Below are 54,944 nucleotides of genomic sequence, written 5' to 3'. Positions count from 1 at the left end.
CCGGGGATCCTGCGCGGAGCGGATCCGCGACCTGCTGCTTATCGCTTATGAAAACACGGCCAACGACCGAAAGACGAGAGAACTCCTGCGCTTGTCCGTCGCCGAAGGAACTCGTCTTCCCGAAATGGTCGATTGCCGTCATGAGCTGTTTATCGCACCGGCGTTTGCAGCCCTCACGGCCTTGGTCGAGGAAGGCGTGAAATCTGGAGAGTTGAGACAAGATACGGCGGCCGATACGCCTGACGTGCTCGCGAGTTCGATTTTTCAGGTTGCCGTCTGGCATCTCATGTTTGCCGATCGAAAGCCGATCGACGGCAAGGCGCTTATGGAGGCGCACATTGACCTCGTTATGAACGGGCTTCTGCAGCATTCGGAACGAATGGCCTGACTTGGCGAGGGGCGTCAGAGCGGACGGAGCTGTGCAGTTTTCGATGCTGGCAAAGGCCGGATACGTCGTGCGACGTATCCGGCCTTTGCCTCTTCCCCATGCTGAGCTGAATCTAATTTCCGCTAGGAACGCAATTGTAATCCGACGGTGGGACTTCGCCTGTGACCGAGATGTTTCCCTGGATCATATAGACAATCCGTAGATTGGCGGCCGCAGCCTGAAGCCAACCGACCGCATCTTCCGATGTCCATGCCGTGCCCTCCGGCGGCAGGCTCTCAAACAGGCCGGCAATCAAAGGATTCACAGACTGGGAGCTGCTGTTGCCGCCGCTCTGGCTCGACCCGCCCTCTCCGCCGCCATTGGTCGAGGCCGAGCGGCTCTGATCGGAAGAGCTCGCATATACTTCGCCAGAAGAGCCTGAAGACCTCGCGTGAGACGAACCCGACGCCGCGTTAGCAGAGCCCGCGCTGCCGTGGGACGAACTCGAGGACGCTCCGCCAGAGGAACTCGTAGTAGATCCAGACTGATCTCCATAGTAAGAATACGTCGTTCCGCCTGTGCTCGAGGCGGCCGCAGCACCGACGGCGACGCCTGCCGCATACCCGCCGAGAACGTAGGCTCCGCGGCGATAGTATCCACGCCCATATCCACCGCCATACTCTCCGTGACTATGGCCGCCGACGCCGTGGTCTCCACGACCATAATATCCACGGCCAAAGTATCCGTTGCCGTTGCCCGAGACCTTGAGATCGCCGGAATTGTTGACGGTGAGGTTGCCGGAGTCCTTCGCGACGATATTCCCGCCGGAGTTCATGACGGCGCGGTTCCCGTTGACGTTACGGCCCGAGTTCAGCGTATTGCGGATATTTCCGGACACCTTGTTCCCTCCACGGCTGGCCCCCTCCGCCAAGCGCCCCTTTGCGCCACCGACATTTGGCGCACGAATACGACCGTTCACCGGTGGACGGTTCTGCACGCTCTTCGGCGGCCGGCCGTGGCGGGCCATCGGTGGACGCGGTGCGCCGCCCATTTGCGGACGTGGCGGCCCTCCAGACGGCAGGGGCGGTGGGCCTCCAGACGGCAGGGGCGGTGGACCGCCGGGCGGCGGCCCAAACTGACCGAAGGCCGCGTCCGATGTAATGGCCGTGAAAGCGAGAAAAGCAAAGCAGGCGCGCTTCAGATAGTTCATCACTTGCTCCCTTTCGTTCCCGATGCGACGGCTGGTGTCGGGGCGATCTTTTTCACATCGGCGGGAGGTTCAAAGGTGAATTCGGCGTCGGACAGAGGGGGTTGGGTCTTCCAGCTGGTGAATTCGGCGACGAAGCTTGGTTGGCCCTGCAGCAACGGGTAGGTGACGACCAGACGATGCGGCGTCGCAGCGGCATTCTTCTCGACCCACAATTCCAGATCGATGCCGGACTTCTGAGAGAAAAACAGATGCCGGCACTCGACGCCGTCGACAGTAGCCGTTCCCACCTGCCAGCCGGCCAAGGCATCACCCAACAGGACCTTGTCTGGAAAGTCTGCAAAAAGGGCGCCGAGCGGAAAATCGACGTCCAGCTTGGTTGCCACCTCGTTGAGCGCAGATGGTATGTCGCCCGATGCCGGGATCGTTGCGTATTTCTTGCTGTCGGGAAAGAAGACCGATGCCGACTTGCCGTCGTAGAACAGATCGTGTCTACCGTCATCGCCGGTAAACTCGACGGCAATCCGGTCGGGACGGCGCACGGTGATTTTCATCGTATGGAAGATGTGAAGCGGTTGTCCGGACTGATCCAGGTAAATGCTGATCGTTCTCGCCGTGATCGTCAGGTCCCTGGCAAGGAGCGTCTTTCCCATCTGCGAAACGGCGGTGGCGGCCTCGTCGCTGATCGCCGGTTTTACCGGCGGGCTCGGCTCATCCGCTCGAGCTGTCGGCAGTGCAGCGAATCCTACGAACATGCCGAGCGCGGCAGTTTGGACGGCATGCCGCATCGCAGTCACTGCATGCACGCCTCCGTCGACAGAGCGGTTCGTGGCCACCGAAGGTCGCCGGGCCTTCGTGAGGGCCCGCCGCAAACCATTACAGACTTCCATGTTCATTTCCTTTGCATTCAGAGATTCATTGATGGCAGACAGCCCAATGAGGCTTCCCGCGAAGTAGACGTCGTTTACGTGCTGGAGCGTTGCGGACGTCCAGGGATTGGAATGCTCTAACGCCCTGCCAGAACCACACTCCTCCGACGACAATGGCGAGCATTGAAACCGAGGCCATGAGGGCATTTTGCACGTTGACGCTTCGGGCCTGTACCGACCCGCGATCCAGCCGTTGAAAAGGTCCCGCTACATCATCAGTCAGGCAATCGAATGCGCGCTCGGACGTGGGAATTGATTATGTCCGCGAGCCATATCAGACCGCCACGCCAGAATCCGTGCAGCCGCGATTGATGGCTGCGATACAGGAGAACGTGACCGAGCTGGGCCACGCGTCCGCGTATAAAGCCGCCCGTGAACAGCCCGAATTGTCCAAGCGAGCCATACGCGCCGTAGCCGCCTAGCGATACGATCGAACCGAAGTCCCTATAGGAGAACGAGGGCAGCTCCCTCCCTTCCAGCCAGCCGGGAAGATGACGGATCAAATGCGAAGCCTGCTGATGCGCAACCTGTGCTGCCGGTGGTAGCGGCTTGCCGGGGTCTCCCACGGAAAGACTGGAACAGTCCCCGACGGCAAAGATCCGGGGATCAAGCGTCGTCTGCAGGGTGGGTCCCACCACGATCTGATTGTTGCGTGTCACTTCAAGGCCATCGAACGAGGCACAGACGTCCGCAGCCTTCACGCCGGCCGCCCACACCTTCAGCTCGGCGTTGATCTCTGTTCCGTCCGCCAGTCGAAGGCAACCGGCCTCTGCGGCGACGACCCGCGCGCCCGTAAGGACGGCGACGCCGAGCCTCTCGAGACGCTCGCGGGCGGCGAGCGCCACACGTTCGGGAAACGCACCCAACAGATTTTTCCCGCTTTCGATCAGCGTCACCTTGACCTGGTCGCGCAGTGCTGCTGCGCCGTAATGGGCGGAGGCATCGGCGAGCTGTACAAGCTCTGCAGCCAGTTCGACTCCTGTCGCGCCGCCTCCGACCACCGCGATGTTCAAGGGGGTCTTGGCCGCGAGCGCTTCGAGCATGTGCGCCATTACCTCGCGATTGAATTTCATCGCCTGGGAACGGCTATCGATCGTCCGGCAATGCTCGCGCACGCCTGGCGTTCCGAAGTCGTTCGCCTCGCTGCCTGTCGCCAGGATCAGAGTGTCATAGGAGATTGCACGCTCCGGCAAGATGGGGCGACCATCGATCTCCAAAGGGTTCAGATAGACCTTGCGCTCTTTCCGGTCGATGCCCTTGAGTTCTCCCGGCTCGAACACGAAACGTCGGTTACGGGCCTGGGAGATATAGGACGTTTGCTGTTGGGAAACGTCCGTGGTTCCGGCAGCAATCGTATGCAGCATCGGCTTCCAGACATAGGCAGGCTCCCTGTCGATCAGCGTCACGGCGAGCGAGGTTCCACCTATGCTTCCCGGCAGCTTGGAGGCAATTTCAAGCCCCGCGATTCCACCACCGACGACCACGATCTGGTGGGGTCTTGAAGCCGTGCCTCCTTTTTCCGGATCGTGTCGCTGTCGCTTGTCGGATAGCGTTGATGATTTCTGCATTTATCTTCTCCAGATATAATCACCTGCAAGCCGCGACTTTGAGGTCGCTGTCGCAGTGTTTTCGGGGGTTTCGTCACCTGCCGGAGCGCGGCTCGACGATCAGCCGTCCGCTACGCCGGTAAGTGGTCAGGAGGCGCACCCCAGTTCGCCAGGATCGAAAGCCTTGCATGGCCCCCGCGGCGGTGACGGCGTCGTCCCGCGCCGCAAAGGGTGTCGTCCGTCTGTCCGCAATCGTTCCTACTGCATGAACCAGCCGTGGCTCACGACCAGCGACTGACCGGTCACGGCATTGGACCTGGCTGCGGCGAAATAGAGAACAGCGTCGGCCACGTCATCGGTGCTGGTAAACTCGCCGTCGACCGTCTCCTTGAGCATCACCGTCTTGACCACCTGCTCCTCGCTGATGCCGAGCTCCCGCGCCTGCTCGGGGATCTGTTTGTCAACGAGCGGCGTGCGCACGAAGCCGGGGCAGACCACGTTGGCCGTGACGTTGTGTTCGGCCCCTTCCTTTGCCAGTACCTTGGCCAGTCCGATCAGTCCGTGCTTGGCCGTGACATAGGGCGCCTTCAGCTTCGAGGCTTCCTTGGAGTGCACGGAGCCCATGTAAATCACCCGGCCGTAATTGGCGGCATACATGTGCTTGAGGCAGGCGCGAGTGGTCAGAAAGGCGCCGTCGAGATGGATCGAAAGCAGCTTTCTCCAGTCCGCAAAGGGAAAGTCGACCAGCGGCTTGACGATCTGGATGCCGGCGTTGCTGACCAGCACGTCGATCTTGCCGAACCTGGAGATCACCTCGCCAACGGCCTTTTCCACCTGCTCTTCGTCGGCGACGTTCATCGCCAAGGCGAAGGCATCGCCGCCCTTCTCCTTGATCTCGGCGGCCGTTGCGTTCGCGGCGTCGAGATTGAGGTCGGCGATCACGGGAATGCCGCCTTCGGCTGCGAAGCGAAGCGCGATTTCCTTGCCGATGCCGCTCGCGGCTCCGGTGATAATCGCTACTCTTCCATCAAATCGAGACATAGATAGTTCCTTTCAATTGCAGGAGATCAGTCGTTTTGGAGGTAGTCGAATACGACCTCGCCGAGGCCAAGCGTCAGGTCGGCGACGTAATGGCTGGCCGACGTGACCTCGCGCACGGGTAGACGCGCGACGTCGCACATTGCGTGTTCGAACAATTGCAGGGCTGCTGGCCCGGCCCATGCGCCCTTCAGCGTCACATCCTCGAGATAGTAGCGCACGAGTTCGCAAATCCGGGGCGAACCGTCGACGTGCGGGATGACCTTCAGCACGAAGGCGGGCTTCGCCATCGCCTTTGCCAGCGGCTCCAGCGGGAGCTCGCGATGCTTGTAGCCCATGGTCGCCGTGACGCACATAACCGAGCCGTAGTGGAGCGTCCCGACGAGCGTCTCCTGTTCGTGCGATAGCTTCGGCGTCGCCAGCTTCTTCGGAAAGCCCCAGATCTCCCGGCCGCCGGCGATCGGAGAGTTGTCGTCAAGATACATGGCATGCACGTAGCTGCCTTCCTGCACCTTGCCAGATGGCGTCGTGAAGCGCACCGGAATGACCTGCCCGGTTTCCGTATAATCGCCGAAGCCGGTCGAATCCGGCATGCGGATGAATTCATAGGCGACAGTGTCGCCGATCACTTCCAGCGGCTCCGGCACGACCGCGCGCAGGGTCTCCGGATCGGTCCGGTAGTTGATGACGACAAATTCGCGGTTGTAGAACTTGTAGGGTGGCCTCGGATAGGCCGGATTGTTGAGCGGCATCGCGAAGGCATTTTCGCGGACTGCGGCGATCTTCATGGTCGTGCTCTTCTCTTTGGTGAAAACTCAATCGAAATCGAAAATGGCGACGCCGTCCGGCGTGCCGGGCCGCTGCAGCACCTCGGGGTGGCGCAGTGTTTGAAGGGCGTCGTTGTAGCCGGAGGCCCAGTGCTCCTCCATCGTCAGCCGGGAGAACTCGTAATCCTTGGAGCTCGCTTCGTATTTCTTGGCGCGATATATGAGCTGTACGATGTTGTAGACCTTCTCGTCGGCCTGATCGACGAGCAGCTTGATCTCGGGATCGGCTTGCAGCAGCGCGTCCTGCGGGACGAGCTCCACGAGATGGCCGAGTGCGCGGCGCAGCCGCTGCTGCGTCTTGAAATGGTCGGTCGCCGCGCGCGTGCGGCTCGAGAAGCGGATATCCTTCTGCCGCAGTTCGATTCCGAGGAGGTCACGCGGGAATTCGCCACTCGCGCTCCAGAGGTCGACCTGGAAGGCCAGCGTGTCCTGGCGCGGCGAGTTGTCGAGGACCCATTGCAGCGGCGTGTTCGATATGAGGCCGCCGTCCCAGTAACACTCGCCGTCGATCCTCGTGGCCGGGAAACCCGGCGGCAAGGCGCCGCTCGCCATAATGTGTTCGGGGCGGATATTATGGGTCGTGGTGTCGAAATACTCGAAGTTGCCGGTGCGCACGTTGACGGCGCCGACGCTGAAACGCATGGCTCCTGTGTTGATGCGGTCGAAGTCCACCAGTCGCTCCAGCGTCGCCTTCAGCGGTGCGACGTCGTAGAAGCTTTCCGCCTCGATGCTGCCGGCGGATGAAAAGAAAGGTGGCACCGGACGGGGCGTGAAGAAGCCCGCGGCGCCGTCCATCAGGGTGGCGAAGGCGTGTGCCTGATTGAGCAGGCCACGCGCGAAGTCACCCTGGAGCCCCATCGCCCCTAGCATCGCCGAAAACAGAGTGGGAAACCCGTGAACCGGGGCGGTTACCGTCTCCCAGAAGCTCCGGAGCGCCTCCACTCGTCTTTCAGGCGGATTGCCCGCAATCAGGGCACTGTTGATGGCACCGATGGAGATGCCGGCGACCCAGTCAGGATGCAGATCGGCTTCGGCCAGTGCTTGATAGACGCCGGCCTGATATGAACCGAGCGCCCCTCCGCCTTGCAACAACAGCGCGATACGCTCAAATGGCGGACGCTCCGCTATGCGGTGCCTCTTGTTTTTGACGGGATGTTGAGCGGCCATGCAGTTTACCTCGGTTGTTGATCCCGCCGCCGTTCCAGACCGGCCGCAGCATATGTTGACATCGCCCACTTAAGTGCTAGAGTGGACAATGTCAACATCCATCGACAGAATGTTGACATGAGCAACTTAACAACCTAAATGGATGGCATGACCCAAGACATTTCCACGAAAGACCAGCGCCCGTACCACCACGGCGACCTGCAGAGGGCGATCGTAGAGGCCGCCCTGGACGTTCTCAGCGAGTCTCAAAGCACGGAGTTTTCGCTTCGTGAGCTCGCACGTCGGGCGGGCGTCAGTCACAACGCCCCGTACAAACACTTCGCCGATAAGCGCGAATTGCTGGGAGCCGTCTCGGCGGTTGGGTTCGAACTGCTGGCGAAGCGGATGGCCGAAGCGACCAAGGAACTCGACAGTCCGCGCGAGCGGCTGGCAGCTATGGCGCGCGCATATGTCTCCGGCGGCGTCAACAATCCGGCGCTCTACAGATTGATGTTCGGCGGCTACCTCGCCGGGCAGGACGAAAGGCGCCCCGCGATCGAAAGAACGGCGGCTTACAACATGAAAGCCCTTATAGTTGGCGCGATCTCCGACGGCGCTCTCGGGCGCCCGATTGCAGATACCGAGACCAATACCCGCACGATCGATGGGGCGATTCTTGTTTTCTGGTCCCAAATGCACGGTCTAACTTTGCTGCTGGCGGATCGCCTCGTCGGCCCCAGCGACAAGATGGAGGAGCTGACTGAGAGCGTCTTGCAAGGCATGCTCGACGGATTAGCGAATTGTATCCCTGCAATACCATCAGGCGTGTGGGTGGGTCCTCCGCTTGCCGAGTAGGGCTTGAGGCTCGCGGGCAACCACTCTGTCATTTACGTGGTGCCCGCGCCGGCTCGTTCCGAGAGGAGAAATCTCATGGACGCATACATCTCTGCTCTGATGGGGCTCGCCGGCATTGCGATTGGCAGCCTGACCTCGTTTGCCTCCACCTGGATGACGCATCGATCACAGGTGAAGGAAAAACAACGCGAGGCCGAGATTGCCAAACGCGAAAAGCTGTTTTCCGATTTCATCACCGAAGCCACGCGGCTTTATGGTGACGCAATAAGTCACCAGAAGGACGACGTCTCCGACCTCGTGCTGCTTTATGCATTGGTCGCCCACATGCGTCTGATCGCATCCCGTCCGGTCGTGGATGGAGCCGAGCTGGCAATGGTAAGGATCGTCGAGACCTATTTGACGCCAAATCGCTCACTCTCTGAAATCCGCGATCTCGCGCGTTCCGGCGAGATGAACTTTCTCCTCGATTTTGGTGAGGCTTGCCGGGCAGAATTGGCGGCGGGGGGCCTGTCTATCGGACGATAGGATTTTGCGGAACTCAGTAGAAAGCTACATCTGCCACGTCGGGCGCACAAACAGACCGACGCGTGATCGCCGCCGCACATTGATTTCCGTATCTTGACAGCCTCTGCCGAGGCCACTGGGCAGACGAAACCGGCATTGCCGCCCAGGAAGGCGGCCGCTATAGGATGCTGCGATGAGATCCGCCTCGCCTCACGTGTCGGCTCGGAAACGAGATCATTCATTCATCGTATCGGCAGCGATTTCAATCGGCTCACCAGTTCATCCAAAACGGCGTCGACCGTTTTCGAAGCCGTATCGATGACGATTGCATCGTGCCACTCGTCATAGGCTCTTTCGGAAACCTCTTGCCATGTCGGTTTCACAAGACCTTCGACATCGGTGAGGCGCGTTTCAGCACGCTTGCGATGCTCGGCTTTATCCGAACAAACGACCTCGACCTCCGCCGCTGTCACCCCAGCGGCTTGCGCGACCGAAAGCCATGCTGACCGGGTTATCCGGAGCGGGTTGACGGAGTCGGCGATAACAGTCCGGCCAAGGGTCAAATTGTCTCCGGCGATACCGTAAGCCACGATATAGCCTGCAGGCCCGACATCATCGGATATTCCGGAAGCGCGGATTGCTTGCTCGATGGTATCGACGCGCACATGGACCGCATTCAACCGCTCGGCCAAAGCGCGGGCAATCGTCGTCTTTCCACTGCCAGGCGGACCGCCAAAGATAATGAGCATCGTGACCTCGGCGTTGATTGGAGAAGCTCCACGAGAAAATCAGAGCAGCTCGCGGTCGCGCAATTCTTCACCATTAAGACCCAGTTCGCAATTCCTTAGTCAGCACCGGGTTTTCACCACCGGCCTCAACGACGGTCCACCCGAGCGCGTCGTAGAATCCCACGGCGTCTCGCGCCGCATTCACAAGCAATCTCTTGACCCCGTGCCGTGATGCGAATTTTTCGAGGCCGGCCATGAGCATCCGCCCGTACCCATTTCCCTGGCATTCCGCCCTGATCGCGACGGTCCGCACACATGCTGTCTCCTCGCCCGTCAGATCCAGGCGAGCCGCACCGATCGGCGTATTTTCAAGCAGAAGCAGCAAAGGAAAATGTCCCTCCCTTCGATCATCGGGATGGTTCGCATCATAGCCAGTCAAGCCACGGGCCTCGAAGAGGGCAGCGCGGCGGATGTCGTGATAGGCATTCCAGTGTTCATCCGCAAACACCTGGACGACCATCCCGGCGTCTTCGCCCTCGTCATTCGAAATCTGGGCTCGTTCATCGATGGCCTCGTCGATGCTCGTGGACAACCGGTCAGCAAAATCGGTGACGGCCTCGCGGCTCGATAACAGGAACTTCGGACGGGAAAAGACCGAGAACAATCGCGCGTGCGCCTCAAAGGAATTCCAGTTGTTCGTTCTACTCCTGTATTCGGCCACCCACTTCAAAAGGCCATCGAACTGCGTTCCTGTCTCGCCGCCCTGAATACCTCGCTTCTTGATGTTCACGATGCATTCCTCCTCCGGCAGATCAATCCAGATCAGGATCGTCGTGCGGTTGAGGACCATGTTTGCCAGTTGCCCGTAAACGCCCTCCATGACCCAGGCGTCGCGCTCGGCCGCTTCCTTGACCATCTCATCCCGCAACGCCCTGTCGCGAGCGATCCCATACCGCCCGGGCTCCCAATGCATGTCATCAAGGTGGATAACCGGATGGTGAAGTTGCTCACTGACGCGACGGGCGAGCCATGTTTTGCCTGCGCCGCCATTGCCCATGATGAGTATGCGGTCAAAGGCGAACGGCGGATCGGGAAACGTCATCGGCAACTCCGAGGACTTTGCGCTGATGCTGGTTTGTGTGACTTAGCGCGAGGTATTGAATGTTTTCAAATCAAAATTGAGCGCGCCATCCTTGCAGCTCTTTCCGCTTGAGGAAAAACAATGTCTGCCGCCTTCGAGGACGCGCGTCGAGCGTCTAGAACTCTTCCCAGTTGCCCTCGGTCGAAGCCGGTGCGGCTGAGGTGCCGAAGGCGGCTGCGAGCTTGCCGCCGAGTGCGCGGGCCGGCGAGGGAGCGGGCCTGGCATGATCGGTGGCCGAGGCGGGGACCGGTCTGCGCGCCGCAAGCGTCGCCGCGACCGGGCGCGCCAGCGGCCTGGCAGTCGTCCGGGCGGCAGGAGCCGCGTTGGCCGCCTGGCCGAGATTGAACTGTGCCAGACGCTCCGAAAGCGCAGACACCTCCGTCACCAGCGTGTGCGAGGCGGCATTCGATTCCTCGACCATTGCGGCGTTCTTCTGGGTCGACTGGTCCATCTGGTTGACCGCCGTGTTGATCTCCAGGAGGCCCGTCGACTGTTCGCGGGCGGCCTGGACAACCGCCTGGACATTGCTGTTGATCTGCTGGACTTCGGCAACGATCGCCTGCAGCGCCTTGCCGGTCTGGCCGACGAGATCGACGCCACGCTTGACCTGGTCGCCGGAGGAGGTGATCAGCGCCTTGATCTCCTTGGCGGCGGTGGCCGAGCGCTGCGCCAGTTCACGCACTTCCTGTGCAACGACGGCGAAGCCCTTGCCGGCCTCCCCCGCACGTGCTGCCTCAACACCTGCATTGAGGGCCAGCAGGTTGGTCTGGAAGGCAATATCGTCGATCACACCGATGATGTTGGAGATCGACTGCGAGGATTGCTCGATGCCGGTCATGGCGTCGACGGCATTGCGCACGACCTCTCCGGACTTTTCCGCACCTTCCTTGGTGCGGCTGACAAGCGCGCCCGCTTCTTCGGCGCGAAGGGTGGAGTCCTTGACAGAGGTGGTGATCTGCTCGAGCGCGGCGGCAGTCTCCTCGACGGAAGCGGCCTGCTGTTCGGTGCGGCGGGCGAGATCGTCGGCGCCCGAGCGTATTTCTTCCGAACCGGCCTGGATGACGGCGGCGTTTTCGGAGAAGGAAATCAGGGCTGCCTGGAGCTTTTCGACAGACGCATTGAAATCGACGCGGATTTCGTCAAGCGAGTCGGCAAACGGCTTTTCCAGCCGGATGGTCATGTCTCCATTGGAAAGGCTGGCCAGTCCGTTGCCGAGTTCGCTGACCGCAAACTTGATCGAATCCTCACGGGCGGCATGGTGGACGGAACGTTCCTGCCGTTCGACCTCTTCGCGGGCCCGGGAGGTTTCCGCATCGGCTTCGAGCTTGATCTTCTGGCGATTGCTGTCCAGCAGGATGGCGAGGGAACGCGAGAGGTCACCGATTTCGTCCTTGGCATTCTTGTCGTTCAGTTGCACGTCGAGCTGGCCATGGGCGATGCGATCGGTCTCGGCGATCACGCCCTCTATGCGGCGGATGAACTTGCGGGCGATGAGCCAGCCTGAAAGACCGAGCAGGAGGGCAGCGATGGCCGTAATCGCAACGGCGCTCCAGGCCATGTTGTTGAGCTGGGCAAAGACGGTGGATTTGGGCACCGAGACGACGGCGTACCAGTTCAGGTCAGTCGTCAGCTTTACCGGATAGGCGACCGAGAAATAGGTCTGGCCGTCCCGGCCTGCGATCTCCTGCGCGACGCCGGGCCTGGCGATCAACTGATCCCAGCCGGCGGTCAAATCACCGCCGTCCTTGATATTCTTGCCTGCGAGCTCGGCGGAGGGGTGGCTGATGATACTGCCGGCGCCCGTCACGAGGCTGAGATAGCCGGTCTCCATCGGGTGGACTGCCGAGATCGCCTTGTTGGCGTCGTCGAGCGAAATATCCATACCGGCGACGCCGAGCGCCTTGCCGTCGACCATGATCGGCTTGGCGACCGAGGTCATCAGCACGTCCTTGCCGTCGACCGGGTAAACATAGGGTTCGATGACGACGGCCTTTTTCTGGGTAAAGGGCAGTTGGTAGTAGTCGCCGGCGCCCGATACGGCATAGTCGACCAGCGGCGTGTGCTGGATCTTGTCGCCACTGCGGACCCAGTAAGGCACGTAGCGGCCGGTCGTGTCGTGGCCTTCCTTGCCGACGAAATCCTTGTCCTTGCCGTCAAAGGCATTCGGTTCCCAGCCGGTCCAAACACCGAGCGCCATCGGATTATCCTGCAGCATATTCTTCAGCAGGTCGTCGGCGGCAGCACGATTGGCGTTTCCGCCGTCCTTCATCGTCGACAGCGACGTTTCCAACGCATTGACGATACCGAGCGCCACGCTCATCGATTTCTCGACGTTGAGCGCATTGGCAGCAGCGATCTGCAGCATCTCGTCGAGGCTCGATTTGCGCATATCGTTGTAGGCGATGTAAAAAAGAACGCCCGATGCCGCGATCGTGGCGATGACACCGCAAGCCGCCACGGAAAAAATGTTGCGTCCGGTAGCCGATTTGAACTGCATGCGCTTAACCTCCTCGAGCGGGCAGGTCGTCGATCGCGCACCGATCTATTCCGTCCCGGCTTCCCCCTGACCGAGAACTGATTTCGGGACGTGCCTGCACGTCGCGGAAATCGTTCGCAATTTAAAGAAAATACGGAAAGGCTGTTAATTTACGGTGTATTGCGCCACTTTTACTTATGGCTGGGCAGCCTGCTGCGCCTCTTTTAAGACGCGCAAATGCGGTGCTGCTGCCGTTGGCGAAACTGTCACATCAAGACGCTATAAGGATTTTCGCCCGGCGCCTCTTGCGTCGGCACTGTTTCACCGTCAAAATTGCGACATGCCTGACTGCGACCCATCCACTACAAGCTCCGCCCCTTCCAACCGGGATCTCCCGGCCGAGGAAGCAGGCGACCATTGTAGACGGTGCGATGACCTCCGCCTCGCCTCAGGCATATCGAGGCTCGCGCAGAGAGGGCCGCTTCCCAGACCATTGCCGATGATGGGTGGCCTGCCCGGTTTTACCGATGGCCCTGACTTTCACTTCAGACGAGCGGTCTGATGGAACCTGCACTGATGTCAACACGATGATGGAAAGACGATAGGCGATGCGTCTATAGTAGCGTCCCTTCGAATGCCTCGCCGCTTCGCCTGACGAATGCGGCATTACAACCTCAACGAATAGGGTCCCTGTGTTTCTGGAAATTGGAATTGTGGCGTTTCTCACCATCCTGAATGGTGTGCTCGCCATGTCTGAGCTGGCCGTTGTGTCTTCGCGAACAGCCCGCCTGAAGGTTCTCTCCGACAATGGAAGCAAGGGTGCAGCTCAAGCGATCAAACTTGCCGAAAACCCCGGTCGTTTTCTCTCTACGGTGCAGATCGGCATCACGCTGGTCGGCGTGCTATCCGGCGCTTTCTCGGGGGCCACGCTCGGCGGCCGCCTGAGCGGATGGCTGGAGGCCCAGGGGATGTCATCGACGGCCGCTGATGCCATTGGCGTAGGTTCAGTCGTTGTGGCAATCACATATCTTTCGCTGATCATCGGCGAACTTGTTCCCAAGCAGATCGCGTTGCGGGAACCCGAAGCGGTTGCGGCTAAGGTCGCACCAGCTATGGCGGTACTTTCAAAAATCGCGCTGCCACTGGTGTGGCTTCTAAACGCCTCCGGAAATCTTGTGCTGAAGCTCTTGGGCCAAGCAGGAAAGGGCGGCGATAATGTCTCTGACGCAGAGATCAAAACTGTTCTGGCCGAGGCGCAGTCGGCTGGAGTTATTGAAAGCGAAGAGTCCGCGATGATCTCAGGTGTCATGCGGCTGGCGGACCGCACTGCCCGAGCGCTTATGACGCCCCGACGGGACGTCGAAATTATTGATATTGACGACAGCCTTGATGAAATTCGGACCCAGTTGCACAGGACGAAGCGGTCGCGGTTGCCGGTTCGAAAAGGCAGTTCGGACGAGGTGATCGGCATCCTTCCGGTCAAGGACTTCTACGACTCGATGTCCGAACACGGCACTGTCGACATTCAGGCTCTGACGCAAGACGTGCCGGTGGTTTCAGACCTTTCAACTGCCATCAATGTTATTGAAGCAATCAGGAAATCGCCCGTTCACATGGTGCTGGTTTTCGACGAGTACGGCCACTTCGAGGGGATTGTTTCGTCAGGTGACATTTTGGAAGCAATCATGGGGGCTCTACAGGAGGGACCTGTCGATGAACAGGCCATCGCTCGTCGAGACGACGGTTCTTATCTCGTGTCGGGCTGGACGCCAATTGACGAGTTCGCTGAATTCTTAAACCTCAAGCTCGATGGCGATCTGGAATATCAGACCGTCGCTGGCCTGGTGTTGGAAGAGTTGAAGCATCTGCCTGAATTGGGCGAGAGCTTCACGAGAGATGGATGGCGCTTCGAAGTCGTCGATCTCGACGGGAGGCGCGTGGACAAAATACTTGTGTCGGCTGAGTGAAGATCGGCGGGTGCCTTCGCCGCCGGCGACTTCGCCGATGAGGTCGTCAAGCGGCCGCAACATCGACAAGGTCCGCATCCGCCACACGGAAGATGTGGCCTGACAGCAGGAGTGAACCCTCATGGCATGGTCCGCCAATCAATATGTGAAATTCGAGGATGAGCGCACGCGACCGGCACGTGACCTTTTGGCACAGGTGCCGCTGCAAAAGATTCGTCATGCCATCGATCTCGGCTGCGGCCCGGGCAACTCGACCGAGCTGATCATCGAGCGCTTTGGGGCGGACGGAGTCTCCGGCGTCGACAGCGACATGAACATGCTGGAGGCAGCGCGCAAGCGGCTTCCTGCCACCGCCTTCGTCGAGGCCGATCTCGGCATCTGGCTGCCGACTGAGCCCGCCGACCTTTTGTTTGCCAATGCCGTCTTCCAATGGCTGCCCGATCATCTCGATATCTTCGACCGGCTGATGGACGGGCTTTCCGAAGGCGGCGTGCTGGCCGTGCAGATGCCCGACAATCTCGGCGAACCCTCGCATCTGGCGATGGAGGAGACCGCCCATGCCGGCCCGTGGAAATCCGCCTTCGAGGCGAAGAGCGTGCGCCGCAAGCCGCTGCCGCCACCGTCCACCTATTACAGCCGGCTGATCGCCAAAGCCGCGCGCGTCGATATCTGGCACACCGTCTACAATCACCCGATGGCGGATGCTGCGGCGATCGTCGAATGGGTGAAGGGAACCGGGCTGATGCCCTATCTCGCCCATGCCGGCGAGGAGCATCGCGAGGCATTCCTGGCCGATTACCTGGAGCGGTTGGAAAAGGCCTATCCGAAGATGTCGGACGGGCGGGTGCTGCTGCGGTTTCCGAGGATTTTCATGGTGGCCGTGAAGAAATGATCAGCTGCTCCGGCATGCTGGGTCGTGTCGATGGCTGCCCCTCACCCTAGCCTACCGTGTGGCTTGCCATGCGGGAAGTGAGCGAGGAACTGAGAGGTCGCGGCATATCCTCTTCTCCCCTCGGGGAGAAGGTGCCGGCAGGCGGATGAGGGGCGGCGGCCACGAGCGCCAGGATGTCAAATGCCTGTTACCCCTCGCCGCCTATGTTGCGGCAAAGCCGGCGCGCAGTATAGTCGGCCGCAAATTCCAAGGAGATGACACATGGACGCTGCCCCAACCCCGCCGGTCACCCTCGTCATCTTCGGCGCCACGGGCGACCTGACGCGTCGCCTGCTGGTGCCGGCGATCATCAATCTGACACGCAGCCGCCTCGTCGGCGACGATCTCCACATTCTCGGCATCGGCATCGAGCCAGGTGACGATGAGTTCCTGCGCGGGCGGCTCGACCAATTCCTCAACCATCTGAGCGGCGAAGAGCCGACATTGAAGGACGAAGCCTGGGAAAGCCTGCGCCGGCGCATTTCCTATACGTCCGGGGATTTCACCAAGGACGATATTTTCGTCGAGATCGGCAAGCGGCTGGGGCCGCATGCCAATGCCGCCTTCTATCTCGCGGTGCCGCCATCCTTTTTCGGCACGATCGTCGAGAAACTGGCCGCGCATGGTCTGACCAATGAAAGCGACGGCGTCTTCCGCCGCGTCGCTATTGAAAAGCCGTTCGGCACCGATCTCGCCTCGGCACACGCGCTCAATGCACAGATTCTCGCGCAGGTCGGGGAAAGCCAAGTCTACCGGCTCGACCATTTCCTCGGCAAGGAGACGGTGCAGAACCTGATGACGGCGCGTTTCGCCAATATGATGATCGAGTCTTTGTGGAACAGCCGCTACATCGACCATGTGCAGATCACCGCCGCCGAAATCGTCGATGTCGGCAGCCGCGGCAAATTCTATGATGCAACCGGCGCATTGCGCGACATGGTGCCGAACCATCTCTTCCAACTGCTGGCGATGATCGCCATGGAACCGCCGAACAGCTTCGATGCCGAAGCGATCCGCAACGAGAAGAGCAAGGTGCTGAAGGCGCTGCGTATCTATACGCCGGAAGAGGCCAAGACGCATGGCGTGCGCGGCGCCTATGCCGCAGGCCCGCTCAATGGTGCCGAGCTTCCGGCCTATCGCGATACCAAGGACGTCTCACCCGACAGCAGGACCGAGACCTTCGTGGCGCTGAAGCTCTATGCCGATACCTGGCGCTGGGCCGGCGTGCCCTTCTATCTCAGGACCGGCAAGGCGCTGACGGCACGCGACACCGAGATCGTCATCACCTTCCAGCCGGTTCCCTTCGCGCAGTTTCGCGAGACCGACGTCAAGCGCCGCCTACCGCCGAACCGGCTGGTAATCCAGGTGCAGCCGGACGAGGGCTTGAGCATGGAAATCTCGATCAAATCGCCGGGGCTTTCCGTCGATACCGTGCCGGTCTCGCTCGATTTCCGCTATGCCGACAAATTCGATATTGCCAAGACGACCGGCTATGAATCACTGCTCTACGATCTCTTCATCGGCGATCAGACCCTGTTCCAGCGCGCCGACGGCATCGAGGCCGGATGGGCGGCGGTGCAGCCCTTCCTCGATATCTGGGCTAGGGATCAGAGCGTGCCTGACGCTTACACGCCGGGCAGCATGGGACCGGCCTCAGCCGACGAACTGATCCAGCGCGACAGACGGCGGTGGCACGAACTCGGCGTCGTGCTGCACAGAAACGACAAATAGCCGGTCCTGCTTTCTGATCTGGGGCTATCCCGTCAGCGGCAGGCGTCGCTTAGCGTCCCGTCGCGCTCTGCCGCGCGGTACTGACGCGTTCCGGGCCGCGGGCAGGTGGTCCGATCGGACGGAATGACGACGGTGATATCACCGGTTTCGACTGGATCGAGCGGAATCATGAGTCCGCCATTGGATTGCGCCCCTGGCACCGTGCCGGGTGGCATGCCGCCGAAGCGGCCGCTAGAGTCCATATCAGCAAGCGCCTGGGAGAAAGCCGGAGCGGCGAAGCCGAGGAGAATGATCGAGGCTGCTGCAAGAAACATACGCATGATGCTATTCCCTATGGTTTCAGCGATGCGACAGAAACAGCAGGACGACCTCATTGTTCCCCCCGGAAGCGGGGGCGGACGATCAAAGTTTGGCGATCGGAATATGGCGCCTCAGAGCGGGCGATCTCCGGCTCAATCGCGCCAGCGCGACAGCAGCCTGTCGAGACCTGTCGGATAGAGATCGATGCCGGCGTCCCGCAACCTGTCACGGCCGAACCAGCGCGCCGTCGCCGCCGTCTCATCGAGTTCGCAGTAACGGATTTCATCGCGCTCATAGAGAGATGCATCGACCAGTTCGATATCGGCAGCGAAGATGAATTCGTGCCCGGTCGCGCCATGATGCTGGCAGATGTTTTCAAGCAGATGCCAGGGGCCGACGATGCGGATATCGGTCTCGAGTTCCTCCCTGAATTCGCGGTGCAGGGCCTCTTCGCGGCTTTCGCCGAATTCGATGGCGCCGCCGAGCGGGCGAACGCCCTTGATGCGGCCGCTGTCATCCTCCACTTCGGCGACAAGCAACTGGTCTTTCCGTCAGGCGAGGCCGATCACCTTCACCCTGATCTGCTGCGATGGGCGCCAGACGGTCACGAGCTCTCCTTCCATCCAATGGGCAGCCGTTAACTAGTGGGCAGAGGCTGCGATGCAAGGGCGATTAAAGCCAGCGCGCCGATGATCATGTTAGGTCAATCTTTATTGCCATAGGGGGCCGACTGCCCATATTCGTGACAACGAAAGGAAAACCATGCCCAACGTCGCGCTCGGAAACCACTACGAGGAATTTGTCCGGAAGCAGTTGGACTCCGGCCGCTATAACAATGCCAGCGAAGTTGTTCGGGCAGGACTGCGGCTGCTGGAGGATCATGAGGCGGCCCGCGGACGCTGGCTCAATGAGGAGATCCCGGCGCGCTACGACGACCTAGTGAACAACCCGAGCCTTGGCATCCCGGCCGAGATGGTGCGCGCCCGCTTTGAAACCAAGCGCCGGAGTGACGCGGCGAAAGCCAAATAAGATATTATCTGCCATTCGCAGAAGAGCCCCGCGACGACGCGAGGCTCCTGCTGATGTCTCGTCTCACACGAACTGGCTGAGGCCCGGGACGGAAGCGACGACCTCGTCGACGACTTCCTCGCCAGCATATTGCTTGGCGATCGCGATGGTTTCCTTGGCAAGCGAAGTGATCTCGCCCATGCCGAGGCCTTCACCCATCAGTTGCTGGCCGAGCCCCATGATGCCACCGCCGCCGAGCGAGCTCATCAGCCCGCCGAGCAGACCGCCGCCGCCGGCACCTGCGCCATTGAACTGGGCGACAAGATCGGCGCCGCCGGGAATCGCTTCGATCATCTTGGCAACCGGACCATCGGCGGCCTCGCGCTGCAGGAAGCCGAGCATCATGCCGAGCGCCTTTTCGGCCAGATCAGGCGCAATACCCACGCGATCGGCGATCTGGGTCACAATTTCATTCATCGTCAGCCTCCTATTTTTTTGACGTTAACGTCAACGTTAATCGAGATTCGACCGCAACTCAAGCCGGCCCCTCCCCGGGCCGCACTTTGTCCGGTTTTGCTTTCAATGCAAACAGTTGTCCGCATGCGCATGCCTGCTTATAACAGGGAAACGATGGTTCGATGAAGGCGGCAGAACACGCCTTCTCATACAAATGGCGGCAGAGCCCCAAGGGAGCATTCCGAATGATCGAGGATGGCAAGATTTTCATCGGCGCGAGCCGCAATCCCGATGACAGCATCAACAAGCCGGAATATCTCGACCTGAAATTCGGCAATCGCCACGGCCTCGTCACCGGCGCCACCGGCACCGGCAAAACGGTGACGCTGCAGGTGCTGGCCGAAGGTTTCTCCCGGGCCGGCGTTCCGGTGTTTGCGGCCGATATCAAGGGCGATCTTTCCGGCATCGCCGCCAAGGGCGAGCCGAAGGATTTCCTGACGAAGCGCGCCGAGCAGATTGGCTTTACCGACTACGAATTCGACCAGTTTCCGGTGATCTTCTGGGATCTGTTCGGCGAGAAGGGCCACCGGGTGCGCACCACCATCGCCGAGATGGGACCGCTGCTGCTCGCCCGCCTGATGGATGCCTCCGAACCGCAGGAAGGCGTCATCAACATCGCCTTCAAGATCGCCGACCAGGGCGGGCTGCCGTTGCTCGACCTCAAGGATTTCAGCTCGCTGCTCAACTATATGGGCGAGAACGCCAGCCAACTTTCCAACCAATACGGGCTGATCTCCAAGGCTTCGGTCGGCTCGATCCAGCGGGCGCTGCTCGTTCTCGAACAGCAGGGTGCGGAGCACTTCTTCGGCGAACCGGCGCTGAAGATCACCGACATCATGCGCACCAGCAACAGCGGCTACGGCCAGATCTCGGTGCTGGCCGCCGACAAGCTGATGATGAACCCTCGGCTTTACGCCACTTTCCTGCTCTGGCTGCTTTCCGAACTCTTCGAGGAACTGCCCGAGGTTGGCGATCCCGAAAAGCCGAAGCTCGTCTTCTTCTTCGACGAGGCGCATCTGCTCTTCAACGATGCGCCGAAGGTGCTGACCGAACGTGTCGAGCAGGTGGTGCGGCTGATCCGTTCCAAGGGCGTCGGCGTCTATTTCGTGACGCAGAACCCGCTCGACGTGCCGGAAACGGTGCTCGCCCAGCTCGGCAACCGGGCGCAGCATGCGCTTCGCGCCTATTCGCCACGCGAACAGAAGGCGGTGAGGACGGCCGCCGATACATTCCGTGCGAATCCGGCCTTCGATTGCGCCACGGTCATCACCAATCTCGGCACCGGCGAGGCTCTGGTCTCAACGCTGGAAGCCAAGGGCGCACCTTCGATCGTCGAGCGCACGCTGATCCGCCCACCATCCGGCCGCGTCGGCCCGGTGACGGATGACGAGCGCCGGCAGATCATGGACAGGAGCCCGGTTCTCGGCATCTATGACGAGGATGTCGACCGCGAATCCGCCTTCGAGATGCTGGTGGCGCGGGCAAAGAAGGCGGCCGACGCCGAAGCCGCCAAGCGAGCGCAGGAAGAAGCGCCACAACAACAGGGCAACACGACCTCCGGCTGGACCCTGCCGGGCTTCGGCGGCGGCAATGACGACGACAACCAGGGCCGCGGCCAATCGCGCGGCCGGACTTCCGGCTATCAGCGCGAAACGGTGGTGGAAGCTGCGATGAAAAGCGTGGCGCGCACGGTTGCGACGCAAGTCGGCCGGGCGCTGGTGCGTGGGATCTTGGGGAGCTTGAAGCGGTAGGTCTGGGTCTCCTTTAGGTGTTTCGCGACGGCGTGCCGTAGCCCTCATCCACCTACCGGCACATCTTCTCCTTCTCCCCGCCTGCGAGGAGAAGGGATTTGTGGCCGGTGTAGCGTTTTTATGGGTGGCGTCTCTCCGGAGAAGGCCTGAGGCGTTGCCGCGAGTCCCTTCTCCCCAGCGGGGAGAAGATGCCGGCAGGCAGATGAGGGGGGTGAGAAGCGCCAGCGACGAACGCCTTGAGCGGCCAGCGAAAGGCAGCAACGGGCTTACCGTGCAGCCCCCTCATCCGACCCTTCGGGCCACCTTCTCCCCGCTGGGGAGAAGAGGGAGCAAGTCAAATGCCGAAACAGAACAGAGATGTGGCAATTCGGTAGCAAGGTATGAATAAAGCGCTCTTTTACAAACAACTGATCAACAAAGCTGACGCGCGGTTCGCTGCGTGGCTGAAGGAGAAGAAAAATGAGCACTGAATGGAAGACGTTACGCGACGAACTTCCAGAAGATGTTCGTGCTCGGCTCGACATGAAACGTCAGCAGCGTCGTCTGGGCAAAGCCTTGGCGGAAGCGCGCAAGGCGATGCATGCGACACAGCAAGAGGTCGCTACGCGTGCGGCCATGACGCAGAACACTGTTTCGAAAATCGAAAGCGCCGACGATGTCCTCCTATCGTCCATCGTGCGGTACATGCATTCTCTTGGAGGCGGAGTCGAGCTTGTCTTGAAAACGCCTGACGGGAAAGCGAGGCGCGTTGATTTTGATCCTGAGATCTGCGTGAAGCAGACCGTGTAACTGCAGAACACTCGAATACGGCAGCCCTGCGCGCCGTGCGCGGGACATTCGGCAGCCTGAAGCGATAAATCCGCCGGCTACTGCAAGCAGAAGAAGGATGGCAAGATCGCTGTCTGCCGCCCGATTGGCAGCTTTGCCTTGAACCGAAAGCCTTTATTCCCTAAATTCCCTCCTATCGACCATTTCAACAGGATGTGTGCCGCAATGGATTTCAACCCGATCGCAACGCCAGTTCGCCTTGCCAACGGGGAAATCCATAGCCATGCCTGCATCCATTACTCTCTCCCAAATTTCATGGTCCGCGCCTGACGGGCGGCCGTTTTTTTCCAATCTCGACCTGAGTTTCGGGGCGGAGCGTACCGGTCTCGTCGGGCGCAACGGCGTCGGCAAGACGACGCTGCTGAAGCTCGTCTCCGGTGAAATCCAGCCGCATTCGGGCACCGTATCCGTCAACGGCAGCCTCGGCGCGCTGCGCCAGAGCGTTCAGGTAGCATCTGACGAAACGGTCGCCGATCTCTTCGGCGTCACCCATGCGCTCGCTATTCTTCGCCGTGCCGAAGCCGGCGCGGCAACGGCCGATGAGCTTGCATCCGCGGACTGGATGCTGGAGGTGCGCGTCGCCGCAGCACTCAATCGTACCGGGCTCGACGCACCGCCGGAGACGCCGCTTGCCGTGCTCTCCGGCGGGCAGCGCACTCGTGCCGGGCTTGCCGCGCTTGTTTTCACCGAACCGGACTTTCTGTTGCTCGACGAACCGACCAACAATCTCGATCGCGAAGGCCGCGAGGCGGTGATCGCGCTGATGTCAGGCTGGCGGGCCGGCGCCATCATCATCAGCCATGATCGGGAACTGCTCGAAAGCGTCGATGCGATCGTCGAACTGACATCGCTCGGTGCCACGCGCTACGGCGGCAACTGGAGCCATTTCCGCGAGTGCAAGGCGATCGAGCTCGCGGCGGCACAGCATGATCTCACTGAAGCCGAAAAGCGCATGGCCGAGGTGGCGAGAAAGGCGCAGGCGACGGTGGAGCGTCAGGCGCAGAGGGACAGCACGGGGCGGAAGATGGCTGCCAAGGGCGGCATGCCGCGCATCATGCTCGGCGGCATGAAGGAGCGGAGCGAAACGACGGGTGGCGACAATGCCCGTCTTGCCGACCGCCGGCGTGCCCAGGCACTGGAAGAGGCAAGGACAGCGCGCGAGAAGATCGAGATCCTCCAGCCCTTGTCGGTCACCCTGCCGCCGACCGGGTTGCCTGCCAGCAAGATCGTGCTGAAGATGGATAGCGTGACATCGGGCTACCAGCCGGGCGATCCCGTCATACGCGATCTCTCCTTCGATGTGACGGGACCCGAGCGTATCGCCGTCACCGGCCGCAACGGCTCGGGCAAGACGACCTTGCTGGCGCTTGTTACCGGCGCGCTGAAACCCTGGGCCGGCACGGTCAGCGTCATGACCGCTTTTGCGATGCTCGATCAGAAGGTGAGCCTGCTCGATCCGTCGGCTTCGATCCGCGACAATTTTCGCTGGATCAATCCGCAGGCCGATGAAAATACCTGCCGGGCGGCGCTGGCCCGCTTCATGTTCAGGGCGGATGCGGCGCTGCAGACCGTATCGACGCTGAGCGGCGGACAATTGCTGCGCGCGGGCCTTGCCTGCGTGCTCGGCGCGGCACCCCCGCCGCTCCTGATCCTCGACGAACCGACCAACCATCTCGACATCGACTCGATCGCTGCGGTCGAGGCCGGACTGCGCGCCTATGACGGCGCGCTCATCGTTGTCAGCCACGACGAGACGTTCCTCAGGAGTATCGAGATAACGCGGCGGCTGGGGCTGGCTGCCGGTGGGCTGAGTGGATAAATCAGGAGTTGGGAGCAACTGAACCACTGGTTTGGCCCCACCAACCATGCGGGGCGTCCATCAGCAGCGGGCATGGATCCTCGGCTCAAGGCCGAGGAGGACGGAGGGTGGGGTGACCGTTCCTGCCAACTCAATAGCCGGCGCGGCGACTGGATATCGGCGTGCCTGCGGCGCCCTTGCCTCTTTTTGCGGGCGATGTTATTTGGATCTTGCAATCCCATCGAGAAAGGAGGATCACGCAATGCAATATTATTTTCAGTTTCGCCAGCGTGGTCCCGTCAACGCCCTGCAAATGCGTTTGCAGGGCTGACCAGAGACCGTTTCTCGACATCTCTTCCTGGTCTGCCCTTCGTGGCCAATGCGGCGCCGTAGATGACAGCGCGCATTTTTCTCAATTTCCGGCTCCGATACGCGCAATCCCGTGATGGCTGAATGCCCCGGATCGCGCTCGAATACCCGGTCAAGACCAGAGAACGATCATGACACTCATCAATATCCGCAATCTCGGCGTGACGCTGGGCAATCCTTTGTTTTCCAAGCTCAATCTCGTCGTCAACGCCGGCGACCGCATCGGCCTCGTCGCCGCCAACGGGCGGGGGAAATCGACGCTGCTTGCCTGCATCACCGGCGCGCTGGAGCCGAGCGAGGGCGAGATCACCAAGGCGCGCGGGCTGACCATCGGCCATGTCGCGCAGAATGTGCCACCTGCCCTTTTCGACACGCCGTTCTACGACGCGGTGCTGCAGGCGCTGTCGGCCGATCAGGCCGAAAGCGAAAGCTGGCGGGTCGACGTGGTGCTGGAATCGCTCGATGTGCCGGAGGCCATGCGCGGCCGGCCACTCGGGCGTTTAAGCGGCGGATGGCAGCGGCTTGCCATGCTTGCCCGCACCTGGGTGAGCGAGCCCGACGTGCTTCTGCTTGACGAGCCGACCAACCATCTCGACCTTGAAAAGATCGCGCAGCTGGAGAGCTGGCTGAATGCGCTGCCGCGCGACGTGCCGGTGATCCTCTCCAGCCACGATCGCGCCTTCCTCGATGCGACGACCAACCGGACGCTGTTCCTGCGGCCGGAGCAATCGCCGGTCTTCGCCTTACCCTATACCAGGGCGCGCGCCGCCCTCGATGAGGCCGACGCTTCCGAAGCCCGGCGCTACGAGCGCGACATGAAGGTGGCGGAGCAGTTGCGCAAGCAGGCGGCGAAGCTCAACAATATCGGCATCAACTCCGGCAGCGATCTGCTCGTCGTCAAGACGAAGCAGCTCAAGCAGCGGGCGGAGAAGCTGGAGGACGCGGCAAAACCGGCGCATCTGGAGCGCTCGGCCGGCGCCATCCGGCTTGCCAATCGCGGCACGCATGCCAAGGTGCTGGTGACGCTGGAGGATGCGGCGGTGACGACGCCGGATAGGACGCTGCTGTTCAAGACCGGCCGGCAGTTCATCTGCCAGGGCGACCGCATCGTGCTGCTCGGCCTCAACGGCGCCGGCAAGTCGCGGCTGGTGTCGATGTTGAAGCAGGCGATCGAAAGGCCGGATACGGCGCGCGACAGCATCAAGGCGACGCCTTCGCTGGTGCTCGGCTATGGCGACCAGGCGCTTGCCGATCTTGCCGACACCGACACGCCGATCGGCACGATCATCCGCCGCTTCGATGTCGGCGATCAGCGGGCGCGGGGCTTGCTTGCAGGCGCCGGCATGACCATCGACATGCAGGCAAAACCGATCGGCCAGTTGTCCGGCGGCCAGAAGGCCAGGCTCGGCATGCTGGTGCTGCGGCTGACGGAGCCGAACTTCTATCTGCTCGACGAGCCGACCAATCATCTCGACATCGAGGGACAGGAGGCACTCGAAAGCGAGCTGATGGCACACGAGGCGAGCTGCCTGCTGGTCTCGCATGACCGCAGTTTCGTACGGGCTGTGGGAAACCGGTTCTGGCTTATCGAGAGGAAGCGGCTGGTGGAGGTGGAGAGCCCGGAAGGGTTCTTTGCTTCGGTTGGGGGATGATGGATGGGCGTGATTGTTGTTGGCGGCGTGCCGTGCGGCCCCCTCATCCGCCCTACGGGCACCTTCTCCCCGCTGGGGAGAAGAGGGAGTCGAGACGTTGCGGCAAATCCCTTCGCCCCAGCGGGGAGAAGGTGGCGGCAGCCGGATGAGGGGGCCTCACGGAACGCCGCCAACAAAGGGCCAAAACCTATCGCTTCGGGGCGACCAGACAGAAGAAGGCGCCTTGTGGGTCGGTGGCCTGGATGATCCAGCTGCCGCCGGGGACTTCCATCGGGCCGTTGACGACCTTGCCGCCGCCTGATGTGACGCGTTCGATCGCGGCGTCGAGGGTCGGCACGATGAAATAATAGCACCAGAAGGGCATCGGCATGTTTTCCGGCTTGGTCATCATGCCGCCGATCTGCCGGCCGTTATGGGCGAAGAGGTAGTAGACGCCCATCGGACCCATGTCCATTTCGCTGTCCTTCGTCCAGCCGAACATCTTGGAATAGAAGGAAACAGCGTCTTTGCCGTTGCCGGCATAGAGTTCGTGCCAGCCGATATTGCCGGGGGCGTCGAAGGCCAGTTCCGGCCAGGCTTTGTCCATCGGCGCCGGCGTCATGATGCAGAGCACCGCACCATGCGGATCGGCGACGACGGCGAAGCGGCCGATGGTCGGGATGTCTTCTGGCGGACGGCGGACCGAACCGCCATTGGCGGCAAAGTCCTTGGCCGACTGGTCGACGTCGTCGACGTCGACATAACCCGTCCAGTTCGGCGGAATGCCCTTACCCTCGAGTTCGGCCGGAAATTCCATCAGGCCGGCGACGCCATTACCGTTCGTCTCGAAGATCGTATAGGTGGGCATGCCCTCCACTTTCATTTCGGAGGTGGTCCAGCCGACGACCGAGCTGTAGAATTTCGCGGCAGCTGATGTGTCGGGGGTCATCAATTCGCACCAGATGAACTTTCCATGCGTCTCAGACATCATACTCTCCCTTTTTCGACGCCCCTCTTCGGAGGCCTCTTTGCGAGGCCTCTTTTCTCGAGGTTGAGCGCCGCGATTGTCAGATCTTGCGGGCGTAATGGGCTTCCATGAACTGCTTCCAGGAGCCGTCCGGCTGCTTGGCGCTGGAGACGAAGGTGCGGTGATCGGCGTCGATGAAGATGACCTGCTCGCGGTAATCGGCAAACCCCTCGCCATTGATGTCGGGGCCGGTGGTATAGAGGTCCAGCACATTGCCTGATGCGTCGACCTCGCCCTCATAGACCCACATATAGTCCATCATGCTGCCGATCCAGCTGCCGACATACTTGCCTTTTGCGTCGTTGTAACCGAGCGTCAGGATGCTGGTGGCCTCCTTACCGTCCGGCATGCGGCCGGTCCCTTCGGCGACGAACCAGATGCCGTGCAGCGAGCGGACGGTCTCCGTCCAGGGCTCGCCGCCACTCATGTCGGGTGCGGTGACGGTCCAGTCGCCGACCAGTCTTTCCAGGAAGGAATGTTCCTTCAGCACTTCAGCGGTCTTCATCATCCTCTTCTCCCTTGAGTGATGGTGGTGTTTGTTTTCCGCATTCCGGACGCAAAACTGCTGGATCGTTAGAGCATGATGTCGCCCGAAAACCGCTTACACTTTTCGGCATCATGCTCCGGCTCAGTGACAGCAGGATGGCGCCTTGGCGGCCTCCTCATATTCGTCGTGGCGGCGCACGAAATTCATCGTGCTGTCCTCATTGCGGCCCTTCGGCGCTCGGTCGAGGATCATCAGGGTGCCGATCAGTTCTTCCGGTCCGCGGGCATAACTCGAATAGGTATGGAAGACCTCGCCCTTGTCGTTGCGGTAGAAAGCGCTGAGGCCCGGCAGTTCGTCATTGGCATCAGCCGGCTGCATAGGTGTGAAATTGTAAAAGACCTTGTCTTTGGCAAGATCCTCGGGACTGAAAGAAACGTGATAATCGAAATTGAAATCGCTGCCGAAGGAAGAGACCCAGGGAAATTGCCAGCCCATGCGCTGCTTGTAGGCGGCGATCTTGTCGAGCGGCGCGCGCGAAACGGCGACCCAGGTGACGTCGTGATGATTCAGATGCGGCAGGGCGCCATCGACATGATCGGACAGGAAGGAGCAGCCGGTGCAGCCGGCATCCCAATCCGGGCCAAGCATGAAATGGTAGATCAGCAACTGGCTGCGGCCGTCGAAGAGATCGGCGAGCGACTTGCCTCCCTCCGGCGTTTCGAAGATATAATCCTTGTCGACCTTCACCCAGGGCAGCGCCAGACGGGCGGCGTTGACGCTGTCGCGCAGCCGCGTCTCCTCCTTCTCCTTTACCAGCAGGGCACGGCGGGCTTCGAGCCACTCTTCGCGGGAAACAACCTCGTTCTGCATGAAATGCGCCCTCCTCCGGCGCTTGCCGGTGAAGCCGGCCCATCTCCTTCTCCTTGACTAAATACATTGATATCAATAGAAATGAAGCATGTCAAATTCGACCGAGATTCCCTTTTCCACGACGCTGATGGTGCGCGACACCTGCCTCTGCCTGCATGTGCAGCGGGCAGCACGCGCGCTTGCCCGGCTGTTCGACGATGCGCTGAGGCCGGCCGGGCTGACCAATGGGCAGTTTTCGCTGATGATGTCGCTGAACCGGCCGGAGCCACCGCCGATGGGGCCGGTCGCAGCCCTGCTCGCCATGGACCAGACGACGCTGACGGCGGCGCTGAAGCCGTTGCAGCGCAAGGGCTGGGTGACGGTGATGGAGAACCCGAGGGACAGGCGCGGTCGGCTGCTGAGCCTCACCCCTGAGGGCAAGGCGGCGTTGGCAAAAGCACTGCCGATCTGGAAAAGCACGCATGCGATGATCGACGGAAAGCTGCCGGAAGGCGGCGCCGCCCGGCTGCGGCAGAGTCTGCAGGCGCTGTCATGAATGACGATAGAAACGCCGAGACCGGCCGGATAACACGCTATCCGGCCGGCAGATGGCGGCAGCCGATACGGCTACCAAGTTATTAAACCCGATCAAGCGACAGTGACCGGGACCTCGGTCGAGGTGCGCATCGCGTGGCTGTAGGGACAGACGATGTGGGCTGCGGCTGCGAGCTTTTCAGCGGTTTCGCGGTCGAGACCGGGGATATTGACCGTCAGCGCCACTTCGATGCCGAAGCCGCCGCCATCTTCGCGCGGGCCGATGCCGACCTTGGCGGAGACCGTCGTGTCCTCGGGAATCTTGACCTTCTGCTGGCCCGCGACAAATTTCAATGCACCGAGGAAGCAGGCGGAGTAGCCGGCAGCGAAGAGCTGTTCGGGATTGGTGCCGGTCGCGCCGTCGCCGCCGAGTTCCTTGGGAACGGTCAGCGTCACGTCCAGAACGCCGTTTTCGGAAACGGCGCGGCCCGCGCGGCCGCCGGTGGCAGAGGCTTTGGTCGTATAGAGAATAGGCATGACAATCTCCTTTGGTTGGCCCTTCGATCGGGTTGGATTTTTAATATCGCACAATTAAATTGTACGCAAGTGAATTTTGCAAATTGCATTTCGAATCCGAAAAGAGGACAATCAGGCTTCAGGGACAATAGATATGAAAGCGCACACGACGAAGACGATGGAGATACCGCAAGAGGAGAAGCGGCTGGAAAAGCAGCTGTGCTTCGCGGTCTACGCGACGGCGCATGCTTTCACCCGCGCCTATAAGCCGATCCTCGACAGGGTCGGCCTGACCTATCCGCAATATCTGGTGATGCTGGTGCTATGGGAACGCGGCGAACTGCCGGTCAAGACGATCGGCGAGCAGCTGGATCTCGATTCCGGCACGCTCTCGCCGCTGTTGAAACGGCTGGAACAGACCGGGCTGATCAAACGCATCCGCGACCTGCGCGACGAACGGCAGGTGATCGTGTCGCTGACCCCGCAAGGTCAGGCAATGAAGGGGGAGATCGATACGATCATGACGGCGATCGGGCAAGCCGCAGGCTGCACGCTTCAGGAAATGGCCGAGATGCGCGAGATGCTGCATCGGCTGCGGGGCAATCTTGGGCGGGCCGGCACGGGCAGCGGCTGAACGCATTTACCCGGTAGAGCCGATATGCGCGCCGAGATCAGGGCCGTGGCTTAGCCGGCGACCGGCGCTTCTTTGCAGGCGCCGCCTTAGGTTCGGCCTCGGCCTCCTGCTGCAAACGCAACGCCTTCAGCTTCTCCGTCTTCTTGTCACGGGCCGATGCCTCGGCGGCGATAATGGCGCGCGCCGTGTGATCGGTCGCTTCAGCCTTGTCGCGAGACGAGAGCTTGGCGGGATTGAAGAATTCTCCCTTGGTGGCGGTCATGTGCCCCTTTCCCAGGTGATGGCGGCGTTACTGCATAGTTCCTCAAATCGGAATCGATTCAAGGAATTATGCTGAAATTCAAGTGTTACAGCTCCTCGCGCGTCTGGAAAAGACGCGCGGCGCTGTAAGCCATGGCTCCACGGCAGAAACCATGATTCACGGCTGAACCGTGATGCCACGGTGGGGCCGTGATGCCACAGTGGGCCGTGATGCCACAGCCGGGATTAGCGGGTGGGGCGGAGAACCTTCTTCGGTGCCGGCAGCAGACCTTCGCGCTGCAGCTTCTTGCGGGCGAGCTTGCGCTGGCGGCGAATGGCCTCGGCCTTTTCGCGGGCGCGCTTCTCGGACGGCTTTTCAAAGGCGCTGCGCGCCTTCATTTCCCGGAACAGGCCTTCCCGCTGCATCTTTTTCTTGAGCACGCGGAGCGCCTGATCGACATTGTTATCTCTGACGAGTACCTGCAAAACGATATCCTTCCTGTTGCGGCGGCGAGGCCGCACTGTCCAAAATAAAAACCCGGAATTACTTCCCGATTTTGATGCTCGAAAACTTCAGCCAGGGCTCGGCGCCGTCGGACTTGGCCGCCGCCTCGGGGGAAGCCCTCGACGGAGATTCACCGGTATCGATGTCGGCCTCAGTGATGCGGCGCTCGAAATTCTCTGCGTCGAACTGGACGCGATATTGCACATGCCCATGGTCGTTAGGCAGGATGCTGGAGATCCGGCACCGCTTGTCGGCTTTCGCCGTGCGGGTGAGGCCGGATTTCAGCACAATCATGTCGCCGACTTTATAGTTTGGTCTGCCCATTTCAGCGTCCCTTCGACTCTTCGGCTGCTCAATCGGTCAATCAGAACGACCGGGGGTCATTCAGGAACGACCGGGCATTCCGGAAAAGCCTGCGATCAAAGCAAAAAGGCCGGGCTCGGACCCGACCTCTTCCAGTCACTCAGCCCGCTGCCGGTATGGGCAGCTCACCGCCATCCCTGGTCAGCTCGCTGCCAGTACATCCGTGGTCAGCTTGCTGCCAGCACATGGCCAGCCTAGGCGAATGACAAATCATGCGGCCTGAAGGTTGTCAGCCGAATTCTTGCCGGACTTCTTGTCGCGGACGAGATCATAGCGGATCTTCTGACCTTCAACGAGTTCGCGCATTCCGGCGCGTTCAACCGCTGAGATATGGACAAAAACGTCCGTAGAACCATCATCGGGCTGAATGAAGCCAAAACCCTTGGTGCCATTGAACCACTTGACGACGCCTGAATTCATAACGATCTCCTTTTCAACCGTTTGTGTTCGCCTGCGGAAAGATATCCGACAAGCCGTATCGATGTTGAGAGGATATCTGACGGAGCGCTCAAGCGCGTGGACAAAGGTCGCAAGCAATTCGATACGCACCATGTAGGATATTTACCGAATTAAGCAATGGTATTTCGGAAAATAATTCTCTCGCGGGCACAAAATGAAGCTCTTGCCCCAGGGGAAAGCACCCTTTTCCCCGGGGCAAAGTGCCAGCTTGCCTGGGGCAAAGCACCTGCTTGCCCGGGAAAAGCGATCGATCCGAGGCGGGCCGGATTGCGTCCGCCTCGGTGATGGTTACTGCCAGACGACGATGGGCGCCTTGGTCGGCACGCGATCGTAGAGATCGATGATATCCTGGTTCATCAGCCGCACGCAGCCTGACGAGACGGCCTTGCCGATCGAGCGCCAGTCGGGATTGCCGTGCAGGCGGTAGAGCGTGTCCTCTCCATTCGAGAAGATATAGAGCGCGCGGGCGCCGAGCGGGTTCTTCAGACCCGGCTCCATGCCGCCGTTCTCGATCGAATATTTGACGAGTTCGGGTTGGCGGGCGACCATCTCGTTCGGCGGTTTCCAGCGCGGCCACCTCTGACGCCACTGGATGACGCCCGACCCCTGCCAGGCGAAACCCTCGCGGCCGATGCCGACGCCGTAACGCATCGCCATGCCGTCGCCCTGGACGAGATAGAGGAAGCGCGACGGCGTATCGACGACGATGGTGCCGGGGGGCTGGCCGGTGGGATCGACGACGCGCTGGCGATAATAGCGCGGATCGATCTGCTCGTAAGGAACGGCTGGAATGAGAAAGCCGCCGTCTTCGATCGGGCCATACATGACGGCAAGCTCAGCCCCACTCGGCACGCTCGACGCACCCGGGGACTGGAACAGGCGCATGGGCGAACGGTAAATGATCGTCGTATCGCCTGATGTCACGGTGTTGGCTGAGGAGGCGCAGCCGGCGAGCGCCGAGGCTGCGGTCAACGCCGAAAAGGAAAGAAAGCTGCGGCGGGAAAGATGTCTATCGAAGCTCATGACGCGGGACTGATTTCCTTTGATGCGGGAAGCCGGACGAGACGCTGCATAAAGCGATTCGTCCGATGCCGATAACAACAAGAGAAGATCTATCGGCTTGCGCCAAATAAACCATAGCTTCACGCAGACGTGTCCGGCCTGAAGCGGACGATATCAGTAGCGCTGTTGCAGCGCTACATCACAACGATCTCGGCCTTGGCGGGAACGCGGTCGTAGAGATCGACGACGTCCTGGTTCAGCATGCGCACGCAGCCAGACGAGGTGGCCTTGCCGATCGACTGCCAGTCGGGCGTGCCATGGATGCGGTAGAGCGTGTCCTGCCCGTCCTTGAAGATATACATGGCGCGGGCGCCGAGAGGGTTCATCAGCCCCGGATTCATGCCGCCATTCTCCGCCCCGAAGGGGCGAACCTCAGGCTGGCGCGAGACCATTTCGACCGAAGGCGTCCAGCGCGGCCATTTCTGCTTCCACTGGATGACACCGCGGCCGGACCAGGCGTAACCATCGCGGCCGAGGCCGACGCCGTAGCGCATCGCCTTGCCGTTGTCCTCGACGAAATAGAGGAAATGCGCCTTGGTATCGATCACCACGGTGCCGGGACGCTCGGTCGTCTGATAATCGACCTCCTGGCGCAGGAACTGCGGCTGTACGCGGCTGACCGGGATCGCCGGCAGGGTAAAATCCTCGTCACGCAACTGGCCATACATCGCCATATGCACGGGATTGGTGACCGGCAGGCCGTAGGTCTGGTGGAACTGGGTCTTGTAGAGCTCGCGCGTCTGCGGCACCGGCTGATCGGGGATCGGCCGCACCCGGCGCGGATCGACGCCGGGCGGCTGATAGAAGACCGGCGAGGTTTCCTGGACGAAGCGGGCGGGCGAATCGGCGGCGACATCGGGAATGAGAATGTTGCAGCCGCTTAGCGACGCAACCGCGATCACGAGCCCGGCAAGCGGGAAAACCCGGCGCAGAAAATTCATGGAACCACCCTTATCAACGATCGGCAAGACAGCGATATCTGTCGGAACGATGGCATCTGCGGCTGGCGCGAGGCTGGCGTTGGGGTGGGATCAGGAAACGAGCAGGACGCCGTTGCCATAGGTGGCGGCCAGTTCGCGGATCAGTTGCGTCTCCCGCTCGGTCAGCCTGCCGGTATCGACGAAACGCCAGTTGCGCTCATAAAGCGCGAAGGCCTCGCCGGCGGGCATGGCGCGCGCGGGATCGCGATTCCAGGCGAGCGATTTCAGCTCGGGGAAGTCGTTCGGCACAATCATACTCTCTGGCATGCTCTTAGCGTTCGTCGTCATTCCAGCAATATAGGGCCGATCGCCCATTATTTGAAGCGGCTGGAAATTCAGGCCGCCACCCCGTGGAAGAAGCGGATGCTCTGTTCGATCTCGGCCGGCAGCGCCGAGGTGTGATTGCCGGCGACGGTTTCCGTCTCGATATGAACGCCGGCGCCGCGGGCGCGCCGGGCCAGCAGATCGGCGCGGTCGTTGAAATGGGGCTCCTCGGTGCCGTGGACGACACGGACCGGGCATTTGAAGCTGTGGGCGTAACACAGGGCCGAACGCACCTCGAATTCATGCGCGTTGCTGTCGTCGAAACGGATATCCTGCGGATAGCGGTTGAAGAAACGGAAGGCATCGGGGTTGCCTGAAATCGGTGCAGCGGCGCGGAATTTGTGCGTGCTCATCGCCGTCAGCATGGTTAGCGTGCCGCCGATGCTGTGGCCGGCGATAAAGAGGCGTTCGGCATCGACGCCCGGCAGATGCGCCAGGCGCTCGGTGGCGGCGAGAACGTCGTCGACCTCATCGTAGAAGCCGGAAAAATTGCCCATCTGGCCGTTTTCGCCGCGCAGCGACGGCATCATCACGACGTAACCAGCATCCATATAGGGCTTCATCAGCTGCCAGTGGCCGATGCCCATGGCATTGCCGCCGTGCAGGAAGAGCACGCCCGGCCTGGCGGCGCGCTCGCGCTTGTATTTCGAGACCCAGGCCGCCAGTTCCAGCTCGCCGTAGCCCGAGCGGTAGAAGATCTTGTCGGCATCGGCAGGCGCATTCAGCGGTTCGTATTTGTCGGGCGCCGGGCCCTTCTGCAAAAGCTTGGTGCGGAAATGGTGGCGGACCTTGGCATAGTCGCGCTTGGCAAGGCGCGGCTCGTCCGGGACATCGAACGCGACCGCCATGCGCGGCAGGACAAGTGCACCGGCGAGACCAGCCAGCACGGCACGGCGTTGGAGAAAAAGGGAATTTCGTTCACGCGAGCTCATAACGCAGCATCCATCATTTCCCCGGCCATTCCAAATTAAACAGAGCATGATGTCGTGCGAAAACCGCTTACACTTTTCGGCATCATGCTCTGGAAAATCTGCACCGGAAGATCGTTGCCGCCAATACACATGCTGTTGAAAATATTGCCCTGCGTCATTGTTGCGCAGGGTATGCAACTTCACGCCGGCTTGGCCTCGATCATGGCGATCAGCGTGCGCAGCCGGTCGGCCTCGTAGGAGGGTTTGTCGGGGCGAAGGCGGGCGATGCGGGGGAAGCGCATGGCGACCCCCGATTTGTGCCGGGTCGACCGGTTGATGCCCTCGAAGGCCACTTCGACGACGAAGCCGAAATCCTTGTCGGCGCGCACGGCCCGCACCGGGCCGAAACGCTCGGTGGTATTGTTGCGCACGAATTTGTCGAGCACCTCGAGCTCGGCATCGGTGAAGCCGAAATAGGCCTTGCCGACGGGCACCAGCTGTTCGCCGTCCTCGTCATCAGCCCAGACGCCGAAGGTGAAATCGGAATAATAGCTGGAGCGCTTGCCGTGGCCGCGCTGGGCATACATCAGCACCGCATCGACATTATAGGGGTTGCGCTTCCACTTGAACCAGGGGCCTTTCATGCGGCCGGCCTGGTAGATGCTGTCGCGGCGCTTGATCATCACGCCTTCGATGACCGGATCGGGCGGCGCGGCGCGCAGGGTGTCGAGCTCGTCCCATGAGGAGAAAGGCACGAGCGGCGAGAGGTCGAAACGGTCGTGCGGGGCGCGGTCGATGATCTCGGTCAGCCGGTCGCGGCGATCGACATAGGTGCGACCGCGGACATCGTCGTCGCCATCGAAGAGCAGGTCATAGGTGCGGATGAAGGCGGGGTAGTCGCCAAGCATCTTTGCCGTCACCGTCTTGCGGTTCAGGCGCTGCTGCAGGTCGGAGAAGGTGCGGGTCGGACTATTGGAGCGGGCGGTACCGCCGACCAGCATCTCGCCGTCGACGACACCGGAAAAATTGATCGCGTCGAGAATATCGGGAAAGGCGCCTGAAATGTCGTCGCCGGAGCGGGAATAGATCTTGCGCCTGTCGCCGGAGCGGGAGAGCTGGACGCGAATGCCGTCCCATTTCCATTCGGCCGCGTAACTCGCTGGGTCGAGGGCACTGAGATCCCCCTCCTCCACCGCATTGGCGAGCATGACGGAATGGAAGATCGCCGGTGTGGCCAGCACCGGTTTTTCGCCGCCACCCGCCAGCCATTCGAACAGCGCCTCATAGGGTGGCTGCAGGCCATGCCAGAGGGTTTCGATCTCGGTGACGTCCTTGTCGCCGAGATCGGCGAGCGCCTGCTTGGCGAGACGGGCGGAAACGCCGATGCGCATGGCGCCGGTCGCCAGCTTGATGAAGGCGAAACGGCCAGACGAATCCAGCCGGTCGAGCAGGTCGCGGACGAAGCTGCGTACTTCAGTGCGGCCGAGCGCATTCATGCCGGTGACGACCTCGCCGAGACGCGGCTGGGCGAGTGCTGCGCGGTCGATATCCCTCTCATTGTCCCAGACGAGCGAGATGGTTTCGGCAAGATCGCCGACATAGTCGTAGGAATAGCGAAACAGCACCTCGTCCATGCGCTCCAGCACCAGCTCGCGCAGCATGGCGGGCTTGACGTTGCGCACCTCCAGCGTGCCGGCGATGGCGGCAAGGCCGTAGCCGCGGTCCGGATCCGGCGTGTCGCGAAAATAGTCGGTCAGCAGCTTCAGCTTGCCGTTGCGGCTGGGGGTCAGCACCAGGCGGTCGAGCAGGTCGGCGAAGGCTTTCATGGGCGCCTCCCGACTTTTGAGGGAGACCCCTCTCCAACGGCATATGGAAAAGACCCCAACCCAACCCCTCCCCACAAGGGGGAGGGACTAAGCCGTGGCACCGCGTCGCAAACCAACAAGCCGGCCGCATGCTCTGCGCTGGAAGAGGAATGCGGCGAGGGCCGCGGGTTAAGCCCCTCCCCCTTGTGGGGCGGGGTTGGGGAGGGGTTTTCAGCAAGAAACTCCACTCTCAATCCCCCTCATCCTCATAACCCACCAGATGCAGCGGCTTTGCCTTGATGCCCTGCAATTGGCACCAGCGCACCAGGGCCTCCTCGCGGCCATGCGTCACCCAGACCTCGGCCGGGTGCAGTTCCCGGATCGTTTCGGTCAGTTCCGGCCAGTCGCAATGATCGGAGATGACGAGGGGCAGTTCGACGCCGTGCTGTTTGGCGCGCTGGCGCACCATCATCCAGCCGGAGGCGAAGGCCGGCAGCGGCTCGTTGAAGCGCCGGGCCCAGCGATCGGCGAAGGCGGATGATGGGCCGATGACGACCGCACCCTTGAAGGCGGACTTGTCGCGGCTTTCGATCGTCGCCGGCAGCAGTTCGCCGAGATCGATGCCTTGCTCGATGTAATAGTCGCAGAGTTTTTCCATGGCGCCGTGGATATAGATCGGTTCGGCATAACCGGCATCGCGCAGCAGCCGGATGACGCGCTGGGCCTTCCCCAGCGCATAGGCGCCGACGAGATGGGTGCGCTCGGGAAATTGACGCAGCGACGCCAGCAATTTGCCGATCTCGTCCATCGGATCGGGATGATGAAAGACAGGCAGGCCGAAGGTCGCCTCGGTGATGAAGACATCGCAGGCAACCGGCACATAGGCGGCGCAGGTCGGGTCGGGGCGGCGCTTGTAGTCGCCGGAGACGACGATGCGGGTGCCGTTCTTCTCGATGGCGATCTGGGCGGAGCCGAGCACATGGCCGGCCGGATGAAAGCTCACCTTGACGCCGTTGACCAGCAGCTCCTCGCCGAAGGCGGCAGCCTGCTCGCTGGCGCAAAAACCGTCGCCGTAACGCAGGCGCATAATGTCAAGCGTCTGGCGGGTGGCAAGCACGTTTACATGGCCCGGGCGGGCATGATCCGAATGGCCATGGGTGACGAGCGCTTGCTCGACGGGCCGCACCGGATCGACATAAAAGCCGCCTTCCGGGCAATAGAGCCCCTCCGGGGCGGGATAAAGCAGCGCATCAGGTCTCATGAAACGAGAGATAGCGGGAAATGGACGCGAGGCCAGAGGGCCGAAAGAAGGGACTATGAAATGGACCGCAGTTCAACGCTGTCATGACCCTATTCCATCGAGGAAGGATTCCACCGCGGCATTAAATTGCGACGGCCGCTGCAGCGGCGCGAAATGGCTGACGCTTGTGAGATAGATCATCTCGGCGTTCGGAATGCTGCGGGCAAGATATTCGGCATGGTCTGGCTTGATGAATTCGTCGTGTTCGGCGAGGACGATCGCGACCGGCACGCGGATCAGCCCCAAGTCGGCGGCCTGATAATTCGGCTCTCTCCGCATCATCAGGCTGACCGCCTCGACGAATGGATTAAAATCATCCGGCGTGGTAGACAATGCGGCATAATCCTTGGCGTGCCGGCTGAAGCATCGGTCGATGACCGGGGTGGGAACGAATTCCAGCGTGCCGCTCGGATCCATGTTGCAGGCGAAGAAAAAGACGCCCTCGACGCGCGACGGCGCCGTCATGGCGAGGATCAAAGCGATGCAGGCGCCGTCGCTCCAGCCGATGACGGCCGCCTTGTCGAGATGCAGTTCGTCCATGACGGCGAGCACATCGGCAGCCATCAACTCATAGGTATAGGGACGGGAATCGCGGGTGCTTCTTCCGTGGCCCCGGCTGTCGATCAGCACGACGCGGCGGCCGCGGCGCAAGAGTGCCGGGACCTGATAGCCCCAGTTGCCGCTGTGGCCGAGGCCGCCATGGAGCAGAATGACGGCTGGGCCGACGCCGTAGCTCGCATACCAGATACGGGCGCCGTCATGGGCGATATGACCGTCGACTGCTGCCGGCGGCAACGGGGCAGCGCCGTGCGCTTCGAAATGGATAAGCTCGTCGTCGTCAAATTCCATAGCGATCAGACTCATTGTTGTCGCAGCATAGAAAAGCCGGAAAACAGCCCAAGAACAACCGGAATCGCTTTCTAGCACTTGCTCGTCGATGCAACCAGAGGGGGATCAACTTTGGGCAGGAAGCTTTTCTATTGCGCCGCAGCGATCGCGGTTGCAGTCGCCGGCATCTACCTCAACAATACCAGCCTGCTCGCCGAACATCGGCCGGCAAAGCCGGTGCTGCTTGCCCATCGCGGCATCGCCCAGCGGTTCGACGAAACCGATCTCAAGAACGACACCTGCACGGCGAGCCGGATGCTGCCGCCGAAACACGACTATCTGGAAAACACCATTCCGTCGATGCAGGCGGGCTTTGCGGCCGGCGCCGATATCGTCGAGATCGATGTGCATCCGACGACGGATGGGCAATTCGCCGTCTTTCACGACTGGACGCTCGACTGCCGCACCGACGGGCACGGCGTCACGCGCGAGCATTCGATGGCGGAGATGCGGGCGCTCGACATCGGTTATGGTTACACCGCCGATGGCGGCAAGACCTTTCCCTTTCGCGGCCGGGGCATCGGCATGATGCCGACCCTTGCCGAGGTGTTGTCGACTTTTCCGGATCGACGCTTCCTCATCAATATCAAGAGCCGCGATCCTTCCGAGGGCGAAAAGCTCGCCGCCGTGCTCAACGGACTTTTCCAGGAAAGACGGGCCGAGATCATCGTCTATGGCGGCGACGAGCCGATCGACGTCGTGCGCCGGATGGTGCCCGATATCAAGACTGCCTCGCGCAAGAGCCTGAAGAGCTGCCTCACCGGCTATATCGGCTACGGCTGGACCGGCCTGCTGCCGGACGAATGCAAACATGCGATGATGCTGGTGCCGATCAATATCGCGCCGTGGCTCTGGGGCTGGCCGGATCGTTTTCTCAACCGGATGCAGGATGCCGGGACCGAGGTTTTCGTGCTCGGCCCCTATCGCGGCAGCGATTTTTCGACCGGCATCGACGACCCCGCGCAACTGGCGCGGCTGCCTGAGGACTATGCGGCGGGCATATGGACGAACGAGATCGAAGCGATCGGCAGGCTTGTAAAATAAGCGTCAGAGACTGCGCGCCCGCAGCAATGCCGGGATCTCCTCCGGGGAGACCGGCTTGGAGAAGCGGAAGCCTTGCGCCTCCTCGCAGTGGGCCTGGCGCAGGAAATCCATCTGGGCGTCGGTTTCGACGCCTTCGGCGAGTACCGAAAGCTTCAGCGTCTGCGCCAGCGAAATGACCGCCGAGGCGATGGCGACGGCGGTCTTGTCGCCCGGCAGGGCCTCGACCAGCGAGCGGTCCATCTTCAGGCGGTCGAAAGGGAAGGTCTTCAGCGCCGCCAGGCTGGAATAGCCGGAGCCGAAATCGTCGATCGACAGGCGCACGCCAAGCCCCCGCAGCGTTTCCATCATGGCGAGCGCGCGTTCGGCATTCTGCATCACCACGCTTTCGGTGACTTCAAGCTCCAGCCAGCGGGATTGCAGGCGGTGGCGCTCCAGCGCCTCGGCGACATGGGTTGCGAAATCCGGATCGGCGAACTGTTTGGCCGAGACGTTGACGGCGATCGTCAGCGGCGCCAGGCCCATGTCCTGCCAGTGGCGCGCCTGGCGGCAGGCCTCGTTCAGCACCCAGAGACCGAGGGGAACGATGAGGCCGGTCTCTTCGGCGAGCGGAATGAAATTGACCGGCGGCACCCTGCCCTTTGCGGGATGGTTCCAGCGCACCAGCGCCTCCAGCCCGGTGATACGGCCGGTGGCGACATCGACCTGCGGCTGGTATTGCAGGAACAGCTGGCCGCCGGTGATCGCCTGGTGCAGCTCTTCCTGCTCGCCGAGCGGCATTCCCACAGGGGTGCTGCCGCCATCGTGATGCTGCAATGTGTTGCGGCCGAGCTCCTTGGCGCGGTACATGGCGCGGTCGGCATTGGCGAGAAGCTCCTCCGAGGTCGCGCCATCGAAGGGGAAGGCGGCAACGCCGATGCTCGAGGTCACGGTAATCTCGCCGTCCGCGCCGCGGATCGGCCGGTTGATCGCCTTCTGCAGATCGCGAAGGCGGCGCGTGATGCCGGCATCGTGGCTCGACTGGTGGACGAGCACCACGAGGAATTCGTCGCCGCCGAGACGCACCACCATATCGGACGCCCTGACACTGTTGGCCATGCGGGCGGCGGTCTCTTTCAGAACCCCGTCGCCGGCGGCGTGGCCGCGGCCGTCATTGATGTCCTTGAAATTGTCGAGATCGATATAGGCGACGGTCACCTTGCGGTTGTTGCGCCGGGCCTGGTCGAGAATGCTCGCCAGCCGTTCCTTGAGGAAGGCGCGGTTCGGCAGGCCCGTGAGATCGTCATGATGGGCCATGAAATGGATGCGGTCGTCGACACGCTTGCGCTCGATGGCGATGCCGGCGATATGGGTGGCGAGCGCCACCAGCGTCATCTCATGCTCGGTGGGGCGGCGGATCTCCCTGGAATAGAGCGCAAACGTGCCGAGCACGTTGTTCTGCGAGGTGGCGATCGGCGTCGACCAGCAGGAGCGAAAGCCGAACGGCGCGACCATCGCGCGAAAATCCTCCCAGAGCGGATCGATCATCACGTCCTCGACGATCACCGTCTGGCCGCGCCAAACCGCAGTGCCGCAGGAACCGACCTTGGGACCGATCGTGACGCCATCGATCAGGCGGCTGTAGCCGCCGGGCAGATTGGGAGACGCGCCGTGATAGAGTCTGGTGCCCTCGCCGTCGAGCAGCAGCACCGATCCGTCAATGCCATCCAGCTGCGCCTCGATCATCAGCACGAGGGCCTCGAGGATCATCGGCAACGGCTCGTTGCGGGCGATCATCTCGAGCAGGCTCGCCTGGCCGCGATGCAGATCCTCCTGGCGCTTGCGTTCGGTGATATCACGGGAAACGCCGATCAGGCCGACGATCTCGCCGCGATCGTTGCGCAGCGGTATCTTCGAGGTCAGCCGGCATATCGGTCTTCTGCTACCGGGAAGGATGTAGGATTCCTCCATGTCGATGCGGGCTTCGCCCGTCGCCATGATCTGCTGTTCGATGTCGAAATGACGGCACGCCGTCTCGAAATCGAACAGGTCGAAATCGCGCTTGCCGGTGATCAGCGCGGCACTCTCCAGGCCAAGGCTGCTGGCGGTGACGGCATTGGCGAAGACGAAGCGGCTGTCACGATCCTTGACGTAGAGGAAATCCGGAAGTTCATGGACGATCGCCTTAAGGCGCAGGTTCTCGATACCCTCGGAAAGATGATGAGCGGTCGATGCCATCATTGCCTCCGTCGCGGCGACGATGCGTCGCGTTTCGGCCGTCAGGGCATCGGTCGATTCCCATCGCCTGGCACCCAATTCGTACATGACGCCATTCTCCCCGCCGGCCGAAGGCCGTATCCCGCAATCGTCATCATTGAAATTCCCTTCAAAGTAGTCCTCATTTCCTTCGGCTTGCTTAAATGAAAGGGTGAACAAGACGACAATATAAGCGGCGATATCCTGCCGTCGCGCTCGGCCATAACGGCAATTTCGCCCGCCTTTGCCAAGCTTGTGCCAAAAGAATTCATGCGGGTTTGGCACGTTTCCTGCTACGGGCGCGTTATGACAAGTGATCCCCGAACGCCCTCACGCCGCGACATGCTTTTCTTTCTTGCCGCCTTGGCCGTTGCTGGAGGGGCATCGCGCGCGCTTGCCTCGCCGCTGACGGCGGCCGCTCAGCCCGATCTGCGCGGCGCGATCGACGCGGTGGACTATCGCGCCATTCCCGAAAGCGGCGACCGCAAGACCCGCAACCTGCAGCAGATGATCGAACAAGCGGCGCGCGAGAACGTGCCGGTCTTCCTGCCGCCCGGCACCTACCGGGTCTCCAATCTCACTTTGCCCGACAATACGCGTATCACTGGCGTGCCCGGCGCCTCGCGGATCGTCTATACCGGCGAAGGCCATCTGTTTGCGGCCGAGAACGTGCGGCGCATCGAGCTTTCCAATCTCGTCATCGACGGCGGCAACCGCTGGCTTGGCGACTATGCCGGCGGGCTTTTGCAATTTACCGGCGTTGACGAGGTGCTGATCGACAATTGCGAGATCGGCGGCAGCCGCAAACACGGGCTGCAACTGGAGCGCTGCGGCGGGCGGATCGAGCGCAGCCGTATCTCGGGGGCTACCCAATCCGGGCTTTACGCGGTGGATTCCAGCACCCTCTCGGTCACCGGCAATACGGTCTCGGATTGCGGCAATGGCGGCATCCTGGTGCATCGCTGGAAGAAGGCGGAGGACGGCACTGTCGTCTCCGGCAACCGCATCTCCAACATCCGCGCCAATGACGGCGGCACCGGGCAAAACGGCAACGGCATCAACATCTTCCGCGCCGACGGCGTGATGGTGGTGAATAACCAGATCTCCGATTGCGCCTTTACGGCGATCCGCGCCAATTCGGCTTCGGACATCCAAATCAGCAGCAATCAGTGCCGGCGGTCCGGCGAGACGGCGATCTATGTCGAATTCGCCTTCGAGGGCGCCGTCGTTTCCGCCAACATGATCGACGGGGCGGCGAACGGCATCTCGATCGCCAATTTCGACGAGGGCGGCCGGCTGGCGAGCGTCACCGGCAATGTCGTGCGCAACCTGACGCTGCGCGGCCCATATCAGCACGAGGTCGGCTTCGGCATCGGCATTGCGGCCGAGGCCGATACGCTGATTTCAGGCAATGTGATCGAGGGCGCGCCGCGCTGGGGTTTGCAGATCGGCTGGGGGCCGTATCTGCGCAACGTCGTTGCGACCGGCAATGTGGTGCGCAAGGCGCCTGTGGGATGCGCCGTCTCGGTCGCCGATGGCGCGGGGACTGCCGTCATCACCGACAACATCTTCCAGGAGACCGCCGAAGGGGCGGTGCTCGGCTTCCAATGGGAGAAGAAGGTCTCCGGCGAGATGGCGGGCGGCGGCTCGCCCTATGCGCAGCTCACCGTCGAGCGGAACCGCATTTCCTGAGGAAGGCATTTGCTTCTCCGAGCGACAGGAATGTCGCTATCTCCTTGTCTTTGCGTCATTAAGCCAGTTTATGCCGAGGGCTGGCATTGCTTGGTTTCGCTCGCGGTAGCGTTGCTGACACGGGCGTTTGCGCCGCGAGTGGTTCCTTCGTCCGCCCCTTGCTCCGTCATGCTCGGCCCTGTGCCGAGCATCTGCACCGTATCGATCAATCGCCACGGGCATAGATCCTCGGAAGGCCGAGGATGACGGAGGGTGGGGCGCGTTTCCGCCAAACTCGCACCGGCCTACAAAGGCCCCCCGACTGGGTGCTTGTCAGGCCCTCACCTCTCCTCCGGCCTGTGAAAACCGCCGCGCGGTTTGCACAACTGAGCACTTTTTTACCGGAATTGCTTGGCGCATCAAAAGCTTTCATCATCCCATCAGCGCCAAGGACTTCTCGCAGCCTGATCCGGCATTTACGGTCCTCGGACACATCGAGGGGATATCGTTCATGCTGACAATCTACGGGGTCTATCGATCGCGCGCGTCTCGCGTTTACTGGATGGCGGAGGAACTTGGGCTTGAATTCCGCTCGGTGCCGGTGCTGCAGGCAAGGCGGCTTGCAGATCCGCTGGCGCCGGAGGCGCCGCTCAACACGCGCTCGCCTGAATTCACTGCCGTCAATCCGATGGCACAGATCCCCAGCATTCGGGACGGCGACCTCATCATGCACGAGTCGCTGGCGATCAATCTTTACCTCGCGCGCAAAAACGGCGGACCGCTTTCCGGCCAAACCGTCGAAGAAGACGGATTGCTGACGATGTGGACGGTCTGGGCAGCCGCGGAGGTCGAGCCGCATACGGTGAAGATCGTGCTCACCTATGATAACGGGCTCGAAGACAGCGAAGGCGGCCAACAGACGATCGCGGTTGCCTGCCGGTCGCTGCGCAGGCCGCTGGCGGTGCTCGAAAACCACCTTGCCGGCCGGCAGTGGATCGTCGGCGACCGCTTCACCGTCGCCGATCTCAACCTCGCCGAGGTGCTGCGCTACGCCCAGAGCGAAGAGGCGCTGTTCGATGCGCATCCCAATATCAAAGCCTGGATCGAGCGTTGCCAGTCCCGCCCGGCCTACAAGGCGATGCAGGCAGCGCGGGCCAAGGAACCGATCGAGGTGTGAGGACTACCGGAAGAGAGCCAGCGTGCCGGCCATTTCCTCGCGGATCCAGGCCTTGAAATCCTTCACCTTCTTCGGCTCCCGCGTGCCTTCGGCGGTGACGAAGTAATGACCGAAGCCGGTCGGCGCGCGAATGCCGAAAGGGGCGGCCAGCCGGCCTTCGGCGAGCGCAAAGCCGGAAAGGGTCTGCCAGGCCAGCATGACGCCCTGGCCGGCGATCGCCGCATCGAGGCAGAGCGAGGCATCGTTGAAGACGTGACGGGTTGAAAGCGTCGCACCGGACAGTCCGGCCTCGCGCATCCAGACCTCCCAGGTGAACATGGCATGGCCGTCGATGATGGCCGGCAGGGCGAGGATATCGGCGGGTTCTTTCAACTTCGCCGCCATCTCAGGCGAACAGACGGGAAAGACCTCCTGTTCCAGGAGCAATTCGGCCTTCACGTCAGGCCATTTACCGGTGCCGACGCGGATGCCGATATCGACATCGCAAAGCGCCGGGCTGACGAGATTGGTCGTTGCATCCAGCCGCAGCTTGATGTCGGGATGACGCTCGGCGAAACGATCGAGCCGGCAGACAAGCCAGCGGGCAGCGAAAACCGGCGCCACCGATATGGTCAGGATCGTATCATCCTTGCGGCTGGCGATCGATACCGCCGCCGAAAGACGGGCAAACCCCTCGTCGAGCGCCAGAAGCACCGGCCGAGCGGCTTCGGTGACGATCATTCCCCGGGCGGTGCGCTCGAAGATCACCTGGCCAAGCTGGGCTTCGGCCTTGATCACCTGCTGGCTGACGGCGCCGACCGAGACGCCGAGTTCGTCGGCCGCTGCCTGCAGCGAGCCGAGACGACCGACGGCTTCCAGCGCCCGCAGGCCGTTGAGATGGACCATGTTCAGGTTCTTCATATAGTTTTTCTATACCGCCTCAACGTTATTCTCAATTGAAAATCTGCCTGTTGAGGCCGACATTGCAAGCATAGGCGATCCATTCGAACGCAGGGTGGGTTGACCAACAGGATGGCTCGGAGGCAGAGAGCCGCTGGGCGATCACATCCACGCCACGGAAGAAAGCGAGGCATGCCATGTCGTTGCTGAAGTTTTTCTTGAGACCTACCCTTCAGGCGGGAGGCGCAGAAATTGCACCAACCTGGAGGGACGATCCGCTGCGGCATCCCGAGGTCGAGCGCATGTCGATGCGCGAAATCGCCGATCTGCCGCTCGGGATGCAGACCGGCTTTCAGGCGGAGACCAAGCCGCCGTTGGCGAAATGCGCGTGAAAATATGATAGGTTCGCCCTGGCAGAGAGGGCGGAACAATGGCTGATAACGTCGATGCGATCTTCGAGCGCCTGAAGCGGCTGGCGGCGGAAGCCGGCCTGCCTGATGTCGAGGAGAGCACTTCCTATGGCAATCCGGCACTGAAGGTCGGCGGCAAGAGTTTTGTCGCGGTGAAGAACGCCGAGACGATCGTGATCTCGATTTCGCTCGACGACAAGGATCACCTGCTGGAGATGGCGCCCGACGTCTATTTTCAAACCGATCATTATGTCGGCTGGCCGTATCTGCCGGTGCGCGCCGCCATGATCGGCCACGAGGAATTGCGGCTTCGGCTGATCGGCGCCTGGCTGTTCCGGGCGCCGAAGAAGCTTGCCGCCGGATTTAAGGATCAGGCCCGGTCGTAGGCCAGCGCCCGCTGGACGGCGGGGCGCTGCAGCATGCGGGCGTGGTGATCGCTCGCCTTTTCGAAGCGGGCGGGATCGACGCCGTCCGACGGCAGCCAGTCCGTCATGACGAAGAGATAGGGATCGGCGAGCGAATAGGCCTCACCCATCACCCAAGGGCCTTCGAACATCGTCTGCTCGATCAGCGTGAAACAATCGGCCATATTCTCGGGCACCTTGGCCTTCATCGCCTCGATGGCCGCCGGCTCGTCGGCCCAGCGCGAGCCGCGCGGGCGATGCGCATGGTTCACATGCACGGTCGAGCAGATATAGCTGTTGAAGGACTGGAGCCTGGCAAATTCAAAGGGATCGTCAAGCGGCGCCAGCTGGGCGGCCGGCGCACTCTGGGCGATATAGGCAAGGATCGCCGGCGTTTCCGTCAGCACGCCGTAATCGGTGACCAGTGCCGGCACCCGGCCCTTCGGGTTGATCCTCAGATAGTCCGGCGAGCGCTGATCGCCATCGCGGAGGCTGATCTTCTTTGTTTCGAAGGCCAGGCCGGATTCTTCCAGGGCAATAAGGCTTGCGAGCGCGCAGGTTCCCGGCGCATAATACAATGTCAGCATGGTTCTCGACTCCCTTTCGGCAAGGGTTATAGCGTAGCGGTCGGTGCGCCGGAACTGGGGAGATTGGGTTTTGATCCTCCGTCGGGACGTCGAGTGTGAAGACATAATAGATGTGCCGTGTGGCCCCCTCATCCGACCCTTCGGGCCACCTTCTCCCCGCTGGGGAGAAGAGGGAGCCAGCATCACCCTCATCCGACACCTTGAACTCCCGATGGGAGATAGATTTGCGGCGCCGCCGCAAACCCCTTCTCCCCAGCGGGGAGAAGGTGGCCCGAAGGGTCGGATGAGGGGGTGAGCGGCAAAGCCGCGAATGCGCTGAGCGTAAGCGAAGGGCAAAGGGCAAAGCGCAGGCGCAGCAATCCGATCACCCGCAGCCCGGCACATCCTCCAGCTTGTGCCAGACCGGGATGCCGCGTTCCCGGGCGATGCGGACGTCGTTGTCCGCTCCCTTGGAATCGCCCGGCAGGCGCAGCACGCCCTCGCAGAGTTGCAGCAGCCGGCCGGCGACCGGGTGGAAGATCTCTTCGTAGAGTGTGTCGCCGACCGACCGGCCGCCGGCGGCGTGCCAGATCGGCAGGGCCACCCATTCGCCGATCATCGGCACATGGCCGGCTTCAAACAGCGCGTGCGAAGGCGCTTCCAGCCGCTTCAGGTTGGCGGCCATCTTTTCCGGGTCGTCGCCCGTTCCGGACCGATAGGGCCCGGCAATCAAAATCAACATGATCCACTCCTTCGCTCCGCCTTATGCGTGAGCACTCTCCCCGGCCTTCATGCACGGGATTTCGTGAAAATGCACGATATTTCTTGAACGTCGAGTCATTTCGTGCAATATCGGGCTATTATGTTTAATTTCGTGCAGAGATCCGATGCTGACAACACAACGCAAGACCCTCATTCTCGACATCCTGCGCCGTGACGGCCAGGTGATCGCCAAGCGCGTCGCCGAGGATTTCGCGCTTTCGGAGGACACGATCCGCCGCGACCTCAGGGAAATGGCGGCGGAGGGGCTGCTGAAACGGGTGCATGGCGGGGCGATGCCGCTGGCGCCAGATCTGCCTGATTTCACCGCGCGGCGCAGCGTCTCGTCGCAGATCAAGGCGCGGCTCGGAGTGGCGGCGGCGGCGATGGTCAAGCCCGGACAGATGATCTTCCTCGACGGCGGCACGACGACCGCGGAAATTGCCCGACACTTGCCGCGCGACATGCCGCTGACGGTTGCGACCCACAGCCCGACGATCGCCGCGGAACTCGAACACCATCCGACAGCCGAGGTGATCCTCACCGGCGGACGGCTTTACAAACATTCGATGGTGGCGACGGGGGCAGTGGCCATGGCGGCGATCTCGCAGCTCCGCCCCGATCTCTTCTTCCTCGGGGTGACGGCGGCGCATCCCGTGCACGGGCTTTCCACCGGCGATTTCGAGGAAGCGGCGATCAAGCGGCATATCGCCCGCTGCTCGGCCGAAACGCATGTGCTGCTGACCGAGAAGAAGTTCGACCTCGTCTCGCCCTGCCCGGTGCTCGGCATTTCCGAGGTGGCGGGGCTGATCGTGCCCATGGAGATGACGGCCGAGCGGCTGAAACCCTATCGCGATCTCAACGGCGCAATCGCCGCAGCATGATGGTGCTGCGGGAGGGCTGCGGTGCGGCAGCGTGCGGCAGGAGGCTAGCGGCAAGGGCCGCGATGAAGGCCGCCAGCACGGCATAGGCCGGCGCCATGCTGCCGGTTCCAAGGGTGAGCACCGTCTGCAGATATGGCTGCGCCAGCGCGATGATGACGGAAAGTGCCGGCATATCAAGCAGGATCCCGGCGATCCGCGACAGTTCCGGCATGAGAGCTGCACCGGCAAGCGCGCCGTAGACCGCCGTCAGGCGGAGTGTGAGGCGCAACGGCACCGAGGCTGCAAGCGGCGGCATGTCGCCATCTTCGACGGCAATCACGAGATAGGCGATGAAGGCCGCCAGAAACAGCAAGGCGACGGGCAGCGCCGCCAGGGTGGCGGGCCGCGTCAGAGCCGCCGCATCCGCCGCCAGGAAGAGGAGGATTGGCGTGGAAGCGACGAACCAGATGGCGACGATCGGTCCCCAGAACCAGAGGAGCGAGAGAGTGTGAAGACGGAGCAGCGTCGCCATGAAGAGCACGCCGATCGCAGTCCAGATGCAGGCGGGTTTGAGCATGCCCGATATCAGCCGGAGGACCGGCTCGCAAGCACCGGCCATATCGCCGCAGCCCGACAGCTGGATCGTCAGCCAGGTGATATAATCGAGGCTCAGCGCGGCGAACATGAAGATGCCGATACCCATCAGCATCCACCAAAGATAGCGGCCTGCAAACATGCCCTGCCCTCACGGCTTCCAGGACTGTGCTCACGTCGCCGCGAAAGGGTGCATCCGCGATCGCAGGACGTACCCCTTTATATTAGGCAATTCTTATTTTTCTAATAACTCATATACGAAAGCTCGACTCATCCGGCCAAGGCGGAGGTGACCCTGATATCGCCGACATGGATGCCGTTCCAATTGCGCATCGGCTTTGCGGCATGGGCCATCAGGGCCCCATGCACCTCATCTTCCGTCTCGAAGAAACGGGCGAGTGTCGCCGCCACCATGGCTTCGGCGGCGCGGGTCATGCCATCTTCGCATTTGAGCGCGATGGCGATGCCCTTTTCCGGGATGGCGGCGCAGAAGACGCCCTCGGCGCCTGTCTTGACGAAGATGCGGCCGGGGGCGATCTGCATCAGCGCGGTGCAGGCGCGGCCGGAGCCGGCGACATAGAAGGGCTCGGCCATGCAGGCCTCGATCAGGCGGCGGGATGCCTTGGCACGCAGGGGTTCCAGGCCGGTGCCGGTCGCCATTTTGGCAAAACCGTGGGCAAGGCTGCGCAGCGGTACGGCATAGGTGGGAATAGAGCAGCCGTCGGTACCGCAGCTATCGGCGCCAATCACGGCCCCGGTCAGGCTTTCCATCGCCGCGCGAATCTCGACCTGCAGCGGGTGGAGATAGCCGACATAGCCCTTCGGATCGAGGTCCTGATGGCAGCAGGCACAGATGAAACCGGCATGTTTTCCCGAGCAATTGTTGTGCAGCGCGGTCGGCGCATCGAGCATGCGAGCCTGCTGGATCAGGATCTTCTGGCTCATCGACCAGTGGGCGCCGCATTCCAGCGTTTCGATATCGCGGCCGGCACGCGACAGCATGGAAGCGGCAAGCGCCACATGCTCGTCCTCGCCATTATGCGAGGCGCAGGCCAGCGCCAATTCCTTGTCGCCGAAGCCATAGGCATCGGCCGCACCACTCTCGACCAGCGGCAGCGCCTGCATCGCCTTGCAGGACGAGCGCGGGAAGACCGCGGCTTCGATATCGCCCAACGAGAAGACAAGCTTGCCATCACCATCGACCACAGCCACCGCGCCGCGATGGCGACTTTCGACGAGCAGGCCGCGGGTGACTTCGACGGTGACGGGATTGGTCATGAGCTTTTGTCCGGATGCTTGCGGGATGGCGCAGTCCATAACGCGTCACGCGGCGAAAGCCAACGGGGTTGACGTGGCGTCAGGGCAAGCGATGGCGATCGCCATCAGGATGGCGGAGGTACCCGGCTGATGGAGTGACCGACGCGACGGCGGCGAGTTTGGCGGAAACATCGCCCCCTCCTCCGTCATCCTCGGCCTTGAGCCGAGGATCCATGCCGCTGCTGGTGGAGGCCAGCGTGGATCCTCGGGTCAAGCCCGAGGATGACGGAGGGTGGGGTAAGCTTTGTGGCCAGTACAGCAACGTGCTGCGGAATGCGGGCGTAACTGCCCTCCTGCTGGACGCTCTCCCACGCCCACCCCCTGTTTCGATGCCCTTCTGTGTAGGCATCGCACTCAGTGCGTCTGCGCTTTCCTAATCTCTTTCAACAATGATTTTATGCAGAACACCGTGTCTGTCACGAGCCCGGATTTCGATGGCCTTGCTCTTATTTCCAGCATTCACGACATTGCAGATTTCGGTGATGGCATCCCAAAATTGTGCGCTGGCAGGAGAATCTATCTCAAGGGTATTCATGACTTGTCTCGCCGATTTCCAGGTAATGGGAAAATCACAAGTTTTCGTACCCTGACGAAAGTTGCGCTCATACGGCGTTGGCGGATCGAGGAGCGTGCAACCGGCAACGGCAAAAGAAAGCGCCACAGCGCCAAGAAAGCGGAATTTCATCGACCCCATCCAATTGATCAACCCCGGCGAGCACTAAGGGCAGAAGATTGGCAGAGTCAACCGGCTATGGCGTGCCAAGCGCTAGCTGCGAGAGCTGTCGGACAACGATCACACAGTCCGGCCAATCATCACGTAAATTAACCGAGGCGATCGAAAACTATCGTTTCTCTGATGGGTCCGATGCGACTAAGAGTGGTGCATCAGGAACCGCCCCCATGCCATCCACCTTTTCTTTGATCCTTCGCGACAACAGGATCCGCATTCCGACCGTGACCCTCGTCGCGCTCGCCTTCACCTATGCGTCGACCGCGCCCTACCAGTCGATTATCGGGATCAATGAACTCGGCTTGAGCAACGGCGCCTATTCGGCGCTGGTGTTCTTCTCGGCAGTCGTCAACGTCACCACGAGCCTGACGCTCGGCATCTGGTCGGACAGGCTGAAGGAGCGCCGGCCGCTGGTGCTGGGGCTTTCCGTCGCCGGCATGCTCGGCTTCGGATCGATCGCGATGATCCATAGCCCCTTGGTCTTCATCTTCTCCACGCTGTTGCTGGTGCCGATGAGCAATTCCACCTATTCGCTGCTGTTTGCCAGCCTGCGCGCCAGGACCAACCAGATGGACCGCGCCAGGGGGCGGCGATCACCGCAACGGTGCGGGCGCTCTTTTCCGGCTCATGGGCGCTGGCGCCGGGGTTGATCGGCCTCTATCTCGTCAGTTCGCCGTCGATGACGCCGGCCTATGGGATCGCGGCATTGGCAAGCTGCACCTGCTTCTGCCTGTATTTCTTCTTCGCACCCGGAAATGGCTCAGGCGGCCCTGCCCCCGATCCGGTCGGCTTTTTTGCTTCGCTGAAACGGATTTTCGTGCCGCATGTGCTGTCCCGCGTTATCGTCATGGCGATGCTGTTCGGGCTGCAGCGGCTGAACGCCATGCTCCTGCCGCTGATCATCACCCATGCGGCCGGCGGCACCGTGGTCGATGTCGGCTTCATGGCCGGCTTGACGGCCTTGCTCGAGATGCCGTTCATGATGATGTGGGGTTTTGCGCAGCGCCGCTTCCGAACCGTACATGTGCTCGCCTTCGGCGCGCTGATCTATTGCGTCTATCTACTGCTGCTCGGCTTTGCTTCCGCACCCTGGCACGTCTATGCACTCCTCCTCTTCAATGCCTGCGGGGCGGCAGCGATCCTCAGCGTGCCGATCACCTATCTGCAGGATCTGATCGCGGACCGGCCGGGGCTCGGAACCTCGCTGATCTCGCTGACACGTTCATTGGGGTTGGCGTCAGCGCCGGCCTCTTCGCCTTCGGCACCGCGATCACCGATTATTCCGGCACCGCCTTCGTCGGCGCGGCCGCGGGTCTCGCATCGATCGGAGTGCTGCTCTATCTCGAAAGCAGCAGGCGGCGGGCGCGGCAACCGGCGTGAAGTGCGGCGCTCCGATCGACAGGCCTCAACGCGGCGTGATGCGATAGGCGCAGCGGCGGGCGCCGGCGAGGATGTGTTCGCTGCGCTCGACCTTAGTACCGAGGACGGCGCGGAAGGTTTCGAGTTCGGAGCGGCAGAAGCCGGCGCAGGCGGTGGCGGCCGCACAGATCGGGCAGTGGTTTTCGACCAGCATGAATGAACCGTCCGCTTGCCTCCAGCTGTCGGCCATATAACCCTCGCGGGTGCGGATGCCGGCAAGGGCCTCGACGCGCGCGGCAAGGTCATGTGCCTGGCTGAGTTCCTCCCGATAACGCTTCAGCGTCTCGGCCTCGCGGGCGGAAATGACGGTATCGAGCGCTGCGGGGCCGAGCTGTTCGACGAGCGTGCCGAGGAGGTTTGCCGTCAGCTCGGCATGGCCGTCGGGAAACTGGCGGTTGCCGCTCGTTGTGAGGTGCCAGAGCTGGCGCGGCCGGCCACGGCCTGCGCCAGCAACGGTGACCGGTTCTACCAGCCCCTCCTCCGCCATCTTCGACAGTTGCTGGCGGGCGGCCTCGCCCGATATGCCGAGCGCATCGCCGATCGCAGCGGCAAGCTGCGGGCCGTCGGTCTTTATCAGGATCAGGATCCGGTTGGCGGGGGACTGGCGCATATTTTCCAAGTCAAGTCTTGTTTTAATCGAGGCGGCATGCAATTTTCCAATTTATAACTTGGAAATAATCCTTCGCCAGTAAAAATCTTGGGGTCCTCCCATGTCGAATATCGACCAGACTGCAGCCGTCTCGAATTCCGGCTCGGTCTTCCGCCTCTTCCTGCCCGAGCACCTGCCGGCAACATTGATGCTGGCCGGCGGCGTGACGCTTTATGCGGTGGAGAGTTACATCATGGCGACGATCGCGCCTTCGATCGTGCGCGATATCGGCGGCCTCGCGCTGTTTTCCTGGGTCACTAGCCTGTTCGTCGCCGCCGCCGTGCTCGGCTCGATCTTCGTCGCCATGCGGCCGCGCGGCATTGGGCTTCGATCCGTCTATGTGATCGCGGCACTGGTCTTCGGCGTCGGCAGCCTGATTGCCGCAGCCGCACCGTCGATGCCGGTAGTGCTGATCGGACGCGCGGTGCAGGGTCTCGGAACAGGCGCACTTGCCGCGCTCGGCTATGCCTTCATCCGCTTCGTCTATCCCGAGCCGCTATGGCCGAAGGCATCGACCCTCTATGCGGCAATCTGGGGGGTGGCGACCGTCATCGGGCCGACGCTCGGCGGCTTCTTTTCTTCGGGCCACGCCTGGCGTTATGCTTTCATCGTGCTCGTGCCGCTCGGCTTGCTGATGGCGGTCCTGGCGCCGCGGCTGTTGCCTGACGTCGAGGATGACCGCGAGCAGGCAAAGACGCCGATTGCCCAGATCGGGCTGCTGCTTGCCGCCGTGCTGATGGTCAGCACGGCCGGCGCGATCGAGGCGACAGCGATGAAAGTCGCACTGATCGCCGCTTCGGTCGTCGCGGTCGCCGGCATGATCGTCATCGAGGGCCGAAGCCCGGACCGCCTGCTGCCCTCCGGCGCCGTCAGCCTTTCCCAGCCGATTTCACGGGTCTACCTGGCGATGCTTGCCATGACTGTCGTTCTCGTCAGCGACGTCTTCATTCCCTATTTCCTGCAGACCCTGCATGGGGTGCCCGCGATCGTCTCGGGTTATCTCGTGGCGCTCGTAGCCCTCGGCTGGACCTTGGCGGCCTTCCTCAGCGGCTCTTGGGCTGGCGGCCGAGCCTATTGGGCGATCGTCATTGGCGCCCTCATCGAGGCGGCGGCGACCGCTTGCCTCGCCGTCTTCCTTGCCACGGACAATCCCGAGGGGCATATGCTCCTCATCGTGCCGGCGGCGATCGGCATGTTCATGATGGGCTTCGGCATCGGTCTCGGCTGGGCGCATCTCGTCGCCATGGTTTTGAGGCTCGTCGCCGACAACGAGAAGGACAAGGCTTCCGCCGCGATCCCGACAATGAGTTCGCTCGGTGGGGCGTTCGGGGCCGCCTTTGCCGGCGTCATCGCCAATGGCGCCGGCCTCGTCGATCCCGGCGGCATATCAGGCGCGCTGTCGGCAGCGCACTGGCTCTATCTGCTGATGGCGCTGCCCGGTGTTCTCGCTATCGGCGTGTCGCTAACGCTCACCCGACGCGCAGCATGACCTTGCCGACATGGCTGCCGTCTTCCAGCAGCCGGTGGGCTTCGACGACCTCTTCGAAGGCAAAGACCTTGTGGATGACGGGGGCGACGGTGCCGGCTTCCAGCAGAGGCCAAACCTCCGAGAGCAAGTCGTCGCGGATGGCGCGTTTTTCTTCCGCAGTGCGCGGCCGCATGGTGGAGCCGGTGACCGTCAGGCGCTTGACCATGATCGGCGAGAGATTGACCTTTTCGGCGAGCGCGCCGCCGAGGAAGGCGATGATCGA

55 protein-coding genes and 3 pseudogenes (2 of these 58 cut by a window edge) are annotated in these 54,944 nt (G+C 61.8%); 21 read left to right on the top strand and 37 right to left on the bottom strand.

What is annotated here, in order from left to right; all coding sequences use genetic code 11:
- A protein-coding gene (locus tag B5P46_RS09360) for a TetR/AcrR family transcriptional regulator C-terminal ligand-binding domain-containing protein (RefSeq protein ID WP_245456145.1) crosses the window boundary here: on the top strand, positions 1-388 show its 3' portion. Its footprint begins 56 nt before the window's first position; the window shows 388 of its 444 coding nt (coding positions 57-444); its start codon lies beyond the left edge, outside the window; the stop codon is at positions 386-388.
- Between the two features lie 112 nt (positions 389-500).
- On the opposite strand, the gene B5P46_RS34860 is transcribed toward B5P46_RS09360, so the two are convergent.
- The 6 genes from B5P46_RS34860 to B5P46_RS09325 form a co-directional block, all read right to left on the bottom strand.
- A complete protein-coding gene (locus B5P46_RS34860) occupies positions 501-1,577 on the bottom strand; it encodes a hypothetical protein (protein WP_245456129.1) in 1,077 nt (358 codons plus the stop codon).
- Positions 1,577-2,470: a DUF2092 domain-containing protein gene (locus B5P46_RS09350; RefSeq protein ID WP_245456128.1), complete on the bottom strand. Its 894-nt coding sequence runs from the start codon at positions 2,468-2,470 to the stop codon at positions 1,577-1,579. Before B5P46_RS09350 ends, B5P46_RS34860 begins: the two co-directional genes overlap by 1 nt.
- A gap of 248 nt (positions 2,471-2,718) precedes the next feature.
- A complete protein-coding gene (locus tag B5P46_RS09340) occupies positions 2,719-4,071 on the bottom strand; it encodes an NAD(P)/FAD-dependent oxidoreductase (RefSeq protein ID WP_129418415.1) in 1,353 nt (450 codons plus the stop codon).
- A gap of 237 nt (positions 4,072-4,308) precedes the next feature.
- On the bottom strand, positions 4,309-5,091 hold the full coding sequence (locus B5P46_RS09335; protein ID WP_129418414.1) for a 3-hydroxybutyrate dehydrogenase: 783 nt from the start codon (positions 5,089-5,091) through the stop codon (positions 4,309-4,311).
- Positions 5,092-5,117: 26 nt separating this feature from the next.
- A complete protein-coding gene (locus B5P46_RS09330) occupies positions 5,118-5,876 on the bottom strand; it encodes an acetoacetate decarboxylase (RefSeq protein WP_129418413.1) in 759 nt (252 codons plus the stop codon).
- 27 nt (positions 5,877-5,903) lie between these two features.
- A complete protein-coding gene (locus B5P46_RS09325; protein WP_129418412.1) occupies positions 5,904-7,082 on the bottom strand; it encodes a patatin-like phospholipase family protein in 1,179 nt (392 codons plus the stop codon).
- Between the two features lie 147 nt (positions 7,083-7,229).
- Between B5P46_RS09325 and B5P46_RS09320 the strand changes: the two genes are divergently transcribed.
- On the top strand, positions 7,230-7,916 hold the full coding sequence (locus B5P46_RS09320) for a TetR/AcrR family transcriptional regulator (protein ID WP_129418411.1): 687 nt from the start codon (positions 7,230-7,232) through the stop codon (positions 7,914-7,916).
- A 75-nt stretch (positions 7,917-7,991) separates the two neighbouring features.
- On the top strand, positions 7,992-8,441 hold the full coding sequence (locus tag B5P46_RS09315; RefSeq protein WP_129418877.1) for a hypothetical protein: 450 nt from the start codon (positions 7,992-7,994) through the stop codon (positions 8,439-8,441).
- A 221-nt stretch (positions 8,442-8,662) separates the two neighbouring features.
- Here the strand turns inward: B5P46_RS09315 and B5P46_RS09310 are convergent, their stop codons facing one another.
- From B5P46_RS09310 to B5P46_RS09295, 4 genes and pseudogenes are all read right to left on the bottom strand, one after another.
- The gene (locus B5P46_RS09310) at positions 8,663-9,169 is read right to left on the bottom strand and encodes an AAA family ATPase (RefSeq protein WP_129418410.1); all 507 of its coding nucleotides are present in this window, start codon (positions 9,167-9,169) and stop codon (positions 8,663-8,665) included.
- A 73-nt stretch (positions 9,170-9,242) separates the two neighbouring features.
- Positions 9,243-9,668: a GNAT family N-acetyltransferase gene (locus B5P46_RS09305; protein ID WP_129418876.1), complete on the bottom strand. Its 426-nt coding sequence runs from the start codon at positions 9,666-9,668 to the stop codon at positions 9,243-9,245.
- Positions 9,669-9,692: 24 nt separating this feature from the next.
- Positions 9,693-10,250, bottom strand: a pseudogene (locus B5P46_RS09300) (AAA family ATPase); the annotation flags it as partial.
- Between the two features lie 154 nt (positions 10,251-10,404).
- Entirely contained in the window at positions 10,405-12,786 is a 2,382-nt protein-coding gene (locus B5P46_RS09295) for a methyl-accepting chemotaxis protein (protein WP_129418409.1), read from the bottom strand.
- A gap of 671 nt (positions 12,787-13,457) precedes the next feature.
- Between B5P46_RS09295 and B5P46_RS09290 the strand changes: the two genes are divergently transcribed.
- From B5P46_RS09290 to zwf, 3 genes are all read left to right on the top strand, one after another.
- Positions 13,458-14,732, top strand: coding sequence for a hemolysin family protein (locus tag B5P46_RS09290; RefSeq protein ID WP_129418408.1), 1,275 nt, complete (start codon positions 13,458-13,460; stop codon positions 14,730-14,732).
- A gap of 121 nt (positions 14,733-14,853) precedes the next feature.
- On the top strand, positions 14,854-15,624 hold the full coding sequence (gene tam / locus B5P46_RS09285) for a trans-aconitate 2-methyltransferase (RefSeq protein WP_129418407.1): 771 nt from the start codon (positions 14,854-14,856) through the stop codon (positions 15,622-15,624).
- Positions 15,625-15,885: 261 nt separating this feature from the next.
- The gene (zwf, locus tag B5P46_RS09280; protein ID WP_129418406.1) at positions 15,886-17,394 is read left to right on the top strand and encodes a glucose-6-phosphate dehydrogenase; all 1,509 of its coding nucleotides are present in this window, start codon (positions 15,886-15,888) and stop codon (positions 17,392-17,394) included.
- A 32-nt stretch (positions 17,395-17,426) separates the two neighbouring features.
- Here zwf and B5P46_RS09275 read toward each other — a convergent pair whose 3' ends face one another.
- Together B5P46_RS09275 and B5P46_RS09270 are read right to left on the bottom strand one after the other, a co-directional pair.
- On the bottom strand, positions 17,427-17,768 hold the full coding sequence (locus B5P46_RS09275; protein WP_129418405.1) for a hypothetical protein: 342 nt from the start codon (positions 17,766-17,768) through the stop codon (positions 17,427-17,429).
- Positions 17,769-17,846: 78 nt separating this feature from the next.
- Positions 17,847-18,302: pseudogene (locus B5P46_RS09270) on the bottom strand (NUDIX hydrolase).
- A gap of 154 nt (positions 18,303-18,456) precedes the next feature.
- On the opposite strand from B5P46_RS09270, the gene B5P46_RS09265 reads away from it, so the two are divergent.
- The gene (locus B5P46_RS09265; protein ID WP_129418404.1) at positions 18,457-18,723 is read left to right on the top strand and encodes a type II toxin-antitoxin system ParD family antitoxin; all 267 of its coding nucleotides are present in this window, start codon (positions 18,457-18,459) and stop codon (positions 18,721-18,723) included.
- A gap of 63 nt (positions 18,724-18,786) precedes the next feature.
- Here B5P46_RS09265 and B5P46_RS09260 read toward each other — a convergent pair whose 3' ends face one another.
- Positions 18,787-19,179 carry a hypothetical protein gene (locus tag B5P46_RS09260; RefSeq protein WP_003546502.1) on the bottom strand — a complete coding sequence of 131 codons (393 nt, stop codon included), beginning with the start codon at positions 19,177-19,179 and terminating at the stop codon, positions 18,787-18,789.
- Between the two features lie 224 nt (positions 19,180-19,403).
- On the opposite strand from B5P46_RS09260, the gene B5P46_RS09255 reads away from it, so the two are divergent.
- The 4 genes from B5P46_RS09255 to B5P46_RS09235 all read left to right on the top strand — a co-directional run bounded on the left by B5P46_RS09255 (position 19,404) and on the right by B5P46_RS09235 (position 25,616).
- Positions 19,404-20,969 (top strand): helicase HerA-like C-terminal domain-containing protein, encoded by a 1,566-nt coding sequence (locus tag B5P46_RS09255; RefSeq protein ID WP_129418403.1) that lies wholly within the window; start codon positions 19,404-19,406, stop codon positions 20,967-20,969.
- 459 nt (positions 20,970-21,428) lie between these two features.
- Positions 21,429-21,758: a helix-turn-helix domain-containing protein gene (locus B5P46_RS09250; RefSeq protein WP_129418402.1), complete on the top strand. Its 330-nt coding sequence runs from the start codon at positions 21,429-21,431 to the stop codon at positions 21,756-21,758.
- Positions 21,759-22,020: 262 nt separating this feature from the next.
- A complete protein-coding gene (locus B5P46_RS09245; protein ID WP_129418401.1) occupies positions 22,021-23,616 on the top strand; it encodes an ABC-F family ATP-binding cassette domain-containing protein in 1,596 nt (531 codons plus the stop codon).
- 479 nt (positions 23,617-24,095) lie between these two features.
- Positions 24,096-25,616 (top strand): ABC-F family ATP-binding cassette domain-containing protein, encoded by a 1,521-nt coding sequence (locus B5P46_RS09235; RefSeq protein ID WP_129418399.1) that lies wholly within the window; start codon positions 24,096-24,098, stop codon positions 25,614-25,616.
- Between the two features lie 187 nt (positions 25,617-25,803).
- On the opposite strand, the gene B5P46_RS09225 is transcribed toward B5P46_RS09235, so the two are convergent.
- The 3 genes from B5P46_RS09225 to B5P46_RS09215 all read right to left on the bottom strand — a co-directional run bounded on the left by B5P46_RS09225 (position 25,804) and on the right by B5P46_RS09215 (position 27,979).
- Complete coding sequence (locus tag B5P46_RS09225) at positions 25,804-26,583, bottom strand: VOC family protein (RefSeq protein WP_129418875.1); 780 nt, start codon at positions 26,581-26,583, stop codon at positions 25,804-25,806.
- Between the two features lie 79 nt (positions 26,584-26,662).
- Complete coding sequence (locus tag B5P46_RS09220) at positions 26,663-27,130, bottom strand: DUF1579 domain-containing protein (protein WP_129418397.1); 468 nt, start codon at positions 27,128-27,130, stop codon at positions 26,663-26,665.
- A gap of 120 nt (positions 27,131-27,250) precedes the next feature.
- Entirely contained in the window at positions 27,251-27,979 is a 729-nt protein-coding gene (locus B5P46_RS09215) for a DUF899 domain-containing protein (protein ID WP_129418396.1), read from the bottom strand.
- Between the two features lie 88 nt (positions 27,980-28,067).
- Between B5P46_RS09215 and B5P46_RS09210 the strand changes: the two genes are divergently transcribed.
- Positions 28,068-28,514, top strand: a complete 447-nt coding sequence (locus B5P46_RS09210; RefSeq protein ID WP_129418395.1) for a MarR family winged helix-turn-helix transcriptional regulator — start codon at positions 28,068-28,070, stop codon at positions 28,512-28,514.
- A 92-nt stretch (positions 28,515-28,606) separates the two neighbouring features.
- Here B5P46_RS09210 and B5P46_RS09205 read toward each other — a convergent pair whose 3' ends face one another.
- On the bottom strand, positions 28,607-29,029 hold the full coding sequence (locus tag B5P46_RS09205; RefSeq protein ID WP_003546481.1) for an organic hydroperoxide resistance protein: 423 nt from the start codon (positions 29,027-29,029) through the stop codon (positions 28,607-28,609).
- 133 nt (positions 29,030-29,162) lie between these two features.
- Here B5P46_RS09205 and B5P46_RS09200 point away from each other — a divergent pair, with 133 nt between their 5' ends.
- Positions 29,163-29,642, top strand: coding sequence for a MarR family winged helix-turn-helix transcriptional regulator (locus B5P46_RS09200; protein WP_129418394.1), 480 nt, complete (start codon positions 29,163-29,165; stop codon positions 29,640-29,642).
- A gap of 37 nt (positions 29,643-29,679) precedes the next feature.
- Here B5P46_RS09200 and B5P46_RS09195 read toward each other — a convergent pair whose 3' ends face one another.
- The 11 genes from B5P46_RS09195 to B5P46_RS09145 all read right to left on the bottom strand — a co-directional run bounded on the left by B5P46_RS09195 (position 29,680) and on the right by B5P46_RS09145 (position 38,440).
- The gene (locus B5P46_RS09195) at positions 29,680-29,904 is read right to left on the bottom strand and encodes a hypothetical protein (RefSeq protein ID WP_003546479.1); all 225 of its coding nucleotides are present in this window, start codon (positions 29,902-29,904) and stop codon (positions 29,680-29,682) included.
- A gap of 224 nt (positions 29,905-30,128) precedes the next feature.
- On the bottom strand, positions 30,129-30,368 hold the full coding sequence (rpsU, locus tag B5P46_RS09190) for a 30S ribosomal protein S21 (protein ID WP_003546477.1): 240 nt from the start codon (positions 30,366-30,368) through the stop codon (positions 30,129-30,131).
- Between the two features lie 58 nt (positions 30,369-30,426).
- On the bottom strand, positions 30,427-30,711 hold the full coding sequence (locus B5P46_RS09185; protein WP_012756578.1) for a hypothetical protein: 285 nt from the start codon (positions 30,709-30,711) through the stop codon (positions 30,427-30,429).
- Between the two features lie 249 nt (positions 30,712-30,960).
- On the bottom strand, positions 30,961-31,170 hold the full coding sequence (locus B5P46_RS09180; RefSeq protein ID WP_003546468.1) for a cold-shock protein: 210 nt from the start codon (positions 31,168-31,170) through the stop codon (positions 30,961-30,963).
- 327 nt (positions 31,171-31,497) lie between these two features.
- Positions 31,498-32,232 carry a L,D-transpeptidase gene (locus B5P46_RS09175; protein ID WP_129418393.1) on the bottom strand — a complete coding sequence of 245 codons (735 nt, stop codon included), beginning with the start codon at positions 32,230-32,232 and terminating at the stop codon, positions 31,498-31,500.
- Between the two features lie 173 nt (positions 32,233-32,405).
- Positions 32,406-33,212: a L,D-transpeptidase gene (locus B5P46_RS09170; RefSeq protein WP_129418392.1), complete on the bottom strand. Its 807-nt coding sequence runs from the start codon at positions 33,210-33,212 to the stop codon at positions 32,406-32,408.
- A 90-nt stretch (positions 33,213-33,302) separates the two neighbouring features.
- A complete protein-coding gene (locus B5P46_RS09165; RefSeq protein WP_129418874.1) occupies positions 33,303-33,506 on the bottom strand; it encodes a hypothetical protein in 204 nt (67 codons plus the stop codon).
- 80 nt (positions 33,507-33,586) lie between these two features.
- A complete protein-coding gene (locus B5P46_RS09160) occupies positions 33,587-34,507 on the bottom strand; it encodes an alpha/beta hydrolase family protein (RefSeq protein WP_129418391.1) in 921 nt (306 codons plus the stop codon).
- 179 nt (positions 34,508-34,686) lie between these two features.
- Positions 34,687-36,312 carry a cisplatin damage response ATP-dependent DNA ligase gene (locus B5P46_RS09155; protein WP_129418390.1) on the bottom strand — a complete coding sequence of 542 codons (1,626 nt, stop codon included), beginning with the start codon at positions 36,310-36,312 and terminating at the stop codon, positions 34,687-34,689.
- Between the two features lie 229 nt (positions 36,313-36,541).
- Complete coding sequence (locus B5P46_RS09150) at positions 36,542-37,552, bottom strand: ligase-associated DNA damage response exonuclease (RefSeq protein WP_033182928.1); 1,011 nt, start codon at positions 37,550-37,552, stop codon at positions 36,542-36,544.
- A gap of 81 nt (positions 37,553-37,633) precedes the next feature.
- A complete protein-coding gene (locus B5P46_RS09145; RefSeq protein WP_129418873.1) occupies positions 37,634-38,440 on the bottom strand; it encodes an alpha/beta fold hydrolase in 807 nt (268 codons plus the stop codon).
- Positions 38,441-38,551: 111 nt separating this feature from the next.
- On the opposite strand from B5P46_RS09145, the gene B5P46_RS09140 reads away from it, so the two are divergent.
- A complete protein-coding gene (locus tag B5P46_RS09140; RefSeq protein WP_129418389.1) occupies positions 38,552-39,523 on the top strand; it encodes a glycerophosphodiester phosphodiesterase family protein in 972 nt (323 codons plus the stop codon).
- Between the two features lie 3 nt (positions 39,524-39,526).
- Here B5P46_RS09140 and B5P46_RS09135 read toward each other — a convergent pair whose 3' ends face one another.
- The gene (locus B5P46_RS09135) at positions 39,527-41,824 is read right to left on the bottom strand and encodes a sensor domain-containing protein (protein ID WP_129418388.1); all 2,298 of its coding nucleotides are present in this window, start codon (positions 41,822-41,824) and stop codon (positions 39,527-39,529) included.
- Between the two features lie 237 nt (positions 41,825-42,061).
- On the opposite strand from B5P46_RS09135, the gene B5P46_RS09130 reads away from it, so the two are divergent.
- Positions 42,062-43,447: a TIGR03808 family TAT-translocated repetitive protein gene (locus B5P46_RS09130; protein WP_129418387.1), complete on the top strand. Its 1,386-nt coding sequence runs from the start codon at positions 42,062-42,064 to the stop codon at positions 43,445-43,447.
- 490 nt (positions 43,448-43,937) lie between these two features.
- The gene (locus tag B5P46_RS09125) at positions 43,938-44,603 is read left to right on the top strand and encodes a glutathione S-transferase family protein (RefSeq protein WP_129418386.1); all 666 of its coding nucleotides are present in this window, start codon (positions 43,938-43,940) and stop codon (positions 44,601-44,603) included.
- A 3-nt stretch (positions 44,604-44,606) separates the two neighbouring features.
- Here the strand turns inward: B5P46_RS09125 and B5P46_RS09120 are convergent, their stop codons facing one another.
- Positions 44,607-45,503: a LysR substrate-binding domain-containing protein gene (locus B5P46_RS09120; protein ID WP_129418385.1), complete on the bottom strand. Its 897-nt coding sequence runs from the start codon at positions 45,501-45,503 to the stop codon at positions 44,607-44,609.
- Positions 45,504-45,679: 176 nt separating this feature from the next.
- On the opposite strand from B5P46_RS09120, the gene B5P46_RS09115 reads away from it, so the two are divergent.
- Both B5P46_RS09115 and B5P46_RS09110 read left to right on the top strand, forming a co-directional pair.
- On the top strand, positions 45,680-45,874 hold the full coding sequence (locus B5P46_RS09115; RefSeq protein ID WP_129418384.1) for a hypothetical protein: 195 nt from the start codon (positions 45,680-45,682) through the stop codon (positions 45,872-45,874).
- A 38-nt stretch (positions 45,875-45,912) separates the two neighbouring features.
- Positions 45,913-46,278 (top strand): MmcQ/YjbR family DNA-binding protein, encoded by a 366-nt coding sequence (locus B5P46_RS09110; protein ID WP_129418383.1) that lies wholly within the window; start codon positions 45,913-45,915, stop codon positions 46,276-46,278.
- Here the strand turns inward: B5P46_RS09110 and B5P46_RS09105 are convergent.
- Together B5P46_RS09105 and B5P46_RS09095 are read right to left on the bottom strand one after the other, a co-directional pair.
- Positions 46,263-46,883: a glutathione S-transferase family protein gene (locus B5P46_RS09105; RefSeq protein ID WP_129418382.1), complete on the bottom strand. Its 621-nt coding sequence runs from the start codon at positions 46,881-46,883 to the stop codon at positions 46,263-46,265. The two genes, B5P46_RS09110 and B5P46_RS09105, sit on opposite strands and share 16 nt — an antisense overlap.
- A gap of 364 nt (positions 46,884-47,247) precedes the next feature.
- The gene (locus B5P46_RS09095; RefSeq protein ID WP_129418381.1) at positions 47,248-47,604 is read right to left on the bottom strand and encodes a DUF4406 domain-containing protein; all 357 of its coding nucleotides are present in this window, start codon (positions 47,602-47,604) and stop codon (positions 47,248-47,250) included.
- A gap of 145 nt (positions 47,605-47,749) precedes the next feature.
- On the opposite strand from B5P46_RS09095, the gene B5P46_RS09090 reads away from it, so the two are divergent.
- Positions 47,750-48,505, top strand: a complete 756-nt coding sequence (locus B5P46_RS09090; RefSeq protein WP_129418380.1) for a DeoR/GlpR family DNA-binding transcription regulator — start codon at positions 47,750-47,752, stop codon at positions 48,503-48,505.
- Here the strand turns inward: B5P46_RS09090 and B5P46_RS09085 are convergent.
- The 3 genes from B5P46_RS09085 to B5P46_RS09075 form a co-directional block, all read right to left on the bottom strand.
- A complete protein-coding gene (locus B5P46_RS09085; protein ID WP_129418379.1) occupies positions 48,480-49,220 on the bottom strand; it encodes a hypothetical protein in 741 nt (246 codons plus the stop codon). The two genes, B5P46_RS09090 and B5P46_RS09085, sit on opposite strands and share 26 nt — an antisense overlap.
- Positions 49,221-49,348: 128 nt before the next feature.
- On the bottom strand, positions 49,349-50,356 hold the full coding sequence (locus B5P46_RS09080) for an asparaginase (RefSeq protein WP_129418378.1): 1,008 nt from the start codon (positions 50,354-50,356) through the stop codon (positions 49,349-49,351).
- 412 nt (positions 50,357-50,768) lie between these two features.
- Entirely contained in the window at positions 50,769-51,080 is a 312-nt protein-coding gene (locus B5P46_RS09075; protein WP_129418377.1) for a hypothetical protein, read from the bottom strand.
- Between the two features lie 215 nt (positions 51,081-51,295).
- Between B5P46_RS09075 and B5P46_RS09070 the strand changes: the two are divergent.
- A pseudogene (locus tag B5P46_RS09070) lies at positions 51,296-52,505 on the top strand (MFS transporter).
- A 25-nt stretch (positions 52,506-52,530) separates the two neighbouring features.
- Here B5P46_RS09070 and B5P46_RS09065 read toward each other — a convergent pair.
- The gene (locus B5P46_RS09065) at positions 52,531-53,154 is read right to left on the bottom strand and encodes a helix-turn-helix transcriptional regulator (RefSeq protein WP_129418376.1); all 624 of its coding nucleotides are present in this window, start codon (positions 53,152-53,154) and stop codon (positions 52,531-52,533) included.
- 100 nt (positions 53,155-53,254) lie between these two features.
- Here B5P46_RS09065 and B5P46_RS09060 point away from each other — a divergent pair, with 100 nt between their 5' ends.
- Positions 53,255-54,682: an MFS transporter gene (locus tag B5P46_RS09060; protein WP_129418375.1), complete on the top strand. Its 1,428-nt coding sequence runs from the start codon at positions 53,255-53,257 to the stop codon at positions 54,680-54,682.
- Here the strand turns inward: B5P46_RS09060 and B5P46_RS09055 are convergent.
- Positions 54,663-54,944 carry the 3' portion of an NAD(P)H-quinone oxidoreductase gene (locus B5P46_RS09055; RefSeq protein ID WP_129418374.1) on the bottom strand. 717 nt of this gene lie beyond the right edge of the window, so the window shows 282 of its 999 coding nt (coding positions 718-999); its start codon lies off the right edge, out of view — the gene reads right to left on this strand; its stop codon occupies positions 54,663-54,665. The genes B5P46_RS09060 and B5P46_RS09055 overlap by 20 nt on opposite strands.

The organism is Rhizobium leguminosarum (assembly GCF_004123835.1).
Classification (GTDB): Bacteria; Pseudomonadota; Alphaproteobacteria; order Rhizobiales; family Rhizobiaceae; genus Rhizobium; species Rhizobium leguminosarum_M.
This window is presented reverse-complemented; position numbering and strand designations above follow the sequence as displayed.

What these genes read in the sequence shown, in the direction of transcription:
- B5P46_RS09130 (WP_129418387.1), top strand. Translation starts at nt 42,062, where the DNA reads ATGACAAGTGATCCCCGAACGCCCTCACGCCGCGACATGCTTTTCTTT.
- B5P46_RS09060 (WP_129418375.1), top strand. Translation starts at nt 53,255, where the DNA reads ATGTCGAATATCGACCAGACTGCAGCCGTCTCGAATTCCGGCTCGGTC.
- B5P46_RS09350 (WP_245456128.1), bottom strand. Translation starts at nt 2,470, where the DNA reads ATGAACATGGAAGTCTGTAATGGTTTGCGGCGGGCCCTCACGAAGGCC.
- tam (WP_129418407.1), top strand. Translation starts at nt 14,854, where the DNA reads ATGGCATGGTCCGCCAATCAATATGTGAAATTCGAGGATGAGCGCACG.
- B5P46_RS09225 (WP_129418875.1), bottom strand. Translation starts at nt 26,583, where the DNA reads ATGTCTGAGACGCATGGAAAGTTCATCTGGTGCGAATTGATGACCCCC.
- B5P46_RS34860 (WP_245456129.1), bottom strand. Translation starts at nt 1,577, where the DNA reads ATGAACTATCTGAAGCGCGCCTGCTTTGCTTTTCTCGCTTTCACGGCC.
- B5P46_RS09245 (WP_129418401.1), top strand. Translation starts at nt 22,021, where the DNA reads ATGCCTGCATCCATTACTCTCTCCCAAATTTCATGGTCCGCGCCTGAC.
- B5P46_RS09320 (WP_129418411.1), top strand. Translation starts at nt 7,230, where the DNA reads ATGACCCAAGACATTTCCACGAAAGACCAGCGCCCGTACCACCACGGC.
- B5P46_RS09260 (WP_003546502.1), bottom strand. Translation starts at nt 19,179, where the DNA reads ATGAATGAAATTGTGACCCAGATCGCCGATCGCGTGGGTATTGCGCCT.
- B5P46_RS09340 (WP_129418415.1), bottom strand. Translation starts at nt 4,071, where the DNA reads ATGCAGAAATCATCAACGCTATCCGACAAGCGACAGCGACACGATCCG.
- B5P46_RS09315 (WP_129418877.1), top strand. Translation starts at nt 7,992, where the DNA reads ATGGACGCATACATCTCTGCTCTGATGGGGCTCGCCGGCATTGCGATT.
- B5P46_RS09095 (WP_129418381.1), bottom strand. Translation starts at nt 47,604, where the DNA reads ATGTTGATTTTGATTGCCGGGCCCTATCGGTCCGGAACGGGCGACGAC.
- B5P46_RS09220 (WP_129418397.1), bottom strand. Translation starts at nt 27,130, where the DNA reads ATGATGAAGACCGCTGAAGTGCTGAAGGAACATTCCTTCCTGGAAAGA.
- B5P46_RS09310 (WP_129418410.1), bottom strand. Translation starts at nt 9,169, where the DNA reads ATGCTCATTATCTTTGGCGGTCCGCCTGGCAGTGGAAAGACGACGATT.
- B5P46_RS09325 (WP_129418412.1), bottom strand. Translation starts at nt 7,082, where the DNA reads ATGGCCGCTCAACATCCCGTCAAAAACAAGAGGCACCGCATAGCGGAG.
- B5P46_RS09180 (WP_003546468.1), bottom strand. Translation starts at nt 31,170, where the DNA reads ATGAATTCAGGCGTCGTCAAGTGGTTCAATGGCACCAAGGGTTTTGGC.
- B5P46_RS09135 (WP_129418388.1), bottom strand. Translation starts at nt 41,824, where the DNA reads ATGTACGAATTGGGTGCCAGGCGATGGGAATCGACCGATGCCCTGACG.
- B5P46_RS09200 (WP_129418394.1), top strand. Translation starts at nt 29,163, where the DNA reads ATGAAAGCGCACACGACGAAGACGATGGAGATACCGCAAGAGGAGAAG.
- B5P46_RS09145 (WP_129418873.1), bottom strand. Translation starts at nt 38,440, where the DNA reads ATGGAATTTGACGACGACGAGCTTATCCATTTCGAAGCGCACGGCGCT.
- B5P46_RS09115 (WP_129418384.1), top strand. Translation starts at nt 45,680, where the DNA reads ATGTCGTTGCTGAAGTTTTTCTTGAGACCTACCCTTCAGGCGGGAGGC.
- B5P46_RS09075 (WP_129418377.1), bottom strand. Translation starts at nt 51,080, where the DNA reads ATGAAATTCCGCTTTCTTGGCGCTGTGGCGCTTTCTTTTGCCGTTGCC.
- B5P46_RS09090 (WP_129418380.1), top strand. Translation starts at nt 47,750, where the DNA reads ATGCTGACAACACAACGCAAGACCCTCATTCTCGACATCCTGCGCCGT.
- B5P46_RS09065 (WP_129418376.1), bottom strand. Translation starts at nt 53,154, where the DNA reads ATGCGCCAGTCCCCCGCCAACCGGATCCTGATCCTGATAAAGACCGAC.
- B5P46_RS09160 (WP_129418391.1), bottom strand. Translation starts at nt 34,507, where the DNA reads ATGAGCTCGCGTGAACGAAATTCCCTTTTTCTCCAACGCCGTGCCGTG.
- B5P46_RS09185 (WP_012756578.1), bottom strand. Translation starts at nt 30,711, where the DNA reads ATGGGCAGACCAAACTATAAAGTCGGCGACATGATTGTGCTGAAATCC.
- B5P46_RS09265 (WP_129418404.1), top strand. Translation starts at nt 18,457, where the DNA reads ATGCCCAACGTCGCGCTCGGAAACCACTACGAGGAATTTGTCCGGAAG.
- B5P46_RS09305 (WP_129418876.1), bottom strand. Translation starts at nt 9,668, where the DNA reads ATGGTCGTCCAGGTGTTTGCGGATGAACACTGGAATGCCTATCACGAC.
- B5P46_RS09080 (WP_129418378.1), bottom strand. Translation starts at nt 50,356, where the DNA reads ATGACCAATCCCGTCACCGTCGAAGTCACCCGCGGCCTGCTCGTCGAA.
- B5P46_RS09125 (WP_129418386.1), top strand. Translation starts at nt 43,938, where the DNA reads ATGCTGACAATCTACGGGGTCTATCGATCGCGCGCGTCTCGCGTTTAC.
- B5P46_RS09175 (WP_129418393.1), bottom strand. Translation starts at nt 32,232, where the DNA reads ATGAGCTTCGATAGACATCTTTCCCGCCGCAGCTTTCTTTCCTTTTCG.
- B5P46_RS09335 (WP_129418414.1), bottom strand. Translation starts at nt 5,091, where the DNA reads ATGTCTCGATTTGATGGAAGAGTAGCGATTATCACCGGAGCCGCGAGC.
- B5P46_RS09275 (WP_129418405.1), bottom strand. Translation starts at nt 17,768, where the DNA reads ATGAGGTCGTCCTGCTGTTTCTGTCGCATCGCTGAAACCATAGGGAAT.
- B5P46_RS09215 (WP_129418396.1), bottom strand. Translation starts at nt 27,979, where the DNA reads ATGCAGAACGAGGTTGTTTCCCGCGAAGAGTGGCTCGAAGCCCGCCGT.
- B5P46_RS09105 (WP_129418382.1), bottom strand. Translation starts at nt 46,883, where the DNA reads ATGCTGACATTGTATTATGCGCCGGGAACCTGCGCGCTCGCAAGCCTT.
- B5P46_RS09330 (WP_129418413.1), bottom strand. Translation starts at nt 5,876, where the DNA reads ATGAAGATCGCCGCAGTCCGCGAAAATGCCTTCGCGATGCCGCTCAAC.
- B5P46_RS09150 (WP_033182928.1), bottom strand. Translation starts at nt 37,552, where the DNA reads ATGAGACCTGATGCGCTGCTTTATCCCGCCCCGGAGGGGCTCTATTGC.
- B5P46_RS09165 (WP_129418874.1), bottom strand. Translation starts at nt 33,506, where the DNA reads ATGATTGTGCCGAACGACTTCCCCGAGCTGAAATCGCTCGCCTGGAAT.
- B5P46_RS09155 (WP_129418390.1), bottom strand. Translation starts at nt 36,312, where the DNA reads ATGAAAGCCTTCGCCGACCTGCTCGACCGCCTGGTGCTGACCCCCAGC.
- B5P46_RS09205 (WP_003546481.1), bottom strand. Translation starts at nt 29,029, where the DNA reads ATGCCTATTCTCTATACGACCAAAGCCTCTGCCACCGGCGGCCGCGCG.
- B5P46_RS09235 (WP_129418399.1), top strand. Translation starts at nt 24,096, where the DNA reads ATGACACTCATCAATATCCGCAATCTCGGCGTGACGCTGGGCAATCCT.
- zwf (WP_129418406.1), top strand. Translation starts at nt 15,886, where the DNA reads ATGGACGCTGCCCCAACCCCGCCGGTCACCCTCGTCATCTTCGGCGCC.
- B5P46_RS09120 (WP_129418385.1), bottom strand. Translation starts at nt 45,503, where the DNA reads ATGAAGAACCTGAACATGGTCCATCTCAACGGCCTGCGGGCGCTGGAA.
- B5P46_RS09195 (WP_003546479.1), bottom strand. Translation starts at nt 29,904, where the DNA reads ATGACCGCCACCAAGGGAGAATTCTTCAATCCCGCCAAGCTCTCGTCT.
- B5P46_RS09295 (WP_129418409.1), bottom strand. Translation starts at nt 12,786, where the DNA reads ATGCAGTTCAAATCGGCTACCGGACGCAACATTTTTTCCGTGGCGGCT.
- B5P46_RS09210 (WP_129418395.1), top strand. Translation starts at nt 28,068, where the DNA reads ATGTCAAATTCGACCGAGATTCCCTTTTCCACGACGCTGATGGTGCGC.
- B5P46_RS09085 (WP_129418379.1), bottom strand. Translation starts at nt 49,220, where the DNA reads ATGTTTGCAGGCCGCTATCTTTGGTGGATGCTGATGGGTATCGGCATC.
- B5P46_RS09250 (WP_129418402.1), top strand. Translation starts at nt 21,429, where the DNA reads ATGAGCACTGAATGGAAGACGTTACGCGACGAACTTCCAGAAGATGTT.
- B5P46_RS09110 (WP_129418383.1), top strand. Translation starts at nt 45,913, where the DNA reads ATGGCTGATAACGTCGATGCGATCTTCGAGCGCCTGAAGCGGCTGGCG.
- B5P46_RS09170 (WP_129418392.1), bottom strand. Translation starts at nt 33,212, where the DNA reads ATGAATTTTCTGCGCCGGGTTTTCCCGCTTGCCGGGCTCGTGATCGCG.
- B5P46_RS09255 (WP_129418403.1), top strand. Translation starts at nt 19,404, where the DNA reads ATGATCGAGGATGGCAAGATTTTCATCGGCGCGAGCCGCAATCCCGAT.